Source organism: Rhizobium sp. K102 (assembly GCF_022385315.1).
Taxonomy (GTDB): Bacteria; Pseudomonadota; Alphaproteobacteria; order Rhizobiales; family Rhizobiaceae; genus Rhizobium; species Rhizobium croatiense.
In genome coordinates this window covers 1,494,943-1,549,611 of record NZ_CP092436.1, presented here as the reverse complement: position 1 = coordinate 1,549,611, position 54,669 = coordinate 1,494,943, and the positions used below count along the sequence as shown (strand labels likewise).

General features: G+C 61.4%; 58 protein-coding genes, 1 tRNA gene and 1 pseudogene (2 of these 60 cut by a window edge). 29 read left to right on the top strand and 31 right to left on the bottom strand.

Annotation, left to right across the window (positions count from 1 at the left end; genetic code table 11):
* The 3 genes in view from MHI61_RS13475 to MHI61_RS13465 are tightly spaced (at most 39 nt apart) and all read left to right on the top strand, a layout consistent with a single transcriptional unit that may run on beyond the window.
* On the top strand, positions 1–1,311 hold the 3' portion of the coding sequence (locus tag MHI61_RS13475) for a nitrite/sulfite reductase (protein WP_239792381.1). 360 nt of this gene lie to the left of the window's left edge; the window shows 1,311 of its 1,671 coding nt (coding positions 361–1,671); its start codon lies beyond the left edge, outside the window; it ends in the stop codon at positions 1,309–1,311.
* 10 nt (positions 1,312–1,321) lie between these two features.
* Complete coding sequence (locus MHI61_RS13470; RefSeq protein WP_239792380.1) at positions 1,322–1,834, top strand: DUF934 domain-containing protein; 513 nt, start codon at positions 1,322–1,324, stop codon at positions 1,832–1,834.
* A gap of 39 nt (positions 1,835–1,873) precedes the next feature.
* On the top strand, positions 1,874–3,085 hold the full coding sequence (locus tag MHI61_RS13465) for a UbiH/UbiF family hydroxylase (protein ID WP_239792379.1): 1,212 nt from the start codon (positions 1,874–1,876) through the stop codon (positions 3,083–3,085).
* On the opposite strand, the gene MHI61_RS13460 is transcribed toward MHI61_RS13465, so the two are convergent.
* Both MHI61_RS13460 and MHI61_RS13455 read right to left on the bottom strand, forming a co-directional pair.
* Positions 3,053–4,015, bottom strand: coding sequence for an AEC family transporter (locus MHI61_RS13460; protein WP_239792378.1), 963 nt, complete (start codon positions 4,013–4,015; stop codon positions 3,053–3,055). The two genes, MHI61_RS13465 and MHI61_RS13460, sit on opposite strands and share 33 nt — an antisense overlap.
* Before the next feature lie 47 nt (positions 4,016–4,062).
* Positions 4,063–4,812: a cytochrome c biogenesis CcdA family protein gene (locus tag MHI61_RS13455; protein ID WP_239792377.1), complete on the bottom strand. Its 750-nt coding sequence runs from the start codon at positions 4,810–4,812 to the stop codon at positions 4,063–4,065.
* A 211-nt stretch (positions 4,813–5,023) separates the two neighbouring features.
* Between MHI61_RS13455 and MHI61_RS13450 the strand changes: the two genes are divergently transcribed.
* The 3 genes and pseudogenes from MHI61_RS13450 (at position 5,024) to MHI61_RS13440 (ending at position 6,448) form a co-directional block, all read left to right on the top strand.
* A tRNA-Lys gene (locus MHI61_RS13450) sits at positions 5,024–5,099 on the top strand.
* Positions 5,100–5,226: 127 nt separating this feature from the next.
* Positions 5,227–5,756 (top strand): annotated as a pseudogene (locus tag MHI61_RS13445) (hypothetical protein).
* A 146-nt stretch (positions 5,757–5,902) separates the two neighbouring features.
* On the top strand, positions 5,903–6,448 hold the full coding sequence (locus MHI61_RS13440) for a hypothetical protein (protein WP_239792376.1): 546 nt from the start codon (positions 5,903–5,905) through the stop codon (positions 6,446–6,448).
* A gap of 12 nt (positions 6,449–6,460) precedes the next feature.
* Here the strand turns inward: MHI61_RS13440 and MHI61_RS13435 are convergent, their stop codons facing one another.
* The 13 genes from MHI61_RS13435 to MHI61_RS13375 all read right to left on the bottom strand — a co-directional run bounded on the left by MHI61_RS13435 (position 6,461) and on the right by MHI61_RS13375 (position 16,936).
* Entirely contained in the window at positions 6,461–6,772 is a 312-nt protein-coding gene (locus MHI61_RS13435) for an RNA polymerase subunit sigma-70 (RefSeq protein WP_239792375.1), read from the bottom strand.
* A gap of 374 nt (positions 6,773–7,146) precedes the next feature.
* Positions 7,147–7,344, bottom strand: coding sequence for a hypothetical protein (locus MHI61_RS13430; protein WP_239792374.1), 198 nt, complete (start codon positions 7,342–7,344; stop codon positions 7,147–7,149).
* A 16-nt stretch (positions 7,345–7,360) separates the two neighbouring features.
* Positions 7,361–8,386, bottom strand: a complete 1,026-nt coding sequence (locus MHI61_RS13425) for a phage major capsid protein (protein WP_239792373.1) — start codon at positions 8,384–8,386, stop codon at positions 7,361–7,363.
* A gap of 80 nt (positions 8,387–8,466) precedes the next feature.
* Positions 8,467–8,769 (bottom strand): hypothetical protein, encoded by a 303-nt coding sequence (locus MHI61_RS13420; RefSeq protein WP_239792372.1) that lies wholly within the window; start codon positions 8,767–8,769, stop codon positions 8,467–8,469.
* A 177-nt stretch (positions 8,770–8,946) separates the two neighbouring features.
* Positions 8,947–10,215, bottom strand: coding sequence for an AAA family ATPase (locus tag MHI61_RS13415; RefSeq protein WP_239792371.1), 1,269 nt, complete (start codon positions 10,213–10,215; stop codon positions 8,947–8,949).
* Positions 10,212–11,105, bottom strand: a complete 894-nt coding sequence (locus tag MHI61_RS13410) for a toprim domain-containing protein (protein ID WP_239792370.1) — start codon at positions 11,103–11,105, stop codon at positions 10,212–10,214. The genes MHI61_RS13415 and MHI61_RS13410 overlap by 4 nt, the downstream gene beginning before the upstream one ends.
* Positions 11,102–12,421, bottom strand: coding sequence for a hypothetical protein (locus tag MHI61_RS13405; protein ID WP_239792369.1), 1,320 nt, complete (start codon positions 12,419–12,421; stop codon positions 11,102–11,104). Before MHI61_RS13405 ends, MHI61_RS13410 begins: the two co-directional genes overlap by 4 nt.
* Positions 12,411–13,031 (bottom strand): ParB/RepB/Spo0J family partition protein, encoded by a 621-nt coding sequence (locus MHI61_RS13400; protein WP_239792368.1) that lies wholly within the window; start codon positions 13,029–13,031, stop codon positions 12,411–12,413. Before MHI61_RS13400 ends, MHI61_RS13405 begins: the two co-directional genes overlap by 11 nt.
* Complete coding sequence (locus MHI61_RS13395) at positions 13,028–13,288, bottom strand: hypothetical protein (protein WP_239792367.1); 261 nt, start codon at positions 13,286–13,288, stop codon at positions 13,028–13,030. The genes MHI61_RS13400 and MHI61_RS13395 overlap by 4 nt, the downstream gene beginning before the upstream one ends.
* A 131-nt stretch (positions 13,289–13,419) precedes the next feature.
* The gene (locus MHI61_RS13390; RefSeq protein ID WP_239792366.1) at positions 13,420–13,659 is read right to left on the bottom strand and encodes a helix-turn-helix domain-containing protein; all 240 of its coding nucleotides are present in this window, start codon (positions 13,657–13,659) and stop codon (positions 13,420–13,422) included.
* A gap of 253 nt (positions 13,660–13,912) precedes the next feature.
* Positions 13,913–15,202, bottom strand: a complete 1,290-nt coding sequence (locus tag MHI61_RS13385; protein ID WP_239792365.1) for a site-specific integrase — start codon at positions 15,200–15,202, stop codon at positions 13,913–13,915.
* A gap of 406 nt (positions 15,203–15,608) precedes the next feature.
* Positions 15,609–15,890, bottom strand: coding sequence for a hypothetical protein (locus MHI61_RS13380; protein WP_239792364.1), 282 nt, complete (start codon positions 15,888–15,890; stop codon positions 15,609–15,611).
* 422 nt (positions 15,891–16,312) lie between these two features.
* Positions 16,313–16,936 carry an outer membrane protein gene (locus MHI61_RS13375; protein ID WP_239792363.1) on the bottom strand — a complete coding sequence of 208 codons (624 nt, stop codon included), beginning with the start codon at positions 16,934–16,936 and terminating at the stop codon, positions 16,313–16,315.
* A 264-nt stretch (positions 16,937–17,200) separates the two neighbouring features.
* On the opposite strand from MHI61_RS13375, the gene MHI61_RS13370 reads away from it, so the two are divergent.
* Together MHI61_RS13370 and MHI61_RS13365 are read left to right on the top strand one after the other, a co-directional pair.
* On the top strand, positions 17,201–17,371 hold the full coding sequence (locus tag MHI61_RS13370) for a hypothetical protein (protein ID WP_239792362.1): 171 nt from the start codon (positions 17,201–17,203) through the stop codon (positions 17,369–17,371).
* 345 nt (positions 17,372–17,716) lie between these two features.
* Entirely contained in the window at positions 17,717–18,568 is an 852-nt protein-coding gene (locus MHI61_RS13365; protein ID WP_239792361.1) for an FAD-dependent monooxygenase, read from the top strand.
* Between the two features lie 15 nt (positions 18,569–18,583).
* Here MHI61_RS13365 and MHI61_RS13360 read toward each other — a convergent pair whose 3' ends face one another.
* Positions 18,584–19,321 (bottom strand): hypothetical protein, encoded by a 738-nt coding sequence (locus MHI61_RS13360; RefSeq protein WP_239792360.1) that lies wholly within the window; start codon positions 19,319–19,321, stop codon positions 18,584–18,586.
* A 261-nt stretch (positions 19,322–19,582) separates the two neighbouring features.
* Here MHI61_RS13360 and MHI61_RS13355 point away from each other — a divergent pair, with 261 nt between their 5' ends.
* Entirely contained in the window at positions 19,583–20,989 is a 1,407-nt protein-coding gene (locus tag MHI61_RS13355) for an adenylate/guanylate cyclase domain-containing protein (protein ID WP_239792359.1), read from the top strand.
* A 94-nt stretch (positions 20,990–21,083) separates the two neighbouring features.
* Here MHI61_RS13355 and MHI61_RS13350 read toward each other — a convergent pair whose 3' ends face one another.
* Both MHI61_RS13350 and MHI61_RS13345 read right to left on the bottom strand, forming a co-directional pair.
* On the bottom strand, positions 21,084–22,874 hold the full coding sequence (locus MHI61_RS13350) for an ABC transporter ATP-binding protein (protein WP_239792358.1): 1,791 nt from the start codon (positions 22,872–22,874) through the stop codon (positions 21,084–21,086).
* Positions 22,875–23,303: 429 nt separating this feature from the next.
* Positions 23,304–23,822: an AAA family ATPase gene (locus tag MHI61_RS13345; RefSeq protein ID WP_239792357.1), complete on the bottom strand. Its 519-nt coding sequence runs from the start codon at positions 23,820–23,822 to the stop codon at positions 23,304–23,306.
* Positions 23,823–23,991: 169 nt separating this feature from the next.
* Between MHI61_RS13345 and MHI61_RS13340 the strand changes: the two genes are divergently transcribed.
* From MHI61_RS13340 to MHI61_RS13310, 7 genes are all read left to right on the top strand, one after another.
* The gene (locus MHI61_RS13340) at positions 23,992–24,990 is read left to right on the top strand and encodes a sugar phosphate isomerase/epimerase family protein (RefSeq protein WP_239792356.1); all 999 of its coding nucleotides are present in this window, start codon (positions 23,992–23,994) and stop codon (positions 24,988–24,990) included.
* Between the two features lie 28 nt (positions 24,991–25,018).
* The gene (locus MHI61_RS13335) at positions 25,019–26,068 is read left to right on the top strand and encodes a substrate-binding domain-containing protein (RefSeq protein WP_239792355.1); all 1,050 of its coding nucleotides are present in this window, start codon (positions 25,019–25,021) and stop codon (positions 26,066–26,068) included.
* Positions 26,069–26,132: 64 nt separating this feature from the next.
* Positions 26,133–27,644 (top strand): sugar ABC transporter ATP-binding protein, encoded by a 1,512-nt coding sequence (locus tag MHI61_RS13330; protein WP_239792354.1) that lies wholly within the window; start codon positions 26,133–26,135, stop codon positions 27,642–27,644.
* Between the two features lie 17 nt (positions 27,645–27,661).
* The gene (locus MHI61_RS13325) at positions 27,662–28,636 is read left to right on the top strand and encodes an ABC transporter permease (RefSeq protein ID WP_239792353.1); all 975 of its coding nucleotides are present in this window, start codon (positions 27,662–27,664) and stop codon (positions 28,634–28,636) included.
* Positions 28,633–29,505 (top strand): MurR/RpiR family transcriptional regulator, encoded by an 873-nt coding sequence (locus MHI61_RS13320; protein WP_183915694.1) that lies wholly within the window; start codon positions 28,633–28,635, stop codon positions 29,503–29,505. The genes MHI61_RS13325 and MHI61_RS13320 overlap by 4 nt, the downstream gene beginning before the upstream one ends.
* The gene (locus MHI61_RS13315) at positions 29,502–30,386 is read left to right on the top strand and encodes a ribokinase (RefSeq protein WP_239792352.1); all 885 of its coding nucleotides are present in this window, start codon (positions 29,502–29,504) and stop codon (positions 30,384–30,386) included. The genes MHI61_RS13320 and MHI61_RS13315 overlap by 4 nt, the downstream gene beginning before the upstream one ends.
* Positions 30,387–30,890: 504 nt before the next feature.
* Positions 30,891–31,184: a DUF982 domain-containing protein gene (locus MHI61_RS13310; protein ID WP_239792351.1), complete on the top strand. Its 294-nt coding sequence runs from the start codon at positions 30,891–30,893 to the stop codon at positions 31,182–31,184.
* Positions 31,185–31,417: 233 nt separating this feature from the next.
* Here the strand turns inward: MHI61_RS13310 and MHI61_RS13305 are convergent, their stop codons facing one another.
* Entirely contained in the window at positions 31,418–32,248 is an 831-nt protein-coding gene (locus MHI61_RS13305) for a nickel-binding protein (RefSeq protein ID WP_239792350.1), read from the bottom strand.
* A gap of 416 nt (positions 32,249–32,664) precedes the next feature.
* Between MHI61_RS13305 and MHI61_RS13300 the strand changes: the two genes are divergently transcribed.
* The 3 genes from MHI61_RS13300 (at position 32,665) to MHI61_RS13290 (ending at position 33,445) form a co-directional block, all read left to right on the top strand.
* The gene (locus MHI61_RS13300) at positions 32,665–32,922 is read left to right on the top strand and encodes a DUF982 domain-containing protein (protein ID WP_239792349.1); all 258 of its coding nucleotides are present in this window, start codon (positions 32,665–32,667) and stop codon (positions 32,920–32,922) included.
* A 116-nt stretch (positions 32,923–33,038) separates the two neighbouring features.
* Entirely contained in the window at positions 33,039–33,209 is a 171-nt protein-coding gene (locus tag MHI61_RS13295) for a hypothetical protein (protein ID WP_164517744.1), read from the top strand.
* A complete protein-coding gene (locus tag MHI61_RS13290; RefSeq protein WP_239792348.1) occupies positions 33,209–33,445 on the top strand; it encodes a hypothetical protein in 237 nt (78 codons plus the stop codon). Before MHI61_RS13295 ends, MHI61_RS13290 begins: the two co-directional genes overlap by 1 nt.
* A gap of 165 nt (positions 33,446–33,610) precedes the next feature.
* Here the strand turns inward: MHI61_RS13290 and MHI61_RS13285 are convergent, their stop codons facing one another.
* The 4 genes from MHI61_RS13285 to MHI61_RS13270 all read right to left on the bottom strand — a co-directional run bounded on the left by MHI61_RS13285 (position 33,611) and on the right by MHI61_RS13270 (position 36,548).
* Positions 33,611–34,159 (bottom strand): nuclear transport factor 2 family protein, encoded by a 549-nt coding sequence (locus MHI61_RS13285; protein ID WP_239792347.1) that lies wholly within the window; start codon positions 34,157–34,159, stop codon positions 33,611–33,613.
* A 78-nt stretch (positions 34,160–34,237) separates the two neighbouring features.
* Positions 34,238–35,041, bottom strand: coding sequence for an SDR family oxidoreductase (locus MHI61_RS13280; RefSeq protein ID WP_239792346.1), 804 nt, complete (start codon positions 35,039–35,041; stop codon positions 34,238–34,240).
* A gap of 54 nt (positions 35,042–35,095) precedes the next feature.
* Positions 35,096–35,494 (bottom strand): heme-binding protein, encoded by a 399-nt coding sequence (locus MHI61_RS13275; RefSeq protein WP_239792345.1) that lies wholly within the window; start codon positions 35,492–35,494, stop codon positions 35,096–35,098.
* A gap of 166 nt (positions 35,495–35,660) precedes the next feature.
* The gene (locus tag MHI61_RS13270; protein WP_239792344.1) at positions 35,661–36,548 is read right to left on the bottom strand and encodes an AraC family transcriptional regulator; all 888 of its coding nucleotides are present in this window, start codon (positions 36,546–36,548) and stop codon (positions 35,661–35,663) included.
* 468 nt (positions 36,549–37,016) lie between these two features.
* On the opposite strand from MHI61_RS13270, the gene MHI61_RS13265 reads away from it, so the two are divergent.
* Positions 37,017–37,496: a DUF2938 domain-containing protein gene (locus MHI61_RS13265; RefSeq protein ID WP_239792343.1), complete on the top strand. Its 480-nt coding sequence runs from the start codon at positions 37,017–37,019 to the stop codon at positions 37,494–37,496.
* 211 nt (positions 37,497–37,707) lie between these two features.
* Here MHI61_RS13265 and MHI61_RS13260 read toward each other — a convergent pair whose 3' ends face one another.
* Genes MHI61_RS13260 through MHI61_RS13250 form a run of 3 tightly spaced genes read right to left on the bottom strand, consistent with a single transcriptional unit; the run spans position 37,708 to position 40,700 of the window.
* The gene (locus tag MHI61_RS13260) at positions 37,708–38,349 is read right to left on the bottom strand and encodes a ThuA domain-containing protein (protein WP_239792342.1); all 642 of its coding nucleotides are present in this window, start codon (positions 38,347–38,349) and stop codon (positions 37,708–37,710) included.
* 17 nt (positions 38,350–38,366) lie between these two features.
* Positions 38,367–39,467 (bottom strand): Gfo/Idh/MocA family oxidoreductase, encoded by a 1,101-nt coding sequence (locus MHI61_RS13255; protein WP_239792341.1) that lies wholly within the window; start codon positions 39,465–39,467, stop codon positions 38,367–38,369.
* Positions 39,468–39,500: 33 nt separating this feature from the next.
* Positions 39,501–40,700, bottom strand: coding sequence for an ROK family transcriptional regulator (locus MHI61_RS13250; protein WP_239792340.1), 1,200 nt, complete (start codon positions 40,698–40,700; stop codon positions 39,501–39,503).
* A gap of 199 nt (positions 40,701–40,899) precedes the next feature.
* Between MHI61_RS13250 and MHI61_RS13245 the strand changes: the two genes are divergently transcribed.
* The 4 genes from MHI61_RS13245 to ugpC all read left to right on the top strand — a co-directional run bounded on the left by MHI61_RS13245 (position 40,900) and on the right by ugpC (position 45,160).
* Positions 40,900–42,204, top strand: coding sequence for an extracellular solute-binding protein (locus MHI61_RS13245; protein WP_239792339.1), 1,305 nt, complete (start codon positions 40,900–40,902; stop codon positions 42,202–42,204).
* 79 nt (positions 42,205–42,283) lie between these two features.
* Positions 42,284–43,222: a sugar ABC transporter permease gene (locus MHI61_RS13240; RefSeq protein WP_009989437.1), complete on the top strand. Its 939-nt coding sequence runs from the start codon at positions 42,284–42,286 to the stop codon at positions 43,220–43,222.
* On the top strand, positions 43,215–44,063 hold the full coding sequence (locus MHI61_RS13235; RefSeq protein ID WP_239792338.1) for a carbohydrate ABC transporter permease: 849 nt from the start codon (positions 43,215–43,217) through the stop codon (positions 44,061–44,063). Before MHI61_RS13240 ends, MHI61_RS13235 begins: the two co-directional genes overlap by 8 nt.
* A 23-nt stretch (positions 44,064–44,086) precedes the next feature.
* Positions 44,087–45,160 (top strand): sn-glycerol-3-phosphate ABC transporter ATP-binding protein UgpC, encoded by a 1,074-nt coding sequence (gene ugpC, locus MHI61_RS13230; protein WP_239792337.1) that lies wholly within the window; start codon positions 44,087–44,089, stop codon positions 45,158–45,160.
* A 291-nt stretch (positions 45,161–45,451) separates the two neighbouring features.
* Here ugpC and kdgD read toward each other — a convergent pair whose 3' ends face one another.
* The 3 genes from kdgD to MHI61_RS13215 form a co-directional block, all read right to left on the bottom strand.
* Positions 45,452–46,378, bottom strand: a complete 927-nt coding sequence (gene kdgD / locus MHI61_RS13225) for a 5-dehydro-4-deoxyglucarate dehydratase (RefSeq protein WP_239792336.1) — start codon at positions 46,376–46,378, stop codon at positions 45,452–45,454.
* Between the two features lie 36 nt (positions 46,379–46,414).
* Positions 46,415–47,389, bottom strand: coding sequence for a mannonate dehydratase (locus MHI61_RS13220; protein ID WP_239792335.1), 975 nt, complete (start codon positions 47,387–47,389; stop codon positions 46,415–46,417).
* Positions 47,390–47,453: 64 nt separating this feature from the next.
* Positions 47,454–48,164 (bottom strand): FadR/GntR family transcriptional regulator, encoded by a 711-nt coding sequence (locus MHI61_RS13215; protein ID WP_239792334.1) that lies wholly within the window; start codon positions 48,162–48,164, stop codon positions 47,454–47,456.
* 131 nt (positions 48,165–48,295) lie between these two features.
* Between MHI61_RS13215 and MHI61_RS13210 the strand changes: the two genes are divergently transcribed.
* The 5 genes from MHI61_RS13210 to MHI61_RS13190 are packed head-to-tail and all read left to right on the top strand — an operon-like array spanning position 48,296 to position 53,426.
* A complete protein-coding gene (locus MHI61_RS13210) occupies positions 48,296–49,891 on the top strand; it encodes an ABC transporter substrate-binding protein (RefSeq protein ID WP_239792333.1) in 1,596 nt (531 codons plus the stop codon).
* A gap of 20 nt (positions 49,892–49,911) precedes the next feature.
* A complete protein-coding gene (locus tag MHI61_RS13205) occupies positions 49,912–50,940 on the top strand; it encodes an ABC transporter permease (protein WP_239792332.1) in 1,029 nt (342 codons plus the stop codon).
* Positions 50,937–51,839 (top strand): ABC transporter permease, encoded by a 903-nt coding sequence (locus MHI61_RS13200; RefSeq protein ID WP_239792331.1) that lies wholly within the window; start codon positions 50,937–50,939, stop codon positions 51,837–51,839. The genes MHI61_RS13205 and MHI61_RS13200 overlap by 4 nt, the downstream gene beginning before the upstream one ends.
* Before the next feature lies 1 nt (position 51,840).
* On the top strand, positions 51,841–52,686 hold the full coding sequence (locus tag MHI61_RS13195) for an ABC transporter ATP-binding protein (RefSeq protein ID WP_239792330.1): 846 nt from the start codon (positions 51,841–51,843) through the stop codon (positions 52,684–52,686).
* On the top strand, positions 52,683–53,426 hold the full coding sequence (locus tag MHI61_RS13190; RefSeq protein ID WP_239792329.1) for an ABC transporter ATP-binding protein: 744 nt from the start codon (positions 52,683–52,685) through the stop codon (positions 53,424–53,426). Before MHI61_RS13195 ends, MHI61_RS13190 begins: the two co-directional genes overlap by 4 nt.
* A 31-nt stretch (positions 53,427–53,457) precedes the next feature.
* On the opposite strand, the gene MHI61_RS13185 is transcribed toward MHI61_RS13190, so the two are convergent.
* Both MHI61_RS13185 and MHI61_RS13180 read right to left on the bottom strand, forming a co-directional pair.
* Entirely contained in the window at positions 53,458–53,985 is a 528-nt protein-coding gene (locus MHI61_RS13185) for an NADPH-dependent FMN reductase (protein ID WP_239792328.1), read from the bottom strand.
* Positions 53,982–54,669, bottom strand: partial view of a LacI family DNA-binding transcriptional regulator gene (locus MHI61_RS13180; protein WP_239792327.1) — the 3' portion only. Its footprint extends 368 nt past the window's final position; 688 of the gene's 1,056 nt are visible here — the last part of the coding sequence; its start codon lies off the right edge, out of view — the gene reads right to left on this strand; its stop codon occupies positions 53,982–53,984. The genes MHI61_RS13185 and MHI61_RS13180 overlap by 4 nt, the downstream gene beginning before the upstream one ends.

The following is a 54,669-nucleotide window of genomic DNA, read 5'->3' as shown; positions in this document are numbered from 1 at the left end:
AATTGCATCCGAAACGTGACCGCCGATCACTTCGCGGGTGCGGCCGCCGACGAGGTTGCCGATCCGCGTCCCTATGCCGAAATCCTGCGCCAGTGGTCGTCGGTCCATCCGGAATTCTCTTTCCTGCCGCGCAAGTTCAAGATCGCCGTCACCGGCGCAGAGCGCGACCGCGCCGCCATCCAGGTCCATGACATCGGTCTGCACCTGAAGAAGAACGACAAGGGCGAGATCGGTTTTGCCGTCTATGTCGGCGGCGGCCAGGGCCGTACGCCGATGATCGCCAAGCTCATCCGCGACTTCCTGCCCGAGGAGGATCTGCTCTCCTACACCACGGCGATCGTGCGCGTGTACAACTTGCACGGCCGCCGCGACAACAAATACAAGGCACGCATCAAGATCCTGGTGCACGAAACCGGCACCGAGGAGCTGACGCGCCAGGTGGAGGCCGAATTCGCGGCGCTCAAGAATAGCGAACTGAAGCTGCCGGAACAGGATGTCGAGGCGATCGCCGCCTATTTCGCGCTGCCTGATCTGCCGCAGCGCGCCGAGGGCTGGGAAAACCTCGCCCGCTGGAAGAAGGCCGATCCGGCTTTCGCCCGCTGGGTCCAGCAGAATGTGCAGCCGCACAAGAACCCCGATTACGGCATGGTGACGATTTCGCTGAAACCGATCGGCGGCATTCCGGGCGACGCCACCGACGCACAGATGGATGCGATCGCCGATCTCGCCGAGGAATATGCATTCGACGAAATCCGCGTCAGCCATGAGCAGAATCTGATCCTGCCGCATGTGGCGCTGGCCGATCTCGAAACTGTCTATCGCGGCCTCGTCGCCATCGATCTCGCTGAAGCCAATGCCGGCCTGATCACCGATATCATTGCCTGTCCGGGGTTGGACTACTGCGCGCTCGCCAATGCGCGCTCCATTCCGGTCGCGCAGGAAATCTCCCGCCGCTTCGGCAATCCCGAACGCCAGGCCGAGATCGGCGAACTGAAGATCAAGATCTCCGGCTGCATCAATGCCTGTGGCCATCACCATGTCGGCCATATCGGCCTGCTCGGGGTGGAGAAGAAGGGTGCCGAACTCTATCAGATCACGCTCGGCGGCTCCGGCGACGAACATACCTCGATCGGCGAAATTATCGGCCGCGGCTTCGAGCCGGATCGGGTGACCGACGCGATCGAGACGATCGTCGACACCTATCTCGGCCTGCGCCTCGATCCGACCGAAACCTTCCTAGCCGCCTACCGCCGTGTCGGGCCGCAGCCCTTCAAGACTGCGCTCTACGGCTCGGCCGCCGAAGCGGCATAAGGAGGGGATGATGACGAAGATCTGGAGAGAAACCGGTTTTGTCGAGAACGATCCCTGGGTGATCGAGACCGACGAGGTGAAGGCGAGTGGCGAGCAGAAGCCGGTGCTCGGCCTCGACGAGCTGATCGCCAAGGCCGACGAAAGCAATGAGGTCGGCCTCGGCGTGCTGATCAAGCCGGCTGACGACGTGCGCCGGCTGGAACCTTATCTCTCTCGCCTCGACATCATCGCCGTCGCCTTCCCGGCCTTCAACGACGGCCGTGCCTTCAGCCATGCCTCGCTGCTGCGCCAGCGCCTGGGCTACACCAACGAGCTGCGCGCCGTCGGCGACGTGCTGATCGATCAGGTCCCGCTGATGCTGCGCGTCGGCATCGACAGTTTCTCGGTCAGCAACGCCACGGCACTGAAGCGGCTTTCCGAAAACCGTCTTCCCGCCATTCCCCATCATTATCAGCCGGCGGTGCGTGACGCCGAAGCCGGCAAGGGCTATAGTTGGCGCCGTCAGGCGAAGCCGGCCGCATAAGCGACCGATCCGCCGTTTTATGATGAGCGGAACGGTAGCATGAAGACATTCGAAGTGGCGGTGATCGGTGGCGGGCTCGCCGGCATGATCGCCGCAATCGCGCTCGCGCGCGGCGGCCGCAGCGTGGCGCTGGTAGCACCCGTTGCTGCGAGGGAAGACAGGCGCACCACGGCGCTGATGGATCAATCCATCCGCTTCCTCGACCGTCTGACGCTCTGGGACAAGCTGCGTTCGGCGGCAGCACCGCTGACCAGCATGCGCATCATCGACGGCACCGACCGGCTGCTGCGTGCGCCGACCACGACCTTCCGCGCTGCCGAGGTCGGTCTCGATGCCTTCGGCTATAATTTCCCCAACAAGGCGCTGACCGACATCCTTGAAGCGGCCACGGCCGGCGAGGGCAATATCAGCCGCTTCACCGATATGGCCGAATCGATCGAGATCTCTGCCGAGAGAGTGTCGATCACGCTTGCCGGCGGCGAGACCTTCGCGGCCGATTTTGCCGTCGGCGCCGACGGCCGCGGCTCGAAGCTGCGCGAAACATCAGGGATCGGTGTGCGCAACTGGTCCTATCCGCAATCGGCCATGGTGCTGAATTTTGCCCATTCCCTGCCGCACCAGAACATCTCGAGCGAATTCCACACCAAACACGGCCCCTTCACCCAGGTGCCGCTGCCGGGAAGCCGCTCGAGCCTCGTCTGGGTGCAGGATCCCACGGAGGCGGCCGCCCGCATGGAATTGCCGCTGGCCGAACTCGGCCGCCTTGTCGAGGCGCAGATGCAGTCCATGCTCGGCAAGGTCGATGTGGAGGAGGGCGTCCAGCTCTGGCCGCTGTCCGGCATGATGGCCCATCGTTTCGGCAAGGGGCGCATCGCGCTGATCGGCGAGGCCGCCCACGTCTTCCCGCCGATCGGGGCGCAGGGGCTGAACCTCAGCCTGCGCGATATCATGGCGCTCGTCGACATCCTCTGCGACAGGGCCGAATTGCCGGTGCCGGCCGATGCCGGCGACAGCTTCGACCGCAAACGCCGCGCCGACATCATGACGCGCACCGCCAGTGTCGATCTTCTCAACCGCTCGCTGCTCTCCGATTTCCTGCCGGTGCAGATGCTGCGGGCCGCCGGCCTGCATATCCTCTCGGCCATTCCGCCGCTGCGCAACCTCGTCATGCGCGAGGGCATCGAGCCCGGCCGCGGCTTCCGCGACATTCCGGATTCCCTAAAGGAAAAGCTGAAGCGAAAGAAGGCCTGAGCGGATCGCGATCAGCCAGAGCGAAACGCTCGCCACCGAAAGCACGGTCGTGATCAGGATCGTCGCCGAGGCGCGCTCCTGCCACACCCCATATTGCTGGCCGATGACGAAGACGTTGGCCGCCGTCGGCAGCGAGGCGAGCAGCACGGCGGCCTGGATCCAGACCGGCTCGAAACCGCCGACAGCAGTCAGCGCGATGAAAACCGCGATGGGGTGCAGGATCAGCTTGGCCGGTACGATATAGGAGATCTCGGCCGGAATCCGCTTGAGCGGCCGCAGAGCCAAGGTCACGCCCATGGCAAAGAGGGCGCAGGGCGCGGCCGCCTGGGCGAGGTAATCGACCAGGCGCTGAAACCCCAGCGGCTGGTCGATGTGGAGGGCGGCCACGGCAAAGCCTGCCGCCGTCGACAGGATGAAGGGATGCAGCGCCACCTTCCGGGCGATATCGGCTGCAAGCCGGCCGGGCGAACGCTTGTCGTCGCCGGCCGCCGCCATCAGCGCCGGCGCGACGATGAAATGCAGCGCATTCTCGAAGCAGATGATCAGCGCCACCGGCACGGCCGCAGCTTCGCCGAGCGCCAGCAGCGCCAGGCCAGGCCCCATATAGCCGATATTGCCATAGGCGCCGGCAAAGGACTGGATGGTGCAGTCATCAAGCGCATTGCCGCGCACGAACCGGCCGATGGCAAAGAGCAGAATGAAAACCGCATAGGTCGCGGCAATATCGGTGACGATGAAATCGACCCGCGTCAGCTCTTCGATCGGCGTGCGCGAGACGAGCTTGAAGAACAAAGCGGGCAGGGCGGCATAGATGATGAAGGTGTTCAGCCAGCCGAGCGCTTCCGCCGGCTGCTTCGTCGCCTTGGCGGCGGCATAACCGATCAGGATCAGGCCGAAGAACGGCAGGAGCAGGCTGACGATATCGGCCAAGAGGGTTTCCAGTGCGCGGGAATGATCGGCGGGTAGGGAAGACCGGTTTAGCCGATTTGCATCAGGATCGGAAAGGTCTGCTGGAACCAGATCGCCACATCGCTGACCCACCCGAACAGGAAGGCGAGGCCGGTGAGGATGAGGAAGGCGCCCATCACCTTTTCCACCGTGCCGAGATGGCGGCGGAAGCGCGACAGGAAGCGCATGAAGGCGCCGGAAAAGCCGGCGGCGATCCAGAAGGGAATCGCAAGGCCCAGCGAATAGATGGCCAGCAGCCCGGCGCCGGAGCCGACCGTCTCGCGGGAGGCGGCGACGCCAAGAATCGCGCCGAGCACCGGACCGATGCAGGGCGTCCAGCCGAAGGCGAAGGCAAGGCCCATGACATAGGCGCCCGTCAAGGTCGCCGGCTTGCCGCCGCCTTGGAAGCGCGCCTCGCGGGCGAGCAGCCCGATTCGGAACAGGCCGAGGAAATTCAGCCCCATGACAATGATGATCAGCCCGCCGATCTTGGAGAGCAGGTCGAGATGCTGGCGCAGCGCCATGCCGATGCTGGACGCGCCGGCACCGAGCGCCACGAAGACGGTGGCAAAGCCGAGCGTGAAGAGCAGCGCCGAGAACAGCACACCACGCCTGGTATCGGGCGCCACCGCAACCGCCGAGCCGCCGCGGAACTGCTCGACTGATATGCCGGCCATATAGCAGAGATAGGGCGGAACGAGGGGAAGCACGCAGGGCGAAAGAAAGGAAAGCGCCCCGGCTATCAAAGCGCTCCACAGGGAAATATCGGCAATCGACACGCATTCTCTCCGGCTGCAATCTGCGTCCTGTTCCTAGCTTTGCGAGGCCGCGATTGCCAATCACCTTTTTGCGCTTGGCGCCGATGTGTCGTTACATGCGCAAGAAATGTGCCGATCACAGGAAAAAGCCGAATTTTTCGGTTGACCGCAATGGGTCGCCTGCCTATGTTCCGCCCACTTCCAGCCGGGGTGCTTCACACCTGTGGAAAGGGAGAGCGTAGCTCAGCCGGTAGAGCAACTGACTTTTAATCAGTAGGTCTCGGGTTCGAACCCCGACGCTCTCACCAAAAACATCCAATAAGAACAAATACATACTGTTTCGAACACAGAGCGGACGCTCCGGTGAATCGGCCTGGGGAAAATCTGGGGGAAAATTGGCTTTCGGCTTTCCCCGGAGTTTGTCATTCTTCCCCCATGCCTGCTCCGTCGAAAAGAACGCCGTCCTCCGATCCGCATCGCTCCTTGCGGGCGGTGACGATCGCGAATCCGTACTTCTCTCCGGCGCATGACGGTGAGGCGGGCAACCCTCGAACCATTCCGGCGATCGTCAACATCAAGGAAAGCGCCATCACCATGCTGGCCTCACGCGGCCGGATCGACGCCGCTCAGCTTGCCGCTGCAACGAGATTCCGCGCCTTGTGGGAAGCGATGTGCCGGAGCACGCGGGCGATCGATTACGGCCGGGAGCCGGTAGATGGCGGCGGTCATGCGGACCCGATCGGTCACCGCCAGATGCACGCGGCAGAGGAGCTTCGTCGGATTCGACCTCTGCTGGGCGAGAGGGGCTATTGGCTGGTCTCCCGGATTTGTGGTGAGGGCTATTCCCTCGGTGAAATCGTCGGCGCAGGTAGCAGCAAGAGAGCGAAGCTCAGAGCCGCCCGCGACCTCCGCGAATTCCTCGATCTGCTCTGTGAAAATTCTGGAACCTGTCCACCCGCCGTTGATGCACCGCTTTGCCGCCTGCGGAGCCCGACAGCGCTGTCGCGGCGTAGCCGGGGAAAGTATAGCGTTTCGTGTCCAGAGCCCCGAGAAGTGACGTTACATTTACGGTTCCCATGCGAAAGTTGAGCATGTTAATGGGGGAGCCGCGATGGCCACACAATTCCAGTCGGCTGCTCGGCGCAGCTATTGGTTCAGCATCCTTTTCAGCAGCCTTGTCGATTTCGTAGTCGCATTCATTATCGCGCTGTTCTTCGATAATACGGCCGGCCAAGCTTTCATCGTGGCGCTGATCGCAATCGCGGTGTTGTACATTTTCCAGCTGCTCTACGCGCTGCTCGGCGTAATCAAGGTTGCGATCTTGTTCTACTGGTTCGACAAGAAGAAGCGGGTCCAAGCGACGGTGGATGAGATGATCGCGCGGAGGATGCCGAAGCCGGTGCGCTTCTATGCCGATGCCAGCGAGTATCTGCTGAGTGTTGTTAAATCGGACACAGCTAACAATGACGCGAAACTATATGCCGGCGCAGCGCTTGGCAGCATCGACACCTTACGGGCCACCAACCATAGCTATCAGCTGATCAATCTGGGTTTGGTTTTGGAGGAGGCGATCAAGGAATATGGACGCCTTGTTGGTTTCGTCTGGGAGGATGGTTCGGATATCGCGCCTGAAGACTTGGCCGAAATCGAACGTTAAACGCAAGTTCTGTCAGCCGCATGGCGGCGGGGCATAACGGGACCACCCGAATCGGCATCGAAGCAAGTAGATGATCGCCCGCAACGCAATATCGTCATCGCCAGCGGCAAGGCGGAGGAGGTGGTCGATCAGGGCGGCTTCGAGCTTCGCGGCACCGACGTTGAGCTCCCGGCGATAGCGCTTCCGCAGCGTCTTCGGGGAGACCTCAAGGACGCGGCAGATTTGGCGTTGCGAGATGCCTTCAGAGGCGAGCATCTGGACGAGACGGCGGTCGGTGAGGCCGGGGTTGTGCGGGGGTCTGCCGGGGGTGCGCTGGAGTTTCATAAGTAGGGGGAAAAACCTTCTCGAAATTCTGCCGGCGAGAAAAAAATCTGCGGATGAGGGTGCACGCGGGTCTTCTGGCCGGCCGATTTTTTGGCTTTGGCCACCCCCCGGCGTCTTCGCTGAGGGCTCACAGATGACGCGCATGGGCGACATTTGCCTGCACCGCGATCAACCACTCTGCCGCCTGAGCATCCGCCACCCTAGTGTCCTCCAGGCTGGCAGCAGGTCTAGAAAGGTGGCCTCATTAATCTCCATCGGAAGCGAGACAGACCAGACAAGCGTCAGATCGTCGTCGGCCGACCAAGCGTAAAAGCAAACGCGTCTGCCGCCCTCGACAAGCTCAGGATCGATCTGCTCGATGTCATTGACCGCTATCATGTTGCCGCCCCCGATCGGGCCGCGATGCGAACAATCGGCTTGGCCTTTGTCGCGCCGGCCTGAGCCTCCAAAAGCAGGATGCGGCTCTCCAGCGCGTCGAGCCGGGCGATTACCGGAGACATGTTCCGTTCCATGTAATCTTTCACGATGCCGACGATTTCCGCGCCGAATGCCTTGCCGTCGAAAGTGCTCATCTGCATGATCCTCCAATCAACCCGACACTACCGGGGGCCATTCCACGCCGGTTAGGACGGCGATCGCGTCGGCGGTGCCGGCAGCGACGCCGAACAAGGCGGATAGTTTGATCCCGACGCTGTTCGTCTGCCAGAGCGAGACCACGGGCGTTGCCGTGGGAGTGGCGGCGTCCATGGTCGGTTCGTCGCTCATCTCAAGCGTCGCGAAGCGCGAGATATCTACCCCGAGGCTCTCGACATCGGCGAGGATGCGGTCACCGTCGAGCAGCGCGAGCGTGCCGGCGGCGAGGCCGGGCGAGACGGCCAGGGGCAAGCCCAAAAATTCGCTTACGCCTTCCGGGCTCGCCGTGCCGCGAGGGTCGTTGAGCAGTGCAATCGAATTTCCGACATTGGGCGCGGCGACCCAGCAGAGCCTGCCTTCGCCGGTGTTCACGCTGTCCATAATTTGCTTCAGGTCGCTCACATGATCGGCCGTGGCCGCAAAGGTCGGTGTGGCGGAGGTGATGAGCGTGCTGAAGAAGCCGACATCTAGCGCCTTGGCGACCGCGCGGCGGAGCTGCCTGCTCAAAAACGCCTGGGCGGCGGCCGAGGCGTTCTCAACGACCTCCCGGCTCACCACCACGACCGCGTCGGCCTGTTGCGGCCGCAGCGCATCGCCGTTTAGCGTCATCCGCGAGACCGGCCGGGCTTCACCTTTTCCGGTCACCGCGCCGACCGCGCCTTCCGCCACCGCGCCGACCCTGGAATGCAACGGCGCACGTGTCAAAATTCCTTGGTCCAGGAGTGCCCCGAACGCCGACCTGCCGCCGAGACTTTGAAGGAAGGCGCTTGATGCGGCGGCCATATCGGCGAGTTGCCCGGCCCAAGACGGATCGCCCAGGCTCCCGGCGGCGACCGCCGCTTTCAAAATCCTTTGGGCTGGTGCCGGCATTCGAAGGCGGTCTGCTATGTCGCCGGGCGGCTCGCCCGTCCGCTCGCAGACGGCCAAGGCTCTGACGAGGGCTAAGATTGTGCCGGCATGCTCAGCGTGCGGGTTCTGCATGATGATCGAACTCCTTGACGTTTGAGCCAAGGGTGCAGGAGCAAACGCTCATCGAAAAGAGCCTGAAACGCTCGAAACGCTCACAGGCTACTGTCCCCGGTGTGACGGTGGAGGCGCGGGACCGAGACCAGAAGGCGACCGCCGCGCTTAAAGCCGATGGAATGGTCCTTCACCCATCGCCGGATCGTCGGTTTGGAAACGCCGGCCCGTTGAGCGGCGGTCCCGGCATCAATCAGATTTTCGCTAGCGAAGTCGTCGTCGGAGGCGTCCCGCTCCTGCATCGGCTCGCCGGCCATATCAGCCCGCAGCGCAACCAGCCCGTCGAGGTGCCGCCGTGCGGCCTCGATCAGCTGATCGATCTGGCTGATCGCGTCATCAGTCATCTCGTCCGCTTCCTTGCGGGTCACCTTCTAGTTGCCGGTGACAAAAGTGACAAAACCCTATCTCTCCCGAAAATGTCACCGGCTCTTCTAGAAGCGGTGACAAAAGTGACAGAACCTTGGAATAGGAAAATGTCACCGCCCCCTTGTTGCCTGGATTTCCGGGGTTTTTCGAAAATGTCATTTGTCACCGCCTAACGGCCAATCGTCATCATCCGCCACAACCTTGAACTGCCGGCGCATGGCTTCCGTCTCGTCGTCACGACTGCCGAACCAGATCATGCCGACGCCGGCGTGATCCTCGTTTCGAACGACCTCGGCGCGTTCCAGCAACCAATCCAAGGTGCGATTGAAGGCAACATTTTTTGAATTGCGGTTGTCGCCGGCCTTTAATTCCATGAATGCATCGCGCAGCACGCTTTCGCGCACCGCCTTCACCTGCGGCCCGTCGCTTCCGTAAGGCCGATAGGGAACGCCCGAGGCGTGAACTTCCCTTTGCAGGATTTTTAAGATCAGTTTCTGGTTGCGACCCGGCTTCCGGTCTTTCTGATCGTCGCCGGCCTGCTCGTCGCAGATGATCTCATCGACAATGGCCGCTTCGACGCCGCCGACCTTAGCGGAGGTGAGGCGCAACCGGCCGATCTGCCGGTTTCCCGGGCCTGACCGGTTCTTGCCAACGTGAACAATCTGCCAATCACCTTCCCCCGGTAGCAACACCAGTTCGAGCGCGGCGACGGCCTCCAACGTCTCGCCTTTCGTTGCCTTCGGGTTTTCACGATTCGTGTGATTTGTGATCGCGATGACTATGTTCTCGGCCTCAGCAAGCTCGCGGAGCGCATTCAAGGCCGGCGAGGTCATCTTGTCTTCCAGGACCGATGTTCCGCCCAGCGCCGCCCTGAGCGTGTCGAGGATGACAAGAACCGGACGCCCAGGTTTGCGTTGCCGCACGAGTTTTACCACCTCGGCAACAATGGCTTTCGCATGGGCGGGCTTGCCAAGTGGGACACCGTCGTCGGACTGAACGAGAAGCACGCCGACGGCGTGCAGCGCCTCCAACCGATTTGCCACGTCGCCGAAATCCTCGATAGCAAGGTAAGCGACAGCGGCTTGTTTAACCTCGCGGTCGAGGAACGGCTCGCCCCGGTCCAACGATTGCGCGAGCGTAACCGCGAGCGCCGTCTTGCCGCTGCCGGGCCGGCCGCCGATAGCGACGATGGTGCCGAGCCGCATTAAGCCGCTCACGAGAAAATCGGCAGAGGAATGCCTCGCGCTGCTGCGGTATTCCTCAAAGGTCATCAGCCGCACGCCCGCTCTACTCTTAGGGCCGGCGACAGCGTCGCCGTGATCCTTCTGTGGGCCATACCGGCGGTTTGATTCGCCGTTCGGCTCTAATCCGAATTCCGGCTCGATCCGTTCTGCTTCTAGCTCGACGTCGTAGACAGTTTTCATGTCTCGCCATCTCCGACATACCAAGCGTCCCAGTCCTTGAAAGGCGCTGGCGGCGCGAGTACGCGCGCCTCGCGCCCGGCATCCCTCCAACGATTATGGGCAACCAGCGCCGCATCGCGACCGGCCTCGTCGCGGTCGCAAAAAACGGTCAGGCTTTCGATGCCCGGCAGCAGCGGGAAGGTGCGCATGGCCGCCGTACCGCAGCTCACCCAAATCGGACGCCAACCGCTTGCGATCAACGCCAGACCCTTTTCGACACCTTCGGTAAGGCCGAGGCCGCCGAGCGAAAAGTCGGCGGCACACAGTTTTATGACCTGTGCGCGCGCTGGCCCAAGCGCCAGCTTCCGGCGGTCGCCGTCGTAACGATCGAGGCGGATGCGAAAAATCGCGGTCGGCTCGTCCTCAAGGCTGGGATCATTTTCGATTGGCGAGAAACGGGCGATCAACGCCGGCACGCGCTCGCCGCTGAACGGGCAATGTCGATGATACCGAAAGAGCGGCAGCTGATCGTCGGACAGCGGCGGCAAGCCCCTGTGGCGGAGGTAGGCGGAGACCGGCGGCGCTCGCGGGTCCTCTGCCTCGCGCCAGAGGCGACGCACAAGCGCGATGCGGGATGCTTCGTCATGGCCATCGCATGGCCGCTTTGAGGTGTGAAAAGCGGGGGCCTCTTTCCGTCCTGGCTCCCATGAGGGCAGGCCGAGGCGTTCGCGCACATGGTCCTTACAGACTTGCCAATCATCGCCCGAAAAACTGTAGACCCGAAGGTCAGCGCCGTCGAACCAGACACTAAGAGATCGATCCTTCGCCCCGTGGCCCGGACCGGGACAGCTGACATGGCCGTTGCGGCCGAGTTCGCCGCCCAGCCGCTTCGCAAGATCGCGAAGGCTCATTTGGGGCCTCCCCGTCCTTGCCAACGGCGGTAGGCGTCGATCTGGTCTAGATAGGGCCGACTGCTATCGAACAGAGGCTCATCAGGAGGCGAAGCAGGGCGCGGCTCCGGCATGTCCTCTGGGTCGAAGGCTGGGATGCTAGCTTGCAGCTCTTCCGCTATCTGCGGCCAAAGTTCTCGCGTCTCCTCCTCCAGCGCCTCGGCTCCGGCGTTAAAGGATGCCTTCAACTCGTCATAGCGACGCTGAATTTCGGCGATGTCGTAATTCCTCAGGACCTCATCTTCGACCCGCTGTATCTCCCGCCGATGACGCCAGCTCACATCAAAAACGCGGGAGGAAAGGGTCGGGTCGATGTAGCGGCAGACCTCGTTTTCAACGATCCTTGCCAGTTCGCCGGGGTGCAGCGCCTCCAGCGCGTCCAGCTCGGTCGCGCCTTCACCGAACCGCTTCTCGAACTTCGCCGCCCGGCGTTCGGTCTTCTTCAGCGGTGTGCGGGGGAGCCGGTATTGTTCACATTGCTCGGGCGTCAAAACGATAGGGTCGAGCGTCACGTCCAGATCGAGATCCGCTTCGCGAATCCAGAACTCGATCTTCCGGGCAAGGGCGACCGGCATGGAGCGACCACCGGGGTCGAAGTCCGACACGTAGAGAATCCGCATCGGCCTGCCATCCGAGATAGCTCGCTCCACCGCTTGCCGCGCCAATATCTCCGATGTCTCGCCGGTGCCGGAAACGAGGTTGAATTCGAGTCGCCGTGCCAACGGGTCGAGGATATCGTTCTGCGTGGATTTCTCGACCCAAACCTCCACAAGGTAGGGCTGGGCGACAGTGAGATCGCCACCAAGGATACAGGGCGGCCAGACCTCATTGGTTGGGGTGTGATAGGACAAGTCGGCCTGGTATCCACCGGCTACACGCACCCAAGGCTGTTGAGTTCCCGAATTGGACGCATTGATAATCGGCGGATCATTCCGATGATCGGCGAGCGCACCATCCGGGATAAGCCGTAAGTATCGTGCGGAAAGTGAAGCCGAAAGAAGGGTCTTCCAATCGTTTTCGGTGTTGAGATACCGTTGACCATTCGCTTTCAGGATCGGCGGGTCCTGGGAGATGACGGCGTAATGCAACCGTCGTGGATGACTCCCGGTCCTGAAGCCGAGAGATTCCCACAGACCTGCGAACCACTGCGCCTCCGCCGCACGGCTCGGTCGCTGGACATAGAACGGATCATTGTCGGGACTGAGGGCAATCAGGTCGTCGCGCCGACAGCCGATTTCATCAGCCAGTGCACCGATGCTCTGATAGTCAATCCGCATGGCCGTTAACCTCCAGCCCGCGCCGGCGGCACTCGGCTATAAGCGCTTCGGTCGTGGCCGTCGAAAGCATTCGCTCGACCATGGAGCCGCCCGTTGGCGCAGGTTCGGCTTGCTGGACGGTCATCGTGGCAACGGTGCCGTGCCGGGTGGTGTATGTCCGCTCAGTGGGGAAATCCCCGGTTAGCTCAGATCGCACCTTGGCGACGGTCTTGTGATCGACCGCGCATCGCTTGCCGATCTCCCGGTCGGACCACTTCGACCACTCCGGGTCCCGCAGCATCGCGAGCACCGAGCGGCGCTTGTCCGCACCGGTGCGCCGGAGACCGTGGTTCGCGTTAGCGCCGACGGCCAGGAGCATTGCCTCGCGCTTGCCGCCGTCACGAACCTCGGCATTGATTGTTTCTCTGCCGAGGGTTCTGCTTGCCTCGATCCGATGGAAGCCGTCTCCGGGCCAGTATCCCTCGCCATCGAAGAACAGGATTACAGGCGGGAACTCCGCCCCGGCGTCCATTGCCTCGGCATATTCAGCGACGACGGCCGGATCGATCCCCGCCTCGCGCATCTGCAATTCGGGGTCGCGGCGTATCAAGGAAAGGGGGACCTTGGTCATCGCCGCCTCCCGTTGCTCAATAACGACCAGGAGATCGGCCGTCGCCGCATCCAGTGGGTTTTCCTATCATCCGAATAATCGGCAACGCGCCAGCCTTGGCCGGACGGTCGGGTGACCTTCGAACCCCAGCCGCCGTCTATATCTTCAAACGACTGATCGCGCGTCGTGATGGTTTCGATGATCTCTGCAAACAGCCGGGGCTGATCCGCAAGATGTTGCCGGCGGCGTTGCCGCTTCAACGATATGATGCATTTCATGCGCGGTCTCCAACGGGGAAACCGCCGCGATTGACGCTTAAGGAAGCTCGCTCTAAATTCCGTCCTGTCCCCGAGAGGCCCCCAGCCTCATCTTCAGTCGAGCCCTTGCTGCGTCCCTGTGCGGCGGGGGCTCATTTAGAATTGTTTTGGAGGTGCGGCGGCAGGTGCTTCGGCGGCTCTGCCCTTGCGCGCCGGTACTCGGCCTTCGCCCGGCGATCAGCCTCGTCAAGCTCGTCCTCGTCAAAATAATGTCGATGGGCGAACTGCGCGGGTTCTGGAAGGCGACCAGCCCTGATCCATCGCGAGATCGTCATGTCGCTGATGTTGTAGCGCGTCCTGACTTGCGGCCGGGTAATAAATTGCTTGGCCATAAGCGTGCCTCCTCGTCGTTAGGAACCTGTTCGGCTTGGCACCCCCCAAGGCGGCCTCCAGGGCCGCTACCGAACCAAAACAACTCCCATCAAAGAACGACAGCCGTGCTCAATGCAAACGAAATTTACACTTGTTGATTTTATTTACCTGCAAGTAAAACTTGCGGTTATACAGTCAGCGCTCCACTTTTTGACAAGAAAAGATTGCGCATGGGACTCACCGACATGCCTGATCACAAGGGAATCAAGCCCTTTATTCGCCGGTCTCCCGCAAGGTAAACTTGCCGAACGAAATGACGTTCGAACCCGGCTCGGCGGCAATGACCTTTTTGATGTGGCGTTCCCAACGGAGTAGCGCGCCCTTTTTCTCCTGGTCATAAGGGTAGCGATTGTAGACTGCGGCGACGCCTCTGATCATGCCACTCTTGTGATTCAGCACGGCCTCGATGACATGAGGTTGAATCCCTTGTGCAGCCATCCCGCTTGCCGCCGTTCGCCTAAAATCATGCAATACCCACGGTTCGATCTTGATTGTATCAGGATCGTCGCCCCGCTCCCTTGCCTCACTGCGAGCAATCTTCAGCATCGCTGCATCCAAGCGTTCCTTGGCTTTGGAAAAGCCGCCCACGGACGTTTCGCCGTTGGTCGTAAAGAGAAGATGTGAGCCGTTGATAACGGGCAGCGACTCGATAAGATTGATCGCCAGCGGCGTGACCGGCACAAGATGCTCCCGGCCGTTCTTCGCCCTCGATGGCGGGATGACCCACACGGGCTCTTTCGCTCTCAAGTCGAATTCGGCGCGGGATGCTCCTGCGACTTCCTCCTTGCGCTGGGCCGTTACTGCCAACATCTTGAACAGCGGCCCGAACGGCCATCCGATTTCGTCGGCCGCCAGCCATGCCCAGCGGAGTTCACTGTCGGAAAGTACACGGTCACGGGCTTCGACTGTCGCGGGAGGCTTCAGCCCGCCCATAGGTGAGACTTCGAGAATGCCGCGCTCGACACACCAGTTGAAAAATTTTTTAAGCAGCGCATAGGTCCTCACCGCCATAGTTGGCACACCGCGATCAACCATGTCGTCAAGCAGATTGACCACATCGCGACGCCGGATAGCCGTGATCATCTTCCCCTTCCATTTTGGCCTGATCTCCCGGTTGATCGTGTTCTCGACATCGTAGGCGGTGCGGCCCTTGTTCTTTGCCTTAACGTGCCGCTTCAGAAATTCACCAAGGACGTTCTCGACGAGGTTGTCGTCGCTCGACGCCTCTTTCTTTTCAGCACGCGGATCACGGCCCTCGTCATATGCCCGCATGATCCGGCCGGCTTCTTTCCTCGCGTCCGCGAGCTTCCAAGCGGCGACGCTCCCGATAGTATACTTCGCGTGGCCCTTATATCTGACGGCCCAGCTCTTCGCCCCGCCCGGAAGCGGTTGAATGATCAGGTAGAACCCCTTCAGGCTCGGATCGGCAACCTCCTGGCGCTTGTCGGTTGCTGCGACGGCCTCGACCCATTTTGCTGTAAATGCGCTCTTCGCCTTTGTCATTTTCCACCCCTCAATATTTTCCCCAGAACATCCGGGGGAAAACTGGGGAAAATTATAAGCGTGTTTGCAAGTGTTGGCGAGTGCCAATAAAAGTTACCATAAATAACTGTTTTTTATGGTGTTTACTCACGCTTTTGGAATATCCATGATGGTGACTGTTAGGGTTAGAATGGGGCCTGCAACTTACTTTTAATCAGTAGGTCTCGGGTTCGAACCCCGACGCTCTCACCATAAAATCAAAGACTTACAAGAAAATTTGTGACCTTTCGCGACCCTCGTAAAGTCACACGCGTCACACGGCTAATTCGTCGTACGCTTCGGCATCGTCGCCTTGATCCGCCGCGGAACCGCTTTCGTCGCGCGAGATGATTGATCCATCATTTGATGACGAGGGATGGCGGGAGCCTTATCTAGCCAGTATTGGACGCGTAAGCCTACGGAGAAAACGACTGACTGCACTCTTGGCCGAGATGTGAATTGGGGGCGTAACTACGCCTGTTCCAAGGTACTGTCGCCCTTTATTCGTCAGGGAGAGTGTTTCAGTGAAGCCAAAGCCGCCGCCATCAGTCTCTCTTTTGATCAAACCAAGCAACTCCGCCTCTGCATCCCAGGGGGAATAGTGATCTTCAAAGACCTCGACACTGCCACCTTTGTCGGCGATTTCGCCGAGCATAGTCTTGATATCCACGCGAAGCCCTTACCCAAATAGCCCGGCAGCCGAACGTGTGAGCATTATCCCATCGCGTCTAAGAGTGAATAGTACAATTTCTCGGCATGAAAATTTACACCTATATCAAGCTGCCCTCGCAACAAGATCAGGACCGATGACGCCCCCGCGATCTCAGGCGAGACGTGCGGCAAAGACCGCCCCACCGAGAATCGATGCGCGAGAAATCCGGCGAAATCGGATCTGCAAGTGGCGCCGAGCGGGATAGCCACCTCGGGGCAGCGGCAGGTGAGAGTAATGATTTCTTTTCGATTGGCGCGCGGCTCACCCCTAAACGGGCTGGTCCCATATGGCGCGGGTGAACCGCGACGTGACTCGGAGGAATAAAAAAGCCCCGCCGAAACACGGCGAGGCTCTGATGCTACCGATCCGAGGAATTCTTATTAGAACTTCACACCGATACCGAACTTCAGTTCGTGCTGATCGAGGTCGACGTCAACGCCCAGGATATCTTGTTCGCCATAGTCATTGTAACGGTATTCGCCGCGGGCGAAGATGTTGTTGGTGATGGCAAAGTCAACACCTGCTCCAACCGTGTAACCGTTGAACGTCTCGGTTTCCTTGTCCAAGCCGGGCGCATCGACGTAACCGCGCGTGGTGGCCCAGCCGGCTGCGCCGTAGATCAGAGCCTTATCAAAGGCGTAGCCAACACGACCGCGAACGGACCCAGCCCAATCCGTCCCGACTTCTGCGCCGAGCGCGTCCTCTTCATTCCAATTGTGTTCGAGGTTTCCTTCGATGCCCACGACAAAGTTATCGAACTGGAAATTGTAACCTGCGAACCCGCCGAAGACGCCGCCGTTAAAATCCTCAGAGGTAGAGGCACCGCCGGCGCTGAAATCACCGTTCAACCAAGCGGCGCCGCCATCGATACCGAAATACGGACCCGACCAGGTGAAAACAGGCGCTGCCGCAACCGGCGCGGTCGGGACCTCCTGAACGACATCGGCCGCGAACGCAGTGGTAGCGACGAGTGCGAGAAAGGTAGTGGCGATAGTTAACTTCATTTTCGTACCCCGTGGATTACATTAGAGCCAAAGGATATACAGCTGTTCAACAGAAGGCTGTAGCGATAAGGACACACTCGCGGAATTGTAAGCTGTCGTACAAGTTGTTATGTCGCCAGGAGAGAGGCGAGCGGAAGCCGGCGTCGTCAGAAACTGTCCTGATGCGGGCACATAGACCGACGATTTGCCTTTTCAAGATGTTCAACCCCGGAACCAAACGCGCTCGCATTCACTTTGACGGCTGAGCAATTTTGGAGATCCCATATGGAAGAGACACCCAAAACCGCAATCCGCGGAATGATGTTGTACGTGATCGCTCTCATCGTCCTGGGCGTTCTGGCGGGTGCTGTCTACACAATCTACGGCCATCCCGCCGATCCTTCGGAGCGGCCGGCGGCTGAAACGATTCCGCAAAAAGCCACGGCTCTGCAGTGAGCGGCAACCAATCCCAGTTATTCCTGGTCGCCCTTCGAGAACGAATGGTGAAATTGAAGGCGTTTTGCCAAATCCGGCGCTGACCCGGTTTGGTCGTGTTGAAGCGCCTGGGTCTAAGCCAAGAAGCCGTACAAGCGGCAACGAAAAGGGCTTTGGAAGGCAAGGCGGAAATCCTGTCGCAAGTCCTTCCCACCAGTAGAGAGCTTATATTTATAGGGGGAACAACCTGCGACAGGGGAATTCGGCACCTGAGAGAGCCGGTCAGCTGCAGGAGCACCACCCGGGCCGGTATCGGCGCGGAATGCTGAGACGTTATCCGGACAGTCGGAGCAGAGGAGTTTGCGGATGAGGGAACATGCGGTCGTGATGGCCGGAGGAGGGCCGACCGGGCTGATGCTGGCGGGCGAGCTTGCCTTGGCGGGCGTCGATGTCGCCATTGTCGAGCGTCGCGTGAACCAGGAGATCGTCGGTTCGCGGGCCGGCGGACTGGGTGCGCACGCTCGAGGTTTTCGATCAGCGGGGCATCGTCGAGCGGTTCCTGACGGAGGGCAGATCGCCCAGGTCACCGGATTTGCGGTCACGCGGTTGGATATCAGCGATTTTCCGACACGGCACAATTACGGGCTGGCGCTGCGGCAGAAGCATATCGAGCGCATCCTGGCCGGCTGGGTCGGCGAGCTGCCGGTCGTGATCTATCGCGGTTGCGAGCTGACCGGCTTCGTGCAGAACGCTTCCGGTGTGACCATCGAACTCTCCGACGCTTCGGAAATCCGGGCAGCTATCTCGTCGGCTGCGATGGCGGCCGCAGCCTCCCGCAAGACGATCGCCGGCGAAATGTCCGGGCTTGCCCTCCGCTACGATCTCGGCGAGGGACACCCGCTGCTCGGCCGCCGCATGCCCGACTTCGACCTCGCCACGTCTGATGGGACTATCCGTGTCTTTGCGCTGCTTAGAGACGCGCGGCCGGTGCTGTTGAATCTTGGCGTAGCCGGCAGCCTCGACATCGCTCCATGGTCAGGCCGCGTCCGGCTGGTTCAGGCGCGCTATGGCGGTCCATGGGAACTGCCGACGCTCGGGGCGGTTTCGGCGCCGAGCGCAGTGCTGATTCGGCCCGACGGATATGTGGCATGGGTCGGCGAGGGGACGCAGGATGGGCTTCACGATGCGATGATCACCTGGTTCGGACCACCCGGCTGAGAGCCGCAGCGCCGGTTAAGCGGCGAGCGGGATCGAGCCACCCTCCGGTATCGCCTCGAGTTCCGGCATCGGCCGGCCGCGGCGTTCCCACGTCCGGCGGCTGATGCCGAGGGCCTCCCAGGGGCGGGACTGGCTGAGGGAGTTGGCGAGATAGTCGGCCCTGGGAACGGCGCCAGCGGCGCGGCGTTGCTGCTCTTTGCGGCTCTGCTCGCGCTGGCGGCGCTTTGCCCTTTGCAGTTTTGCCCTTTTCGCCTTCGGCACGTCGAAGGCGCCGACGGTGCGGATATCGAGGGCGCAGCGTTCGGCGTAGCTCAGATGCAGGGCATGGCCGAGCGCGTCGGCGGAAAGCGGGGAAAAGCGCACCTTCGTCCGCTCATAGATGATTTCCTCGATCGCGGCCTTCCCAGCCCAGGGGACCCACCGCGCCGCCCAGCCGAGCACCACCTCGACAAACCCTTCCTTGAACTCGACGAAAGCAAGGCTGGCGATCACCTCGACATAGATCAGGGCGTCATCCGCCTCCGGCACGATCTCTCCATGGCGGTGCCGGATCAATTTCTCGATCTCGCGCATGCGGCCGCGGAAATGGTTCCAGCGACCGCCCCGCATCCGGCGCTGCACGGCCTTGTAGCCCAGCAGACAATCGCCGATCTTGATCGCCGTGATATCCCGCGCGAGCGCGTTCGCATGGCCGGGTTCCTCGGTCCGCTCCGCCGATCGAGCCCCTTCATGAGCGCCGACAAGACGACCCATCGTTTCTCCTTTGCGACCTGCCCAAAGGGGCCGAAACGACTGATTGTAGCGGAAGTCGAGGGGGTGATGTTCACCTTTTGTGCGCTACTCACATCAATTTTCGCAGCCGTGATGCAAGCGAGTAACGAATGTTCCGCGGCGACTCTAATCGGTCGGAAAACAAGCGGCATCCGGGGCTGTCGATTTCTATTGGCAAGGTCCCGTGTTATGATCCCGGAAGCGGCGTTGTTCGCCCGTGTTGTCTGCACAGAGACTTGTCCAATGAGTGAAATGGACGTGCTTTTTGCCACCCTGCGACAGGCGGCTGACCCGCAGGCGGTCGAGTGCATCGAAAACGTCGTCAGGCATGGAGCCGATCGCGATCTCAATCGCATCAATGCGCTCGCTTTCGCCGAAAAACATCATCTCGATGAAGAGAAAACCATCGCTGCCTTTCTGCATGCCGCCCGCATAGGCGCGTTCGAGATGACCTGGAATGTGCTTTGCCCGGGATGCGGCGGCGTCCTTGACAGCGGTGCAACGCTCAAAGGCGTCGTTCAGGACACCTATCATTGCGCGCTTTGCGCGGCCGGATACGAACCGACGCTCGACGAGATGGTCGAGGTCACCTTCACAGTCAGTCCGCGCGTGCGCAGGATTGCCGCCCACGAGCCCGACCGGCTGCCGCCGCTCGAATATTACCGCCAGATCTTCTTCAGCTCCGGCGTCGATCTGCCGGAGGATCTGGAGGCGAAGTTTCAACGTATTCTGCTGGAGATGATCGAGCTGGCGCCGGGCGAGAAGGCATTCGTCTCGCTGCAGCTGCCGGCGCAATTCGTCATCATCTTCGATGCGGTCACGCACTCCGCGCAGTTCATCGATGTGCAGGGCGAGCCCACCAATGAACGCCAGAACCTCTCCATGGTCATCAGCCGGGGGCATGCGCTGAACGAAACCGTGACGCTGCGTCCGGGTCTGCTGCGGCTCACCCTGGAGAACCATACTGATCGCCGGGTCGTGCCGAATGTCTGCATCGCCGGAGATGACCTGCATGACCTCTTGGGTCGCCGGCGGGCTTTTCTGACAGCCAAGCGCCTGCTGACGAACCAAAGCTTCCGCGACATCTACAGGACCGATACGATCGACGTCGACCAGCGCCTGAAGATCACCAGCCTGACGTTCCTGTTCACCGATCTGAGGGGCTCGACCGCGCTTTACGAGCGTGTCGGCGATCTTGCGGCTTTCGACCTGGTGCGGGCGCATTTCCGCGTGCTTCACGAGATCGTCGCCACCGAGGCGGGCGCCGTCGTCAAGACGATTGGCGATGCTGTGATGGCGACCTTCCCGAGCCCGGACCGAGCGGTGGCGGCAGCGCTCAGAATGCGCGAGGCGATGGGCCGGTTGAATGCCGAACACGGTAGCGAAGACCTGCTCCTGAAGATCGGCATTCACGAGGGACCGTGCCTCGCCGTCAACCTCAACGACCGGCAGGACTATTTCGGCCAGACCGTCAACATCGCCTCCCGCGTTCAGGGCCTTGCCGACCCCAACGTGATCATGACGACGGAAGCGATCGTCGAGGATGTGAATGTCTCAGAGATCCTGCGTGACAGCGGCGTCACCTCGGCGTCCCGGATGGCGGAACTCCAGGGCATCGGCAGGGAAGTCAGGATCTTCGCCCTGTCATGAGGACCTTTGCGCGAGTTTGGCAAACCTCGCCGTCATCCTCGGCCTTGTAATGTCAGCCGTCTGAATGCCAGGGCGTCTGCCCCGGCATTCCGGTTTACGCCACCAGACCCTTGGTCAGTTCCAGCGCTTGGCGTTCGAACAGCCGGCGGTAGATGCCGCCGTTGAGGCGGATCAGCGCCTGGTGGTCGCCCTCTTCGACGATCTTGCCCTTGTCGAAGACCAGCAGCCTGTCGAGGGCGCGGACCGTCGACAGGCGGTGGGCGATGACAAGCGTCGTGCGGCCGTCCATCAGCCGTTCCATGGCCTGCTGGATCTGTACCTCGCTCTCGCTGTCGAGGCTCGACGTCGCCTCGTCCAGGATCAGCACCGGCGCGTCCGCCAGGAAGGCGCGGGCGAGGGCGACGCGCTGCCGCTCGCCGCCCGATAGCTTGACGCCGCGTTCGCCGACCATCGTTTCATAGCCCTTGGGAAGGCTTATGATGAAGCCGTGCGCATTGGCCTGTTTCGCCGCCTGCTCGATCTCGCGCCGCGAGGCGTTCGGCCGGCCGTAGGCGATGTTTTCCGCCAGCGTGCGATGGAACAGGATCGGTTCCTGCTGCACGATGGCGATCTGGCTGCGCAGGTCCGATTGCCTGACCTGTGCGATATCCTGTCCGTCAATGCGGATGGCGCCCGAATTGACGTCATAGAGCCGCTGGATGAGCTTGACGAAGGTCGTCTTGCCCGAGCCCGAATGCCCCACCAGACCGACCCGCTCGCCCGCCTTGATGGTGACGGAAAAGTCCTTATAAAGCGGATCGGGATGGGCGCCATACTGGAAGGTGACGCGATCGAAGACGATCTCGCCCGTGTCGATCGCGATCGGCTTGGCGTCCGGCCTGTCTTCGACCCCAAGCGGTAGCTTGTCGAGCAGCACCAGCTCTTCCATATCGTTGACGGCGCGCTGCAGGTTGCGGATGTCCTGTCCGACATTGCGCAGATAGCCTTGCAGAACGAAGAACATGGCGAGCACGAAGGTGATGTCGCCGGCCGTCGCCAGACCCCGCTGCCACATGACCAGGCCCGTTCCCAGGATGCCGGCCTGCATGGAAACCATCATGAAGCCCTGGATCGTGCCGCTCAACGTGCCGCGCTTCCAAGTACGCCGGGTTCGCCTGTCCCATTTGGCAAGCACGTGGCGCAGGCGCGCCTCCTCACGGCTTTCAGCGCCAAAGGCCTTGACCACCGAGTTGCAGCTGATGGCATCGGCCAGCGCGCCGCCAAGCTTCGTATCCCAGGCATTGGCAAGCCTTGCCGCCGGCGACACGAAACCCATCGAAAGCGCCACTGTCGCGCCGATATAGATCAGCGACCCCAGAGCCACGAACAGGCCCATGACCGGCCAGTAGCTGCCGAGCACAAGACTGGCTCCAATGAGCATGACGATGGAGGGCAACAGCGCGACCAGCAACAGGTCGTTGAGGGAATCTAGCGCCCACATGCCGCGGGTGATCTTGCGCACCGTCGAACCGGCAAAGCTGTTGGCGTGCCAGTCGGTCGAGAACCGCTGCACCTTGTGGAAGCCGCTATTGACCACATCAGCCATGATGCGCAGCGTCAGTCGGATGATCCCGTTGAAGATGAACCAGCGCAATGCGACGCTGGTGAGGCCAAGAACCACCACGACGGCAAAGGCGCTGAGCGCGCCATTGGCCGCATTGCCGCCGGCAATGGCATCGACGATCCGGCCGGAAAACACCGGCACCATGACTTCGGCCAGCGTGCTTGATATGACCAGCACGACGATGGCGCCGACCAGAGCGCGCTGATGGCTCCAGTGACGAAAAACAAAGCCAAGCACCTGGCGATAGGCGTCGGCGCGGAAATCGAGCTTCTTGCGCGTCATTTTAACCTGCCCGGCCCGTATTCCGGTAACCGGCCTCAAATCGAGAGTTGAATGACACAGCCCGGGCGGGAGACGAAATGATCCCGTCAGATCAATCGGGCCATGAAGAATGAAAAACCGCATGCCGGGCGCGCTCGGGGCGGGCCGCGAATGGCAATGACCTACGGTCGTCGCATGCCATGCGGGAAGCTGTCGATGAATGCTGCTGTCATGCAACGCCTCCCTATGTTCGATCTGAAGCGGTAAGCGTTTTGTAGCGAAGCTCTTCGCCATTGCCAAGTGGGAAATTACAACCCTGCGGAAAGTGATGCGAAAACCACACAATCCAAAGACTGGGAAAGCTCGTGGCGCTGCTGAGGATAGCAAGTTCGGCCGCCTGCTCGCGGCCATTGAACACAGCAACGGCTGACTGACAGTCTCCGTTCTCGGTCAAACACTCTGCCTCCACAATTCGACAAGGACCCGGTCAACTGCCTCTTCCAGCGTCAGATTTGACGTATCGAGGATTTCGCATCCAAATGCGGCCGCTTCATCCCGCAGAAAGCCGGCCCAGTTCATCATATCCGGGTTTGCCAAATCCGGCTGACCTCGGTCGATCGAAAGTCGTCTGGTCCTGGTCTCGTCGTCGCAATCGACGAGGATGCAAGCGTGGGACTTGATTCCTGCCTGTCCCGCAGCTTCGGTTAGGAAGGAAAGGCGCGACTGACCCTCAAACAGGATACTTCGTCCTTCCGTCAGGAGTGGAGATAGTCGAGTCATCCATTCGAAGGTGGCTGCTTTCTGCCATCCTTCGACTGAGCCGAATTCATGGATCATATCTTGTATCGGCGGTACGCCGATACTGTCCTTGTGAAACACATCTATCTCTTGGCCGTGCTGGCGGCCGATCGCGGCGGCGATTGTTGTCTTCCCGGCGCCAGACGCGCCCGTGAGAATGACGAGTCGCATGACTTTCCCTTGATGACAACCGACAAGCCTGGCGCAGACCTATATCGCAGGCAGACTTCATTTCGCCAACTGCTTTTGTGGGACATTGCATTAATGCTGCGCTGCGGCATAGCTTTCGCTTTACAAAAACAATATAATCTGTGAAGTAATGTGCAACTTCACAGATGGGATGAATGCCTTGAGCCAGACTCGTTTTGCCACACGACTGAATTCCTTCGCCTCTGGCGCACACCTCGCTTGGCCGGGACAATCTGGCAAGCCGTCGGTCGTGCAGATGGCGGAGCGTGCGGCCCGCGTCCAAGGATTGACCGACCTCGATCTCAACTACCCCGATCACGTGAACGACAATCCGGCTGAACTGTCGCGAATGCTCGGCAATTTAGGCCTGCAGATCAATGGCTTCGCCATGCGGTACTACACAAATCCGGATTTCAAGCTCGGCGCGTTCACCCATCCCGAAGAAGCAGTTCGCCGCGAGGCGATCGATCTGACGAAGAAAGGCATCGATGCCGCGCGCGAGGCCGGCGCAAATCTGATGACCATCTGGCTCGGTCAGGATGGCTTTGACTACGCCTTCCAGGCCGATTATGCCAGGATGTGGCAACACGAAATCGACGGAATCCGTGAAGTTTGTCAACACGATCCGGATTGCCTGATCTCCATCGAATACAAGCCGAACGAGCCGCGCTCCTACAGCCTGCTGCCTGATGCAGCGACAACGCTGCTCGCCATCAAGGAGGTCGGCGCCGAGAATCTCGGGGTAACGCTTGATTTCGCCCATGTCCTCTATGCCGACGAACAGCCCGCCCTCGCGGCGTCCCTGATCGCACGTCACAGCCGGGTTCTCGGCGTCCATCTGAACGATGGCTACGCCAAGCGCGACGACGGGTTGATGGTCGGCGCCGTTCACACGCTGCAGACCGTCGAACTGCTCCGCCAGATTCGCCGGGACGGCTATGACGGCGCGATCTACTTCGACACGTTCCCCGATTTGACCGGTCTCGACCCGGTCCGCGAATGCGAGGTCAACATCAAGACCGTCCAACGGATGTTGAGGGTCGTCGACCGCCTCGAGCAGGACGATCGCCTTTCGAGCGCGATTGACCGACAGGACGCCGTTTCCACGCAGGCCATCGTACAGGAGTTGATGCTCGGCGCGGACCACTGAACCGACTTAACCCTCCGGGAGGAACCCCATGAACAGATTTTTTGCCGCGGCTCTTGCCGCCACCCTTTGTGCTGGCATCACGACAGCGCAGGACTTGAAGCCGCTCAACTCGGACTCCGAGCCGGACCGCATGGACTGGTCTGACCTCGATGCCAAGCTCGGCGCACTGGCGAAACCGCCGGAAGGTCTCAAGGTCGGCGGTGTCTCCAAGACGCTGACCAATGAATACTGGCGCTCCCTCGGCGAGGGCTATCAGAAGTTCGCAGACAAGCTCGGTGTAACCGTCGCCTATCAGGCAGCTCAGAGCGAAGGTGACCAGTTGGGTCAGCTGACGATCGCCGAAGGCATGGTCACGCAGGGCTACAATGTTCTGCTCGTCTCCCCGCAGACCGATGCCAATCTTCAGCCGGTCATGGAACAGGCCAAGGCGGCCAATGTGCCGGTCGTGAATGTCAACGACGCGGTGATCCCGCAGGCAGAGCATTATGTCGGCAATGTCCAGCGCGACAATGGCGTCCGCGTCGCCAAGTGGTTCGTCGAAAACCGCCCGAACGGCGGGAAGGTCGCGATCATCGAAGGCCAGGCGGGCGTCTACGCTGCCGTGCAGCGCACCAGCGGCTTCAAGAGCACGATCGAGGAAGGCGGCAAGTTCACCGTTGTCGCAAGCGTTCCCGGCAACTGGGATCGGCAGATGTCCTACGACGCGGCGACCACCATCCTGCAGCAGCATCCGGATCTCGTCGGCTTCTACTGCAACAATGACGGCATGGCTCTTGGCGTCGTCGAAGCCGTGAAGGCGGCGGGCCTGCAGGACAAGGTCGTGGTCTTCGGCACCGACGGTATCTCGGACGCCTACAAGTCGATCGAAGCCGGTGAGCTCACGGGCACCGTCGACAGCTTCCCCGTTCTGACGGGCGAGGTCGCGATCGAAGTCGCTCTTCGCCTCGTCGCGGGCCAGAAGCTGCCGCGCGTTGTGGCGACGCCACAGGCGCTGATTACCAAGGACAACGTCAAGGACTTCCAGGGCAAGGGTGTCGACATACGCACGGTGCTGCTGATGAAGGCCGCAGGCAAGTAAGCCTCCCAAGGCGGGACGGCCGGCGCTCGGCCGGTCGTCCTCACTCTCAAAAGGGTTCGGTTCCATGGCTCCTTCCAGACTGGCATTCAAAGACATTTCCAAGGTCTTTCCTGGCGTCAAGGCGCTCTCGGAAGTCTCCTTCGAGGTCGCGCCAGGTGAAATTCACGCGCTTCTCGGCGAGAACGGGGCGGGAAAATCGACGCTCCTGCGCATCCTCTCCGGCGTCTTCCGGCCGACTCAGGGCGAGGTGAAGGTCGATGGGACGGTCCATCATTTCCGCAAGCCGGAAAGTGCCCGCCAGGCAGGAATCGCCATGATCCATCAGGAACTCCAGCAGGTTCCCCATCTCACCGTCGCCCAGAACATGTTTCTCGGTCATTCCCTCACCAGGCTCGGCGGCATTATCGTCGACCGCCGCGAGCAGGAGCGCCGGGCGGCTGAAGCCCTGGCGATGATCGATCCGGCGATCGATCCGTCTGCGCCGATTTCCTCTTTGAAGGTGGCCCAGCGGCAGGTCGTCGAGATCGCCCGCGCGCTCCTCGACAAAGCCAGGATCGTTGCCATGGACGAGCCGACATCGAGCCTGACCCCCAGTGAGTTCGACCGGCTGGCCGAGATCATCGAACGGCTTGCCACCGGCGGCGTGTCGATCATCGATGTGTCCCACAAGATGGACGAGGTCTTCCGGGTTTGCCGCAGGGCGACGGTGATGCGTGACGGAAAGGTCGTCCGCACAGGCATCGATCTCAGGGCGAGCGCGCCGGACGAAGTCATCCGCATGATGGTCGGCCGCGAACTGCTGGCCGAAGCGCACCATTCGCACGCGACCCGCACCGTGAGTGTCGAAGCCCGCGATCTTTCAACGCACCGTATCCGCGACGTTTCGTTCGACCTCCACAAGGGCGAGGTTCTAGGCGTGGCCGGTCTGGTCGGCTCAGGCCGGACGGAGCTTCTGCGCGCAATATCCGGCGCCGATAGGTTGACTGCAGGCACGGTCAAAGTCGATGGGACGACCCTGGCGCTATCCAATCCTCGCGCGGCGATTGCCGCCGGCATCGGTCTGCTCCCTGAGGAGCGTAAGCGGGAAGGGATCATTCCGGGAAGGTCGGTCACCTCGAACATGGCGCTGCCTTCGATGGCGCGTTTCTCCAAGGCAGGCATCATCAATCACCGCAAGCTCAAGCGGACCGCCGAAGACCTTCTCAAGCGCGTAAATCTCCGGCCATTTCAGCTCGATCGCCAAATTAAGCTTTTCAGCGGCGGCAATCAGCAGAAGGCCATCATTGCGCGGTGGCTGGCGGCCGGCTCGCGCATCCTGCTTTTCGATGAGCCGACCCGAGGCATCGACGTCGGCGCCAAATCAGAAATCTACCGTCTGATCGAAGACCTCGCCGCCGAGGGGCACGGCGTGATCGTCGTGTCCTCCGAGCTCCCGGAGGTGCTGAGGGTGTCCGATCGTGTGCTCGTGATGCGCGACGGTGCTATCGCGGCTGAACTCGGCCGCGATCAGATGAGTGAAGAAACCATCGTCTCCCATGCCGTCGGCACGACCGCAAGCCGCATCGGCGCGGCGTGACCAACAGGGAAAAAGCCATGTCTGACACCATCGAGAATACCGCAGCGCCAGCAACCAGATTTGTCGGATCCTTATCGATCCGCGATGCCGGCACGTTGATCGGCCTCGTCGCCATCGTGATCATCTTCGGCCTTTTGGCTCCCGACTTTCTCTCGCAGAGAAATCTCTTGAACATTCTCCAACAGTCCAGCATCAACGCCTGCCTGGCGCTCGGCATGACCCTGGTGATCATCTCCGGCGGCATCGACCTCTCCGTCGGTCCGACGGCGGCGATTGCTGCCGTCATCTCGGCAACGCTGCTTGTGGCCGGTATTCCGGTTCCTCTCGCCATCCTTGCCGGGCTCGGCATCGGCGTCCTCTGTGGCCTCGTCAATGGCGTGCTTGTCGCCTATGCCGGGCTGCAGCCCTTCATTGTGACGCTCGGCACGCTCAGCACCTATCGAGCCATTGCGCTCATCTATACCGGCGGCAACCCCGTGCTCGGTGTCCCGCAAGGCTTCCGGACGCTGTTCAACGGCAGCATCGCCGGCATTCCGAATTCTGTCGTGATGGTTGCTGTCGTCGCCCTCTTGGCTTGGGTGCTTCTCAAGAAGACTCCCCTGGGTGAATACCTGCTTGCGGTCGGCGGCAATGAGGAAGCGGCTTATGTCGCCGGTGTCCCGATCGCCATGACCAAGATCACGGCCTATGTGATCTCCGGCGTCCTGGCGGCGCTCGCCTCGATGATCCTCATCGGCCGGCTTGGTGCCGCCGAGCCGATCCTCGGCAATCTGTGGGAGCTTGATGCGATCGCCGCAGCGGCAATCGGCGGGGCGTCGTTGATGGGCGGCAAGGGCAGCGTCATCGGCACGCTGCTCGGGGCGATCATTCTGGGCGCGATGCGCAACGGATTGACGTTGATGAACGTGCAGGCCTTCTACCAACTTCTTGCCACTGGCCTTATTATCCTTGTCGCGATGATGATCGATCGCGTCACAAGGGGACGGGGATGAATTCTGCAAATGATCTCAAGGCGGTGGGCCCGCGCATCCGGATGATGATGCCTCAGCTCACCCCCTTGGAGGCGCGTGTCGTCGAGACGGTTTTCGGACTGAGGGACTTTTCTGAAGACACCGCGCTCAAGGACTTGGCGGCCGAGGCCGGGGTTTCCGAGGCGATGGTCGTGAAGATCGCCAAGAAACTGGGATTCAGCGGCTTTCGTGACTTCCGCACCGCCGTCTCGAACTACAACAAGCTGCCGACAGCGGAGATGCATCAGGAACTTTCCGCGGAAGACAGTTCCGCCGAAATTATCCAGAAGGTCTTCCGTACATCGATCAACGCGCTGGAGGAAACCCTTGCGATCCTTGATGTCGATGCCTTCGATCGCGCTGCCGACTTGTTGGCGAAACCGGGACAGCGCGATTTCTATGGTGTTGGGGGCTCGGCGCAGATCGCCCGCGATGTCGCTCACAAATTCCTGAGGATCGGCGTGCGCTGCAGCGTTCAGGACGATTCGCACATGATGCTGATGTCGGCTTCCCTGCTTGGGGCAGACGACGTGGCTATAGGATTTTCCCATTCGGGCAACACCACGGCCGTGATCGAAGCGATACAGCTCGCGCGGAAGTCCGGCGCGCGGACGATCGCCATCACCAATTACGGCGGATCGGCTTTGGCTCAGATCGCCGACATCGTTTTATGTTCGACTGCGCAGGGATCACCTCTGATGGGCGAGAACGCGGCGGCGCGGATTGCGCAACTCAACATACTCGACGCGCTTTTCATGGCCGTTGCCAAGAGAAACTACCAGGCGGCGGAGAGAAATCTCGAAAGGACGATGTCCGCCGTTACGTCCAAACGCAAGGATAAGCTTCCATGACCACTGCTTCGCCCTCCGTCGTCGTCTTCGGCAGCCTGCACTATGATATCATGGTGTACGGCCCGGCGCGTCCGCGGAAGGGTGAAACGGTGACGGGAAGCAGCTGGCATCCCAAATGCGGCGGCAAGGGCGGCAACCAGGCGCTGTCGGCCGCCAAGACCGGCGTCTCGTCTTATATGATCGGCGCTGTCGCCGACGATGATTTCGGACGCGCTTTGACCGACAACCTCGCGCTTGGCAAGGTGGACCATCGCTTCGTGAAGACGGTGGCCGGGGTCGGCAGCGGCATGAGCGTCGCAATCTTCGATGGGCAGGGCGATTACGGCGCAGTGATCGTATCGGGCAGCAACCTTGCGCTCGGCCAGTCGGATGTCGATGCCGCCAGGGAGGTGTTTGCTGGCGGCGGCATTCTGGTGTTGCAGAACGAGGTTCCCGATCCTGCCAATGTCGCGGCGGCACGAGCGATGAAGGAGGCCGGCGGGCAGGTGGTGCTCAATGCGGCGCCGGCGCGGCCCTTGTCAGACGACCTCGCGGAGCTTGTCAATGTTGTCGTCGTGAATGCGATCGAGGCGGAGCAGTTGGCGCAGGTTCCGGTCGTCGACAGTTTGGCCGGAGCGCTGGAAGCGGCAAGGCAGTTGGCGGAACGTTTTCCCATTGTCGTGGTCACGGCAGGTGGGGAGGGGGTAGCCTGCGCGACGAGGAAAGGCGAATCCTTCTCGATTGCAGCGATCAAGGTCGAACTGGTAAGCACGCACGGCGCCGGTGACGAGTTCACGGGCGTGCTCGCTTCAGAGCTCGCCCGCGGGCGTAGAATCCGCGCGGCGCTGGAGGCGGCGAACCGCGCCGCTGCTGTTCTGGTCAGCACGCCGCGCGCCGACTGATGGCCGCGCGCTTCGAGCGTGCCCCTTGGAGGTTGGCGCTCAGGGAAATTCCGGGTGCATTTAATAGCTGCAGGAGCGAGCGTTGCCGGGTCTGAATCCACCCGCGCAAGCCGGGTTCCTGGATGTGTCTATCTGATATTGAAAATCCTCTCTGTCGTGCCGCGCAGGCGAGGTGCAGGAAGATGCGATAGCGGAGAGGCCGATCAGCGCTCCGACTGCGGCCAATCTCATAAATTGGTTCATCTGCGTCTCCTCCAGGATTGATCCGCGCGCGCAACCTATCATGGCGGCATTTGCAATTGCGAGGAGAGCCGGACGCAATGACGTGCATCTGATGACACGCGATTGCCCATTTTATGTCCGGCCGACCCGGCTGTGCTATTCTGTCGTTATGGAAGTAGTTGCACTGTGTTTGCTGGCGAACCAAACCTGATTTGTCTTGAATTACTCAAGCTTTTTCAGTAATATAATCCCATAAAAAAGTAATATAAATGGGAGGATACTATGCCAGAAGCTCGGTTCGAGCCGGTTTTTCTTCGTCGTCAGCATTTCGTCGCTGAGATCACAAGTCTCGACGAAATCTTCGATTTTCTGGAGGAGTGGCCGCAGGACAAACGAGGTTTGGCATATGACACGCTGCTGAAGGCGTGCAGGGATACGGCGAGCGGCCGCTTCCCGCTGAACGCGGCGCGGGAGAATTTCCGGCGGTTTCTGAAGATGTCGGGCGTGCTGGCGAAGACCGAGGGCGCGACGAAATTCGAGCCGCAGATGAGCGATCATCCGATCGGCAATGCCTGATCACAAGCGCACAGCCGCGGCCGAAACGAGGCGGGTTCGGCCGCCGCGAGATAATCGGCGGTGCGCTGATGCATGTCGCCCGGAAATGTGTAGCTGTTCCGGGCGACATGCATAAAAACAAAGGGCTAATGCATATCGCCCGGAAGTGTGCAGCGTTCCGGGACAACAACACGCATCAAAACAAAGAGCTGAAGCGCGTCGCATAAATCAAATTGGATGCGACGCTCTTTAGCTCAGGTGCGGGCGGCGTTGCTCCAGTCGCATCGGAAAACCAGCATCGGCTTGGAAAATCCCTTGAGCCGGCGGCGCGTCGCGTGGGCGAAGACATCGGTCGCGCCATATTCCCTGAAAATATTCTCCGACACCAGGATCTGGTCGCTGGCGGCTGCCGCGCAGAGGCGGGCCGCCAGTTGCACGGTCGAGCCGAAGAGGTCGTTGCTGTCCTCGACCGGCTCGCCGCAATCGAGCCCGATGCGGATATGGATCGGCTGGGCATTGTTGCCGCCGTTGTAATGTTGGAACTCCTGCTGGATCGCCATGGCGCATTCGACAGCTGCCGTTGTCGCCGCGAAAGCCGCCATGATGCCGTCGCCGGTGTGCTTGACTTCGCGGCCTGATTTTTTGCCGAGGCATCGGCGCACGATTGCGTCATGGGCCCGGACCAACTCTGTCCCCATGCGGTCGCCGAGGCGCGCCGTCATCTCGGTCGAGCCGACGATATCGGTAAAGAGGATCGCCCGGTGGCCGGGATCCATTTGCGGCGACGACTGGCCGGGCGCCGGATCAGGGTCGTTGATGCGGCCGAGAAAGGCCTCGACCGCCGACAGAGCCACCTCGACGATCTCATTGGCGACAAAGCCGTGCGCCTCGCGATGCACGCATTGGACGGTTTCCATATCGGGCGCATCCACCAGGCAGAAGGCCGTCCCGCGCCGCTCGTCGAACCAGTAGGTGAGGAACTTGACGCCGTATCGATCCTGAATGTCGATATCCATGCGATGCGCCTGGGCTACCTCGGCGGGCGAGGTACCTTCGAGATAGTGCCGGTCCATGAAGATGGGCATCGCGCGTCCTCCGAGATCCGCCGCGTGCAAGAAACGGCATTGTACGATCTGGATGCCTCCCCGTTCACCTTCGGGACAATCAACGATGCATCGTGGCGCTGCGTTGCTTCCGGAAAAGGAGTGCGTTGCTGCATCTTCGGTAGGATATGCAAGAAAATAGCCAGTTTTAACGAGTAGGCCCGGTGCGATAAGTCTGATATTTACCATAATCTGTCATTTAATGACTGATTGCAGGGTTTCCGGACCCCCTCGAGAGGCTTCAGGCGTTTCCCGTTCTCAGGCCTCGCCCGCCGGATCCTGGTTGGAGAGACATGTCTGTCGCGGCTATGATGGCCAAGATCGAAAAGCCGCCGCCAACGGCACGCAAATTGCATATTATCGATTAGCTCGCCGAAATCAGGAAAAGCTGTAGCAAAGTGAGACAGAGGGCACATTTTCGACCGGTCGGCCTGGCCTCGATGGGGCTCGGGCACTATGCCGTCATTAACTCTGTGTGGGATGCGGCGCGCACGCTCCTCCATGACTGGCCGGTGGACGACGGCGAGGAATATTTCGAAGCCGTCAAAGCCTGCCTGGATGCGATCATCGGCGATCTGCCGCCGGATCATGTCCGGGCCGCCTTCGTCAGGGCTGCGCAGGAGGCGGGCATCACCGTCATAGAAGCCGCCGACTGAACAGCGGCCGCATCTCGATCTCCGTTTTCTCCCGTTTCCAGGTGAAGGTCCCACGGTGCTTGACTTCTGCGGGCAAGGGTCTAAATTAGAACAAAACAGGAACACAGGAGATGGTCATGACACATACGGAACAGGTGATCGCCAACGCCCTGGCCCTCGTCGAAGCCTCCCGCGCGGCCCGCGAACGGGATCAGCAGCGTCGCGCCGCCTGGCAGAAAAAGGTCGAACTCAGCCGGCCGCTGCCGCCCTTGCCGCGGCCGGTCCAATTGCCGCTGGCGTTGAACTGATGCAGCCGGCAAAGACGTTCAGACCCGATCCGGTTTGCTCCACCCCGGCTTGGCCTGATCGCGCATGGGAGGTGGAGGCCGTGCTTGCCTGGCATGACGACGATGCCAAGGCGGCGATCCGCACGCTGCTCGACGACTGCAGGCATCTGCGCCGGCAACTGGCGCTGGCGGAAAGCGTGATGAGCCGCGGAATGGCCCGCGGCTGGACACCGCGATACGAACGCGACGCACTCTGAAACGTGCCTGCCCGTGATATCAGTGACGATATCGGTAATGGCGCCGAGGAAGCGCAGGAAGAGGGCGGCTGATCGAACCCGCAGAGAAGGCGGCGGGCATCCGAGGGTGTAGAATGTCCGCCGCGCCACCTTGGAACTGCAAGTTTGGTTCTGAGCTGGAAGACTCTAGTCGACCGGCGTCACACGCGTCCAAAAGGCATTGAACACCACCGAATCGAAGAAGGCCGAGGCACGGACGATACGGCCGTCGCGCATGTCGAGAAACCAGGCATAGGTGTTTGCGTAGGGCTCTCCGTCGCGGGCAATGCCGCGGGCATCGAAAAAGACGATCACAGTGTCGCCATCGACATATATGTTGCGGATCGCCGGCTTCAGCGGCGCCTTCATTCGGGCGTTGAACGGGCGGATCACCTCACGCAGGAATGCCTCGCGGCTGGGATAGGTCTTCGATGCCAGCGAATAGCCCTCGATTGTCCAGCGGGCGTCGTCGGCGAGGAGATCATAAGGACTGCCTGTACCGGCCGCCCAGGCTTCGAATCCAGCCTCGACGGCTGCCTTGTTGCGGCGTTCGGATTCAGTCAGAGACTGCGCTGCGGCGCGAGCTTCGAGCCCTCCCAGAGCAAGGATGGCGGCAGCGATGCCGAGGGTTGCGTTGAAGATGCGCCTGGCCCGGGATTGCGGGCGGCAAACTTTTGCCGTTGCAGTGTAGGACATGGTTTTCTCCAAAGGTAGATTAGTGGAGCGACACCCGCTAGCCGGGTGCCGCTTGGGCGCTCGCCGCCAGCAAACTGCTTAGATCTGGTTTTCCCAGGCTCTCAGCTGATGCTCCTTCAGCATGTCCTCGATGACCTTCGGAACGACGTTACGGAACCTGCCAGTGTCGGCCGGAACGACTTCGATCATCCGGTCGATCATCTCCTTCGGGTCCATCTTGCCTTCGGGCGTCGCGAAGAAATCGTCGAAACCCTTTCGCAGATCTGCGCGCTTGGTGAAGTTCTTGCTGTCATCCAGCCAGCGGAACGGATTGTCCGCCATCGTCTCGTTGTAGCCGGTGTAGTAGGCGCCCGGGTTGATCGTCTGGATCTTGATGCCATGAGGGGCGAGTTCCTGCTGCAGCGCTTCGGCGATCGATTCCAACGCGTGCTTGGTGGAGACATAGGTGCCCCAATTGGCCGGAGTGAAGAGGCCGCCCATCGATGACGTGAAGACCACCTTGCCCTTCCTGCCTTCGCGCACCCATCTCTGGACGACGCCCTGAGTCAGCACCAGCGGCAGGAAGACATTGACTTCGTAGTTCTTGCGCACAAGCTCGATCGGGATTTCCCAAACCGGGCCGGCTTCGCCCATGCCGGCATTGTTCCAAAGAACGTCAAAGTCCCAGCCCTGCGCCTGCTTGATGTCGTAGGGATCGGTGAGGTCGAGACGCTCGACACGAACGTTCTTGAGGCCAAGGGCGGCGACCTCCTCACGCAGTGGCGTAACCTGCGAGGAAACCTGCGTGGTCGCGATGATGCTGTGGCCGTTCCTGGCCATGCCGATGGCGGCACCCTTGCCGAAGCCGGAGCCTGCGCCAGTGATCAAAATGGTCTTGGTCATGAGACATTCCTTTCGATGGTTTCGGGTTGGTCGAAATCAAGTCTTGGCACAGCATCACGCGACGGCCGCAGCCGCTGCCTGCGCGATTTCGAGATCCTGTGGAACCGCTCCGCCGGAAACGCCAACGGCGCCGATCACCGTGCCGTCGCTGGCAAAGAGCGAGATGCCGCCGGCAAAGGGAGTTAGGCCGCCATTGGAGAGTTCGAGAGCATGGGCGGGAGCGCCGGGCTTGCAATATTCCCAAACGGCCTCGCTTGTCGTTTGAAACAATACGGCCGTTCGCGCTTTGCCTATGGCCAGGTCGATCGAGCCGAGCACTGCGCCGTCCATTCGGCTGAACGCCTTGAGATGCGCTCCGGCGTCCAAGACCGTGATATTGACCGGCACACCGATCTCATTAGCCCGCGCCTCACCTGCGGCGATGATCCTGCGAGCCTCGTCAATGGTAATCATCTCCTGTCTCCTCTTTTCGTTCGGGGGCTAGCGCTCCCCGCGCGATGAGACAGCTGTATAGGCGGAACCGGTCTGCAGTATTTTCAGCTCTTGCTGCGCTATGCGCAAATCTTGCGCTCCGGCTTGCCGGCGCGAACCGAGAACTATCTCCGATAGGCCGAACCCGCTAACCGGTGATGAGCGCGCGGTATTGACCGGGCGTCAAGCCGGTGATCTTGCGGAAGACCCGGGTGAAATTCGCCTGCGAGCCGAAGCCGGTATCGAGCGCGATCTCCACGAGCGAGGACCGTGCGAGCCGCAGCTTTTCCTTGGCCGCTTCGATCCGTCGCTCGGTGACGTAGCGATGCGGCGTCAGGCCGGTAGCCTTGCGGAACATGCGGGCAAAATGAAAAGGACTGAGGCAAGCCTCCGCGGCAAGGTCATCCAGCGAAATTTCCGCTGCGATGCGGGCTTCAATGAAATCGAAGACGCGTTGCAGCCTTTTTGGGTCGACATTCGGCGCCCGTGCGGCGGGTTGCCAATGAACGGATGAATAGGTGCCGAGCAGGTGCGCCGCCAGCGCTATCTGAAGGCCGTCGAGGAAGAGTCGGTCAGTAGGCTCGAGGCGTCTGTTCAACAAACCCCGAGAGAGCTGACCGATCTGCAGCACCGTAGGGTCGGGGACGCCTCCGGCATAGGCAAGCTGCACCTTGGCCGGGTCGATGTCGAAGTTTGAAAGCGCGCTCTCACCGACGAGTGACGCTGGTAAGAAGATGTGCAGGGACTCGGGCATGGTACCCAAGATTTCGACCCCGCTCTCATGGACACCCGCCGGACATATCCAAGCGACACCGGGGCGAGCGATCGCCTCCCGCCTGTGTCCATCACCAGTCCACCTGATCTTCGACTGACCCGAGAGCAGGACGGCTATTTCCGTGCATTCGAGTGTCAGGTCGACCTGCCAGCCCGGATCGAAATGCCTGAGTTCGACCTGCAGCGATGAGCAATCAACAAGCCCGCCCACTTGCTCGCTGGTCCGATACTTTCTGTCCCCTTGCGATTCTACGAAAGACATGTGGCATCCACGCCTTGAAGATAGATGTAAATTGGAATTGTTTAGTCCCGGCAAGCCGATTTCGCTGCCGACACGCTGTCATCGATCTGCAGTCATCTTTGATATATTGATGAATAACTTCCAGGGGCGCCGCGGTGCTGTCGGGCGCCTGAGTATTTCGATCAGTATTTTTGGCTAAATTTCAGGGGCGCGCAAGCCCCTTGGCATCAGGCGATACCGTACCCTTTATTGCGGCTCCGCCGCCGGCATGTCAGGCGTATCCGGCCCATGGATATGTTCGTTCGCCTTGCCGATCGCCTGCGCCAGCAAGACCACCAGATCGATCTCGTCGGCCTTGGATTCCATCCCGATCGGCAGGGCGGGCCGTTCCGTCGATGCAATCGAGGGGATTGGGATGCAGCCTTGCGCCGGCGTGTCCTCAATGGTTTGGTAGAGTCCTGCATTCGCAACACTTTCCGGTGATTCTCGATGTTCGATATTCTATTGCGCGGCCTGGCGATCGGCGCCGGCGCAACCATCCTCATGGACCTCTGGGCGATCGTGCTTACCAAGTTCTTCGGCCAGACGCCGCCCAACTGGGCGCCGGTCGGCCGCTGGTTCTGGCATCTTCGCCGCGGCAAGGTCTTTCATGACAACATCGCCGATGCCGCACCTTATGCCGGGGAATTGGCGCTCGGCTGGATCAGCCACTACGCCGTCGGCATTCTCTATGGCGTGATCTTCGCGATCATCATGGGGCAGGGTTGGTTGGCCGCACCGACATTTCTCCCCGCCTGGATCTTCGGCATCATCACCGTCGGAGCAGGGTGGTTCCTGCTGCAGCCCGGCCTCGGCCTCGGCTGGGCTGCTGCCAAACATCCGAAGCCGATGAAAGTCCGTTGCTTCAACCTGCTTGCGCATACGGTGTTTGCGCTGGGGCTATTTGGGACGGCGTTGATCATTCGCTGAGATTGGCAAAAACCCCTCCCCAACCCCTCCCCACAAGGGGGAGGGACTATACCGTGGCGTCCGGCGGCGACCGAAAGCAGAGGTCTTGCTGGCTGTTACCGTTCGAGGGATTGATACGATAGAGTTTATGTGAAGCGGTGCGGCATCTTAGCCCCTCCCTTGTGGGGAGGGGTTGGGGAGGGGTCTTTGGTTCGCCGGGAAAGGCACTATCTTACCGCGCCGCCCAGTTTGCACCGCGGCGGAAGATCGTCTTCATCTCGGGAACGTGGAATTCCTTGGCCTGGTGGCCGAGCGAGGAATAGAAGACGCGGCCCTTGCCGTATTTGCGCTTCCAGACGACGGGCATGACGACGCCGTCGATCCAGTAGGCGTGCTCGCCGGTGAACTTGGTCGTCGCCAGAACCTCGTTCGAGGGGTCGACATGCATGTAATATTGCTCCGACGTATAAGGAAAATCCGAAATCCCCTCCATTAGCGGATCGTCCGGCCGGGTGATGTTGACGGTATAGTCGATGATATTGCCGGGGTGCGCCACCCACTGGCCGCCGATGATGAACTGATAGTCGACGGAATCGCGGAAGGCGTCGCCCGCGCCGCCGTGATAGCCGGCGATGCCGACGCCGCTCTCGATCGCCGCGGCGAGATTCTTGACCTCCTCCTTCTCGATCTTCGACATCGTCATGATCGGCACGACGAGGCTGAGATCATGGACAGAAGGGTCGGCAAGCGCCTCGGTGCCATGTTCGAGATAGACCTTGAAGCCGTCCTCCTCGAGCATGGTCTTGATGATTTCGGCGCATTCCTGCGGCTCGTGGCCGCTCCAGCCGCCCCAGACGATCAGTGCTTCACGCATAGTCATTCCTCCTGAAATTATTTCGCCAGCCGTCCGTCGACGATGGAATCCGACAAGGGGGCAGGGCGCTCCGTCGCCGTGGTGATGGTGACCGTCCTGCCGGTTTCGGACGCGGTGTGGAAAGCTTCCATGACTTCGAGCACATGCAGCGCCAGATCGCCATTGGCGCGATGCGGCCGGTTGGAGCGGATCGCATGCGCCATGTCGGCGACGCCGAGCGAGCGGTAGTTGCCGTTGGCATAGAGTGCGGTGACCGGCTGGTCCTCGAAGGCGCCGCCCTTCTTCAGATATTCCACCGGGCCTTCGAATTTGTTCGGATCGGGAACGATCAACGTGCCCTCGGTGCCGTAGACCTCAAGCGGCACATGTTTGTGGCCGGCGACATCGAAGCTCATGGCGATCTGGACGACGGCACCGCCCGCAAAAGCCATCATGCCGGCGACATGGGTCGGCACATGCACGGGAATACGCTCGCCGTTGCGCGGTTCGCTGGTGATCAGACGTTCGGCGCGCGGCGTCGTCGCAAAGCCGGCCACTTGGGCGACCGGCCCGAGAAGATTGACGAGATCGGTGATGTAATAGGGCCCCATGTCGAGCATCGGCCCGCCGCCGACTTCGTAATAGAAGGCCGGATTCGGATGCCAGCGCTCATGGCCCGGGCACATGAAGATCGCCGAGCCGCCGACCGGCTGGCCGATGACGCCCTGGTCGATCAGCGACCGCGCCGTCTGATGGCCGCCGCCGAGGAAAGTGTCGGGCGCCGCACCGATGCGCAGATTGCGGGCTCGGGCGGCCTCGGCCAATTTTTTCCCTTCCGCGAAATTAATCCCAAGCGGCTTTTCCGAATAGGTATGTTTGCCGGCCTCGAGCGCCTGCAGCGCGACAGCGACATGGGCTTTCGGGATCGTCAGATTGACGATGATCTCGACCTCCGGATCGGCGAAAAGCTCTTCGACCGTCTTGGCGGGAACGTTGAATTCGGCGGCCCTTGCTTCCGCCAGTTCCCGGTTGAGATCGGCGACGCCGCGGATGTCGAGAATAGGAAAGGAGGCCATCGCTTTGAGATAGGCGCCCGAAATATTGCCGCATCCGATGATGCCGATACCGACTCTTTCCATGAATTCCTCCATCTATATTGATTGTGACGCCCGTCAGAGCGCCGGCCCGGTGGTGCTCCAGGGCGATTCGTAGAGTTCGTAGAGCGCCACCGCGGCGGCACCCTGCGCCCAGAAATCATCGCTCGAATCGTCGAAGACGAGTTCGCTCACCCCCTTCAGCGAGGGCGGAATGGCGAGCGCATAGGCATCGCGAAGGCTGTTCAGGAATGGCTCGCCGAGCGCCAGGCTCGAGCCGACAAGGATGACGCGGGGCGGCGCAAACAGCGTGACGATATTGGCGATGGTCAGTCCCACCGCTTCGCCGGCGCGGATGGCGGCGCCGATCAGCCGGTCGTCATCGGCCTTGATCAACGCCTGGGCATGGGTCATGCCGCGCCCGAGCCGGATCGCTTCGGCAAAACGCCCGTCGGCCTGCTGTTCGCCGAGGATGGCGGTTTCGCCGGCCTGGCTGAAGAGCCGCACCACGCCATTCGGCCCCATGCCGAGCACGAGGTCGCCGAGATTGTGGCTGAGACCGCCGGCGCCGCGAAACAGGCTGTTGCCGTGCAGCACGCCGAGACCCAGCGTCTGCTCCAATGAAATCAACACCATATCCTCGAGATCGCGCGCTTTGCCGAACCAGTGATGACCAAGGGTGATGGCATGCGCGTCGCTTTCGACAATGGTCGGCGTTGCGAGCCGCGTCGACATCTCGGCGGCGAAATCGACATTGGTGTCGCGGAAGATCGGGCTGCTTCTGATGTAACCGGTGCGGTGCTCGATGACGCCAGGAAAGCCGAGGCAGATGCTGTCGACATCTTCGAGCGACAGTCCGGCATCGACGACGCAGCGCCGCACGCCGTCCTCGACGAGATCGGCAATGACGCCGATCGGCTGCCGGTCGAGGCGGATCGGCAGAGCGAGCTTCGACAGCACGTCGCCGCGGAAATTGGTGACGACGAAGACCATCCGGTTGGCGGCGATCTTGCCGCCGACGACGCGGGCGGCATCGGGATTGAGCTCCAGCGCCACGCGCGGCCTGCCGCGCACCGCCTCGTTGCGGATATCGCCTTCGTGACGCGGCAGGATCAGCCCGTCGTCGAGCAGGGAGGCTGTGATGGCCGATACGGTTGTCGTTGAGAGTTCGGTCCTCTCGCTGATCTCGATGCGCGAGATCGGACCATGGCGCCGGATGGTATCGAGCACGTTCAAGCGGTTGATCGCGCGCATCAATTCTGGATCTGCGGTCTTCATGAAAAACTAGCCGGCATCGTTCGTTGGGCGGAAGCCAATATTTTTAACGGGTTACGAAATAAATAGCAGCCAATCCCGCAGGCCTGTCAAGCGCATTTGGTAAAAATAGCGGCAATTGGGTTGACATCCGGCAAAAGCTCCGGTGAATTAATCCGCATAGGGGAAAAATTGTGAGGATAGGTCCCCTGGGAGGAAAATCATGAATTTTATGCTGAAGAACGCCGCTTTCGGCGGCAGGCGCATCGTATCCATGGCGGCGGCGGCCGGCCTGTTGCTGGCGGGGGCGGGTGCCGCCTCGGCGACGACGGTGGTCAAGTGGCTGCATCTCGAGCTCGACCCGAAAAACGTCGCGGCTTGGGAGGACATCGCCAAGAAATACGAAGCCCAGCATCCCGACGTCGACATTCAGATGCAGTTTCTCGAAAACGAAGCCTTCAAGGCCAAGCTTCCGACATTGCTGCAATCCGACGACGTGCCGGATTTCTTTTTCAGCTGGGGCGGCGGCGTGTTGAAGCAGCAGTCCGAAACCGGCGCGTTGCAGGATGTGACGGCAGCCCTCGATGCCGACGGCGGCAAGCTGCGCAACGCCTATACGCCGGCGTCGGTCGACGGGCTTACCTTCGACGGCAAGACCTGGGCCATTCCCTACAAGGTCGGTCTCGTCAGCTTTTTCTATAACAAGGCGCTGTTTGCCAAGGCCGGCGTCAAGGCCGAGGACATCAAGACTTGGACGGATTTCCTCGCTGCAGTGAAGAAGATCAAGGCGGCCGGCATCGTGCCGATTGCCGGCGGCGGCGGTGAAAAATGGCCGATCCATTTCTACTGGAGCTATCTCGTCATGCGCGAGGGCGGCCAGAAGGTCTTCGAAGCCGCCAAGAACGGCGAGAGCGAAGGTTTTCTCGATCCCGCGATCATCAAGGCCGGTGACGATCTCGCCGAACTCGGCAAGCTCGAGCCTTTCCAGCCCGGTTATCTCGGCGCCACCTGGCCGCAGACGCTCGGCGTTTTCGGTGACGGCAAGGCGGCGATGATCCTCGGTTTTGAAGCGACCGAGGCCAATCAGCGCAAGAATGCCGGTGACGGCAAGGGCCTCGCACCCGACAATATCGGCCGTTTCGTCTTCCCGACGGTCGATGGCGGCGCCGGCAAGCCGACCGATACGCTCGGCGGCCTGAACGGCTGGGCCGTCACCAAGAAGGCCTCCAAGGAAGCGATCGATTTCCTCGCTTTCCTGACGAATGCGGAGAATGAGCGGGCGATGGCCAAGGCCGGCATGCTGCTTCCCGTTGCCGTCGGCGCCGATGACGGCGTCGTCAATCCGCTGCTTGCTGAATCCGCCAAACAGCTGGCCGGTTCGACCTGGCACCAGAACTTCTTCGACCAGGATCTCGGCGCTGCCGTCGGCCGTGTCGTCAACGACGTGTCGGTGGAAATCGTCTCCGGCCAGATGAATTCCAAGGACGGCGCCCAGATGATCCAGGACGCTTTCGAGCTGGAACAATAACCAGCGCCCGCAGAGCCTTCCCGGCGCTCCTGCCAAAACGGAGCGCCGGCATTGCTGCCGACGAACGAAAGCAGGATCCATGGCCAATATTTCAGTCCCCTCGATGACATCGGCTGCAAGGCCGGCCCGACGAGCCGCAAACCGGAAAAGCTCGGTCGCTCACGACCGGCTGGCCGTGCTGTTGCTCTTCCTGCCGCCGGCACTGCTGCTGTTCACGCTCTTCGTCATCATGCCGATGGGCGAGGCGGCCTGGTACAGCCTCTATAAATGGAACGGCTACGGCACGCCGACCGAGTTCATCGCCCTACGCAATTTCCAGGTCTTGTTCCGCAACGCGGCGTTTACCCAGGCGTTGGTCAATAACGGCCTGATCATCGTCATCTCGATCTGCATCCAGGTGCCGCTCGCCATCTGGCTTGCCACGATGCTCGCCCACCGCATTCCCGGCGTCGTCGGCTATCGCCTGATCTTCTTCCTGCCCTATGTGCTGGCAGATGTCGCCGCAGGCCTCATCTGGCGCTTCGTCTATGACGGCGATTACGGCCTGTTTGCCGCCATTTCCAACTTCTTCGGCTTCGCCAATCCTTATGTGCTCGCCGACAAGGACGTGGCGATCTACGCCGTGCTCGGCGTCGTCGTCTGGAAATATTTCGGCTTTCACATGATGCTGTTCATCGCCGGCCTGCAATCGGTCGACAAGAGCGTGCTGGAAGCGGCCGAAATCGACGGCGCCACCGGCTGGCAGAAATTCCGTTACGTCACCCTGCCGCTGCTCGGCTCGACCTTGCGCCTGTCGATCTTCTTTGCCGTCGTCGGCTCGCTGCAGCTCTTCGACATGATCATGCCGCTGACCGGCGGCGGACCGTCCAACTCCACCCAGACGATGGTCACCTTTCTCTACACCTATGGCGTCATGCGCATGCAGGTCGGCTTGGGTAGCGCCGTCGGCGTCGTGCTCTTCATCATCTGCGTGACGCTCGCCTTCGGTTACAAAAGGATCTTCATGCGCCATGACTGATATGAGCTCTTCCATCCGCATGCGCACGTCGACCCGCATCTATCTCTATGTGTCGCTGACCCTGATTGCCGCCATCGTACTGATCCCGCTGCTGACGACGGCGCTCGGCGGCTTCAAGACGCTGGGCGATTTGCGCACCAACCCCTTCGGCCTGCCGACGGAATGGCAGTGGACGAATTACACCGATATCCTCTTCGGCGAGCGTTACTGGCTGCAGATCGGCAATTCGCTTGTCATCGCAGCACTCACCGTGCTGCTGACGCTGATCGTCTCGTCGATGGCGGCCTTCGCCTTTGCCCATGTCCGTTTCTTCGGCTCGTCCTTCCTGCTCAATTATTTTCTGCTCGGCCTGATGTTTCCGGCGGCAACCGCGATCCTGCCGCTCTTCATCCGCATTCGCGATCTCGGCTTGCTGAACACCTATTGGGGCGTGGTGCTGCCGCAGGTGGCCTTCGGCCTCGGCATGAGCATCCTCTTGTTCCGGAATTATTTCCGCAATCTGCCGGAGGAGTTGTTTCAGGCGGCCTTCGTCGATGGTTGCGGTTATCTCAGGTTCTTCTGGCATATCTCGCTGCCGCTTTCCCGGCCGATCGTCGCCACCGTCAGCATCATCTCCTTCGTCGGCAGCTGGAACAGCTACATCCTGCCGCTGATCATGCTGAACTCGGAATCGAAATATCCCTGGCCGCTCGGCATCATGGTCTATCGCGGCGAATACGGCACGGAGTGGCAGCTGGTGCTGGCCTTCATCACCCTCACCATCCTGCCGACAATCATCGTCTTTTTCGTCGCCCAGCGGCACATCATCGCCGGCCTGACCGCCGGCGCCGTCAAGTCCTGAGCCGAACCATTGGAGTTGCAATCATGGCATCCGTTTCACTGCACGATGTAAGCAAGGCCTATGGCGCCGTCGACGTCATCCACGGCATTTCGCTCCATATCGAGGATGGCGAATTCGTCGCCCTCGTTGGCCCGTCCGGCTGCGGAAAATCGACGCTGCTGCGGATGATCGCCGGCCTGGAGGAGATCACCGACGGTGAGATCGCCATCGGTGGCAATATCGTCAACGCCATGACGCCGCGCGAGCGCAACATCGCCATGGTTTTCCAGTCCTACGCGCTCTATCCGCATATGACGGTCGCCGAAAACATGGGCTTCAACTTGAAGCTCGCCGGCGTTGTGAAACCCCAGATCGAGGCCCGCGTTGCCGAGGCCGCCCGTATGCTCGATCTTGCCGAGCTGCTCGACCGCAAGCCGGCCCAGCTTTCCGGCGGCCAGCGCCAGCGTGTCGCCATGGGCCGCGCCGTCGTCCGCAACCCGGCCGTTTTCCTGTTCGACGAGCCGCTCTCCAACCTCGATGCGAAGCTGCGGGTGCAGATGCGCTCGGAGATCAAGACGCTGCACCAGAAGGTGAAGACGACGTCGATCTATGTCACCCACGACCAGATCGAGGCGATGACGCTCGCCGACCGCATCGTCGTGCTCAATCAGGGCAGGGTGGAGCAGTCGGGCACGCCGCTCGAACTTTACAAGAAGCCGGCCAACCTCTTCGTCGCCGCCTTCATCGGCTCGCCGGCGATGAACATGCTCGACGGCACCGTGGAGGGTCAAAACGGCGCGCCCGCCGCCCGCCTCGAAGACGGCACGACAATCCGCATTGCCCCCGACCGCCGGGTCAGACCCGGCCAGGCCATCACCATCGGCCTGCGCCCCGAACATCTCGTTCCCGGCATATCGGCCGGCACACCGCTCGCCGGCCGAACCATGCTGGTGGAACCCACAGGCGCCCAGACCCATGTGGTCTTCGATCTCGCCGGCCAGCAGGTCACGGCAATCGTCGACGGCGAATATCCCGCCCGCTACGGCGCCGTCTTCGAGGCAAGCATCGCCAGCGACCAGGTGCATGTCTTCGACCGCGGCAGCGGGGTGGCGCTGTAGGCGCGGATTAGTCTGCGGGGATCGGAGAGGGTGCGGCAATTCCTCTTCTCCTCTCGGGGAGAAGGTACCGGCAGGCGGATGAGGGGGCGGAACGGCACCCCCTCACGCAAATTCGATTCCGGCACGCCGACGGAAATGTTGGGCCCAGCACCCCGCGCATGGTCGAGATGAGCCGGAGGAGAGACCGGCATCGCCGGCCCCCTCATCCGCCCTACGGGCACCTTCTCCCCGAGGGAAGAAGAGGGAATCGAGAGGGCGCGGCAGATACTCCTGCCGTCCCTCCGTCGGCGATTACTCCGCCGCAATCCGCGAGACGCCGTTGGCCTGCACGATCTTCTCCAGCAGCGCCAGTTCCTCCTGGGTCAGATCCGTCAAGGGCGGGCGAACCGGGCCGGGATTCTGGCCGAGGACGCGAAGCCCCGCCTTGATGATTGAGACGGCATAGCCCTTCTTGCGGTTGCGCAGGGCGACGAAGGGGAAGAAGAAGCTCTTGAGGATCTCGTCGACCGTCGCCTGGTCGCCGGTGCGCAAGGCGCCGTAAAAGCGCTGGGCGAGGGCGGGGACGAAGTTGAAGACGGCGGAGGAATAGGTGGTCACGCCGGCGGCGAAATAGGCTTGCGCATAAACCTCATGGGTCGGCATGCCGCCGACATAGACCAGGCGGTCGCCAAGCAGGGTGGTGATCTCGATGACCTTGTCGACATCGCCGACGCCGTCCTTGAAGCCGATCAGGTTCGGGCATTCCTCGGCAAGCCGGGCGATGCTGTCGGCTGTCAGGATGGCGTTGTCGCGGTTATAGACGATGACGCCGATGCCGACCGATTGGCAGACCGCCTTGACATGGGCGATCAGGCCGGCCTGTTCGGCAAACATCAGATAGGGCGGCAGCAGCAGCAGCCCGTCGGCCCCGGCCTTCTCGGCCGCCTGCGCAATCTCGATGGCAAGCGACGTGCCGTAGCCGGTTCCCGAGATGATCGGCGTATTGCCGGCCGATGCCTTGGCGGCTCGGACGACCTGCGGAATCTCGCTCGGATTGAGCGAGAAGAACTCGCCAGTGCCGCCGGCCGCAAACAAAGCGGCGGCGTCATAACCGGCAAGCCACTCGACATGGCGGCGGTACTTCGCCTCGTCGAATTTCAGCTGGTCGTCGAAATGGGTGACGGGAAACGAGAGCAGACCACTGCCGACGGCCTTCTTCAATTCAGTCGGGTTCATCATCAAGTCCTATTCCTTACGTGTTGAAAATTGGCCGCCTCAGGCGCTCTCGAGCACTTGCAGAAGTGCAGCGATATAGCCGTAGCAAAAGGCGAATGCGGTGGCGGAAGGATCCTTGCCACTGACGGTCGGCACATGGTCGGGCATCAGCATGTATTTGAAGCCGACTTCCTTGTAGATCCTTGCCGAGCGAACCATGTCCATGTCGCCTTCGTCGGGGAAAGTCTCCATGAAGGAAAGCTTGCCGCCGCGAATATTGCGGAAGTGGACGTTGAAGATCTTGTTGCGCTGACCAAACCAGCGAATGACGTCGTCGATCTCCTCGCCAGGATTTTCGAGCATCTCGCCGATCGATCCCTGGCAGAAATTCAGGCCGTGATAGGGATTTTCGCGCATCAGCACGAACTTCTTCAGACCTTCCACCGTGCCGAGCACGCGGGTGACGCCGCGATAGCCGGGCGGCGTATAGGGATCGTGCGGGTGGCAGGCGAGCCGGACGCGATTGCTTTCGGCGACCGGCACGACCCGTTCGAGGAAATAATCGATCCGTTCCCAGTTGTCGTCCTCGGAGAGTACGCCGGCAAGACCGGGTGCGGCCTGCTGGTCGGTCTTTTCCCAGCGGAAGCTGGCATTCATCGAGCCGCCGCGTCCCGGTTCATCCGGCGTGCGGGGAATGCCGATCAGGTTGAGATTATATTTCACCGCCGGAATGCCGGCCTTTTCGACATTCTCGATCATCGTGCAGACGGCGTCGATCTGCCGGTCGCGCTCTGGGCCGGCGAGCAGAATATCGGGATAAGACGCCTTCTCGATTGGCTGCGAGGGCAGGGGCAGCTGGATCATGTCGAGGATCAGGCCGAAGCTTTCGACCTTGTCGCGGTGACGCTCGATGTCGGCAAGCGTCCAGCTGCTCGGCTTGCCCGGCGGATCGGCGCTGATATGCTTCACGCCCAATTGCGCGAAGATCCGATAGTCGTCATCGTCGCGCGCCGCCACCTGTGTTCCCAGATACATCAGAGACCTCTCAAAATTCAACAATGTCATATGACATAATATGAATTTCGGAGGGTGTCGAGCCCTATTGCTGCTCCGCGAGCATCCGATAGCGCCTTTGGCTCGCCATCAGATGGGCGCGCATCGCCTGGCGGGCACGGTCCGGATCCTGATCGGCGATCGCCGAGAGGATCTCGACATGTTCGGCATAGACCTTTTGCAGATAATCGCGGTCGTTGGCTTCGGGAAGCGTCGGGAATTGGCCGCGGGGGATGGCGCGGGGGCCGAAATGGCGCAGCACGTCGACATAAAATCGGTTGTTGGTGGCCGCGGCGATCGCCATGTGGAAAGCATAATCTGCCTCGACGGTATGCTGCCCGCTCTCGATCAGCTGCGCCATTTTGCGGTTGGCCTCGCGGATCGCGGCCTCCTGCTCGGCGGTGCGGCGATAGGCGGCAATTGCCGCCGCTTCGCCCTCTGTCGCCATGCGAAACTCCAGCAATTCAAGGGTTTCCGGAATGCTTTTGATTTCCACCGGCGTCAACGACATCGCCGAATGAACCTTCGGATCCGCGACGAAAACACCTTTGCCTTGGATCGGCCTGACGAAACCCGCAGCCCTCAGATCGGCGATCGCCTCGCGCACCACGGTGCGGCTGACGCCGAAGGTCGATTCGAGCTGCGGCTCGGTCGGCAGCTGGTCGCCGACGCGCAATTTCCCTGTCTCGATTTGTGCCCGCAGCTGATCGATGACCTGCTGCGCCAGTCTTTGCCGCCCGCGGCCGAGTGTCGTCATTGCTTATTCCCCAGTTCCTTCGCCTCAAGTCTTCCGCACGGCTCTTGCAAATCATTTTGGACTTCGCTAATCATAATACGACATACGGACGACATAATATGTCTCTTATAGTAATCCAGGGAGGAGTGACAATGAAACATTTTTCTAAAAGCCTGTTCGTCGGCGCCGTCATCGGCTCGCTGACGATCGCTGCGCCGCTCTCGCACGCCGCCACGCCGAGGGATCAGCTGGTGATCGGCACATCGCTGGCCCAGGTCCTGTCGCTCGATCCGCATCAGGCGACCGAGGGCAAGGCGGTTGAGATCATGTCCAATCTCTACGACCGGCTGGTCAACAGCACGCCGGATGGCAAGATCGCGCCGCAGCTGGCCGAAAGCTGGAAGGTCGATGACAAGGGCATCACCTTCACCCTGCGTCAGGCCAATTTCGCCTCCGGCAATCCGGTGACCTCGAAGGATGTCGTCTATTCGCTGGGACGGCTTTTGAAGCTCGACCAGGCGGCCGCCGCCAACCTCAAGCGCATCGGCTACGACAAGACCAATGTCGACAAGCTCGTAACGGCCGTCGACGACAAGACCGTGCGCATCGATTTTTCCGGCCAAGTGACGGCCGAAATGCTGCTCTATCGCTTGACGACCTCGACCACCAGCGTTGTCGACAGCGTCGAGGTTGAGAAGCACGTCACCGACAATGATTACGGCAATGCCTGGATGCGCACGCATTCGGCCGGCTCAGGTCCGTTCACCCTCAATCGCTGGTCGCCGAACGAACTCGTCATCCTCGATGCCAACAAGGATTACGTCACCGGCGCACCGAAGATGAAGCGCGTTATCGTCCGGCATGTTCCCGAAAGCCAGGTCGAGCGGCTGATGCTCGAGCGCGGCGACATCGATATCGCCAGCGCGCTGACCGCAGCCGATCTCGCGACCTTCAAGGACAAAAAGGGCTTTACCATCCAGCGCATCCCAACAGGCGGCTTCTACGTGCTGTCGATGAATGCCGGCAACCAGTACCTCTCCAACCCGAAGGTCCGCGAGGCGATCGCCTACGGCATCGATTACAAGGGCATCGAGAAGACGATCATGGGTCCTTATGGGCGCGCGAGAACCGTTCCCGTGCCGGAAAATTTCGAATATGCGATCCCGAGCCCCGATTGGCATCTCGACGTCGAGAAGTCCAAGCAGCTGCTGACTGAGGCAGGCTACAAGGACGGCTTCTCGCTGACGCTGAAGACCATCGCGCAGACGCCGCGCATCGATCTGGCGACCGCCATCCAGGCATCGCTCGCCCAGGTCGGCATCAAGGTCGACATCCAGCAGGGCAACGGCTCGGAAATCATCGCTGCCCACCGCGCCCGGGATTTCGATCTGCTGATCCCGCAGACCAGCGCCTATATGCCGAATGTGCTCGGCTCGATGGAGCAGTTCTCGTCCAATCCCGACAATTCGAAGGAAGCCAACAATGCCGGCAACTTCGTCTGGCGTTCGGCCTGGGACATTCCCGAACTCACGGCTTTGACGGCCAAGGCTTCGATGGAGCCGGATCCGAAGAAGCGCGGCGAGCTTTATGGTCAGATGCAGAAGATGTTCGTCGAACAGAAGCCGGCGGTTCTGCCGATGTTCGAGCGCTTCGAGCCGATCGTCCTGTCGAGCAAGGTTGAGGGTTATATCGGTCATCCGACGCAGCTGACGCGCCTCGAGAACGTCACGAAGTCTGAAACCCAGTAATACTCCCGAGGCAGCCGATCATGAAGGAACTCTCTGTAGCCGAATTTGGCCGACGCCTGGCGCATCTGCTGGTCAGCCTGTTCATCCTCTTGTGTGTGACCTTCGTGATCGGCCGCGTCCTGCCCACGGATCCCGTCGGCGCCATCGTCGGCGAACTCGCCGATCCCGCCGCCTATGCGGCGATGCGGACGCGCCTGGGGCTGGATCTGCCAATCTATCAGCAGTTCTTCCTCTATCTGAACGGGCTCGCCCATGGTGATTTCGGCACGGCTGTGCTCACCGGCAATCCCGTTTCTTCGGACCTCGCACAGGCCTTTCCCGCGACATTCGAACTGGCGACGCTCGCGGTGATCATTTCGACCTTCGTCGGCGTGCCGCTCGGCCTGGTCGCGGCGCTGTTTCGCGACAGCCCGATCGACAAGATCGCCCGGGTTGTCGCCCTCGTCGGCCATTCGATCCCGGTGTTCTGGTTCGGCATCGTCGGACTCGTCATCTTCTATGCCGGCCTGAACTGGGTCGGCGGGCCGGGCAGGGTCGATGTCTTCTACGAAGGGCTTGTCACGCCGCAGACCGGCCTGCTGCTGGTCGACAGCCTGCTGCAGGGCGAGACGGAAATCTTCTGGAACGCGCTCGGTCACATCATCCTGCCGGCCTTCATCCTGGCTTATGCCGCCATGGCCTACATCACCCGCATGACCCGCAGCTTCACGCTGGAGCAGCTGAGCCAGGATTATGTCATCGCCGCCCGCGCCAAGGGTGTGAGCCCGACCGGCACGGTGCTGCGCCATGTCCTGCCGAATATCGCGGTGCAGCTGATCACCATCCTCGCCATTTCCTATGGCGGGCTGCTCGAAGGTGCCGTCGTCACCGAGATCGTCTTCTCCTGGCCGGGCATCGGCCAATATATGACGAACGCGCTGATGATCGGCGATATGAACGCCATCGTCGCAGCCACCATCATCGTGGGATTCATCTTCATGTTTTTGAACTTCCTGGCCGACGTCGCCTACGCCGTGCTCGATCCGCGCATGCGGGAGGCAACCCGATGAGCGACGCCGTCCACAGCGAGATCCAGATCCGTCCGCCGAGCATGCCGAGCCGCGTTGCCGCCTCGTTCGGCCGCGCCGGCCGCAAATTGGCCGATGAGCCGCTCGGTCTTGCCGGCTTCGTCATTCTCGGCCTGCTCTGCATCGTCGCGATTTTCGCGCCGCTTCTGGCGCCCTACGATCCCGCCATCCAGTCGCTCGGCGATGCCTTGCAGCCCCCCAGCCTCGCGCATCTGGCCGGCACCGACGAATTCGGCCGCGATATTCTGAGCCGGCTGATCTTCGGCACGCGCATCACGATCCAGACGGTGCTGTCGGTGTCCTTGATCGTCGGCCCGATCGGCCTGCTGATCGGCATCGTCGCCGGTTTCTTCGGCGGCAACACCGATGCCTTTCTGATGCGCGCCACCGATATCGTGCTCTCCTTTCCGTCGCTGATCCTGGCGCTCGCCTTTGCCGCCGCCCTCGGCGCCGGCCTCGGCACGGCGATCATCGCCATCTCGCTCACCGCCTGGCCGCCGATCGCCCGGCTTGCCCGCGCCGAGGCCCTTGTCGTCAGAAACGCTGATTATGTGGTCGCCGCCCGCCTGTATGGCGCCTCGGCGATGCGCATCCTGCTTCTCTATATCGCGCCGATGTGCATTCCATCGGTCGTCGTTCGCCTGACCCTCAATATGGCGGGCATCATCCTGACAGCGGCCTCGCTCGGCTTTCTCGGCCTCGGTGCCCAGCCGCCGGCGCCCGAATGGGGCGCGATGATCTCCAACGGCCGCAAGTTCATGCTCGATTACTGGTGGGTCGCGGTCATGCCGGGCATCGCCATCCTGCTGACCAGCCTTGCCTTCAACATCGCCGGAGATGCTCTGCGCGACATTCTGGATCCCCGCCATGCAAGGTCGTGAAATGAATGATCGTGATCTTCACCCCGTTCTATCGGTCAAGGACCTGAGCGTCCGCTTCGGACGGGGCGCCGTGCCCGCCGTCTCCAATGTCAGTTTCGACGTCGGACGCGAACGCGTCGGCATCGTCGGCGAATCCGGTTCCGGCAAGTCAACGACGGGGCGCGCCGTCATGCGCCTGCTGCCGCCGGCCGCGGTGGTCGCCGCTGAGCGCCTCGATCTTGCCGGCAGTTCGCTGCTTGCCAAGACCGAACGTCAGATGGGTGCGCTCCGCGGCAAGGACATCGCGCTGATCATGCAGGATCCGCGTTATTCCCTGAACCCGGTCTTGTCGATCGGCAAGCAGATTGCCGAAGCCGCCCGTCTTCATCTCGGCCTTCGCGGCAACCGGGCGCAGGATGCCGTCCGCGCCATGCTCGAGCGCGTGCGCATCACCGATCCCGACCGGGTCATGGCGCTTTACCCCCATCAGATCTCCGGCGGCATGGGCCAGCGCGTGATGATCGCCATGATGCTGCTGGCGCGGCCGAAGCTTGTCATCGCCGACGAGCCGACCTCGGCGCTCGATGTCAGCGTGCGAAAGGATGTGCTGCTGCTGCTCGATGAGCTGGTGCGCGAGAACAATTCCGGCCTGCTTTTGATTAGCCACGATATCCGCATGGTCGCGGCCTTCTGCGAGCGCATCATCGTCATGTATGCCGGACGCATCGTCGAGACGCTGACCAGTCTCGAAGAGGCACGCCATCCCTATACACGCGGGCTGATATCGGCGCTGCCCGACCCGAAGAACCCCGTCCGCCGACTCGCTGTTCTCGACCGGGCGAAACTCGATCTGGAGGCGGCGCAATGATCAATGTGCGTGATCTCGATGTCGTTTTCTCCTCCGGCAAGAACAGCAACCATGTCGTCAGGGGCATCAGCTTTCAGGTCAGCCCGGGCGAGACGCTCGGCATCGTCGGCGAATCCGGCTGCGGCAAATCGACGGTGCTGCGCTGCCTCGCGGGCATGGAGGCCGGTTGGACCGGTCAGATCGAGCTTGGCGGCAAACCGATCGGCAAGAAGCGCTCCCGCGAGGAACTGACGTCGGCCCAGATGGTGTTTCAGGATCCTTACGGCTCGCTGCATCCCCGTCATCGCATCGGCACCGCGCTTGCCGAGCCGCTGCGCGCCATGCGCCATTCCGATATCTGGTCGAAGGTCGAAAGGGCCCTGATCCAGGTGGGACTGCCGGCAAGCTTCGCAAACCGGTTTCCACATGAGCTTTCCGGCGGCCAGCGGCAGCGCGTGGCGATCGCCCGGGCGCTGATCCTGTCACCGCCCATCCTGCTGCTGGACGAGCCGACATCGGCGCTCGACGTCTCCGTTCAGGCCGAAATCCTCAACCTGCTTGCCGATCAGCGCGAGGAAAAGGGACTGACCTATTTGCTCGTCAGCCACGATCTCGCGGTCATCGCCCATATGTGCGACCGGGTGCTGATCATGAAGAACGGCGGCTTCGTCGATGAACTCACCAAGGCGGATCTGCAGGCCGGCACCACCCATGATGCCTATGCGCGCGAGCTGTTCGAGGCGAGCTTCATCGAAGCCTGACGGGATCCGAACCGCTGCGTAAGGCAAAACGTCAGGCCGGTTTGCAATAATTTGCGAAAGCGTCGAGGAACCGGCGCATCTCCTCCTGAGGCCGAGGCGCGGAAAGCTGCGCTGCAACCTCATCAGGTAATAGTTTCATCAGAGGAAGCCGGAGGAAGAGCTCCTCGTTGAATCGCTCACTGAGCGTGGCGAGAATGACGCGAAGCTGGGCCAGCATGTCATCGCCTCTGTGCGACGCATGCACGAGCACGATCGGCTTGCCGATCACCTCGTTGCGGGAGACGAGCCAGTCGATGGCATTCTTCAGGCCGCCCGGGATTGATCGGATATATTCGGGGCTCGCCAGGATCAGGCCATCCGCATCCGCGATCGCCTGAGCAAGAGCCGACACGGCAGGCGGCGGTTCCAGCTCCAGGTCGGGCGAAAATACCGGTAGTTCACCCACACGGTCATAGACCGAAAGCCCATGCGTCCGGCCGGCAGCTGCTTGCAGAGCATGGAGGAGGGCGGTGTTTGTCGAGGCTCGACGGGCGCTTCCGGATATTGCCAGGAATTTCATGACGGCAGCCCAGCCTCCTGGGAGCGGCTGACGGCTGCGACACTGCTCCTTTCGACGAGATGGCAGGCGAGCTCGACGCGCCGGCGCGGTGCGGCAAGGCCGAGCATCATGTCGCGCAACAGATCGAGCGCGGTGGCGCCGAGTTCGCGCATCGGGATATGCACGCTCGACAGCGGCGGATTGAGAAAGGCCGATTGCGGCAGGTCGTCGATGCCCATGACGGAAATGTCCTGTGGTACCGCATATCCCATCGCCTGCAATCCACGCATGGCGCCGTTGGCAAGGCTGTCGCCCGCCGTCAGGATGGCGGTGAAGGTGAGACCTTGGTCGCGAACGAGGCGGGTGATGGCTTCGGCGCCCAGTTCCGGCAGCCAGTCGTCGACCTCGAGCACCAGCTCGGCACCGGCCTTCAGCCCGTGATGCAGCAGGGCATCGCGCCAGCCCTCCAGACGCCGCTCGATCGTCCGCCGGCCCGGCCGCAGCATGAAAAGGATCTGCCGATGCCCGGCCTTGATCAGCCGCTCGGCAGCGATGAAGGCGGCCGAGCGGTTGCAGGGCGTCACACTTGAAAGCCGCATATAGGGATCGTCGGTATTCACCAGCACGACCGGTTTCCCCAAGCCCGCGGCCGCCGCCAGCATATCCTCCTCGTCGACGGTCAGGATCAGCATGCCGCCAAAGCTC

Coding starts and splice junctions, on each gene's coding strand:
- MHI61_RS13470 (WP_239792380.1), top strand. CDS start 1,322: ATGACGAAGATCTGGAGAGAAACCGGTTTTGTCGAGAACGATCCCTGG.
- MHI61_RS13465 (WP_239792379.1), top strand. CDS start 1,874: ATGAAGACATTCGAAGTGGCGGTGATCGGTGGCGGGCTCGCCGGCATG.
- MHI61_RS13440 (WP_239792376.1), top strand. CDS start 5,903: ATGGCCACACAATTCCAGTCGGCTGCTCGGCGCAGCTATTGGTTCAGC.
- MHI61_RS13435 (WP_239792375.1), bottom strand. CDS start 6,772: ATGAAACTCCAGCGCACCCCCGGCAGACCCCCGCACAACCCCGGCCTC.
- MHI61_RS13430 (WP_239792374.1), bottom strand. CDS start 7,344: ATGAGCACTTTCGACGGCAAGGCATTCGGCGCGGAAATCGTCGGCATC.
- MHI61_RS13425 (WP_239792373.1), bottom strand. CDS start 8,386: ATGCAGAACCCGCACGCTGAGCATGCCGGCACAATCTTAGCCCTCGTC.
- MHI61_RS13420 (WP_239792372.1), bottom strand. CDS start 8,769: ATGACTGATGACGCGATCAGCCAGATCGATCAGCTGATCGAGGCCGCA.
- MHI61_RS13415 (WP_239792371.1), bottom strand. CDS start 10,215: ATGAAAACTGTCTACGACGTCGAGCTAGAAGCAGAACGGATCGAGCCG.
- MHI61_RS13410 (WP_239792370.1), bottom strand. CDS start 11,105: ATGAGCCTTCGCGATCTTGCGAAGCGGCTGGGCGGCGAACTCGGCCGC.
- MHI61_RS13405 (WP_239792369.1), bottom strand. CDS start 12,421: ATGCGGATTGACTATCAGAGCATCGGTGCACTGGCTGATGAAATCGGC.
- MHI61_RS13400 (WP_239792368.1), bottom strand. CDS start 13,031: ATGACCAAGGTCCCCCTTTCCTTGATACGCCGCGACCCCGAATTGCAG.
- MHI61_RS13395 (WP_239792367.1), bottom strand. CDS start 13,288: ATGAAATGCATCATATCGTTGAAGCGGCAACGCCGCCGGCAACATCTT.
- MHI61_RS13390 (WP_239792366.1), bottom strand. CDS start 13,659: ATGGCCAAGCAATTTATTACCCGGCCGCAAGTCAGGACGCGCTACAAC.
- MHI61_RS13385 (WP_239792365.1), bottom strand. CDS start 15,202: ATGACAAAGGCGAAGAGCGCATTTACAGCAAAATGGGTCGAGGCCGTC.
- MHI61_RS13375 (WP_239792363.1), bottom strand. CDS start 16,936: ATGAAGTTAACTATCGCCACTACCTTTCTCGCACTCGTCGCTACCACT.
- MHI61_RS13370 (WP_239792362.1), top strand. CDS start 17,201: ATGGAAGAGACACCCAAAACCGCAATCCGCGGAATGATGTTGTACGTG.
- MHI61_RS13365 (WP_239792361.1), top strand. CDS start 17,717: ATGAGGGAACATGCGGTCGTGATGGCCGGAGGAGGGCCGACCGGGCTG.
- MHI61_RS13360 (WP_239792360.1), bottom strand. CDS start 19,321: ATGGGTCGTCTTGTCGGCGCTCATGAAGGGGCTCGATCGGCGGAGCGG.
- MHI61_RS13355 (WP_239792359.1), top strand. CDS start 19,583: ATGAGTGAAATGGACGTGCTTTTTGCCACCCTGCGACAGGCGGCTGAC.
- MHI61_RS13350 (WP_239792358.1), bottom strand. CDS start 22,874: ATGACGCGCAAGAAGCTCGATTTCCGCGCCGACGCCTATCGCCAGGTG.
- MHI61_RS13345 (WP_239792357.1), bottom strand. CDS start 23,822: ATGCGACTCGTCATTCTCACGGGCGCGTCTGGCGCCGGGAAGACAACA.
- MHI61_RS13340 (WP_239792356.1), top strand. CDS start 23,992: ATGAATGCCTTGAGCCAGACTCGTTTTGCCACACGACTGAATTCCTTC.
- MHI61_RS13335 (WP_239792355.1), top strand. CDS start 25,019: ATGAACAGATTTTTTGCCGCGGCTCTTGCCGCCACCCTTTGTGCTGGC.
- MHI61_RS13330 (WP_239792354.1), top strand. CDS start 26,133: ATGGCTCCTTCCAGACTGGCATTCAAAGACATTTCCAAGGTCTTTCCT.
- MHI61_RS13325 (WP_239792353.1), top strand. CDS start 27,662: ATGTCTGACACCATCGAGAATACCGCAGCGCCAGCAACCAGATTTGTC.
- MHI61_RS13320 (WP_183915694.1), top strand. CDS start 28,633: ATGAATTCTGCAAATGATCTCAAGGCGGTGGGCCCGCGCATCCGGATG.
- MHI61_RS13315 (WP_239792352.1), top strand. CDS start 29,502: ATGACCACTGCTTCGCCCTCCGTCGTCGTCTTCGGCAGCCTGCACTAT.
- MHI61_RS13310 (WP_239792351.1), top strand. CDS start 30,891: ATGCCAGAAGCTCGGTTCGAGCCGGTTTTTCTTCGTCGTCAGCATTTC.
- MHI61_RS13305 (WP_239792350.1), bottom strand. CDS start 32,248: ATGCCCATCTTCATGGACCGGCACTATCTCGAAGGTACCTCGCCCGCC.
- MHI61_RS13295 (WP_164517744.1), top strand. CDS start 33,039: ATGACACATACGGAACAGGTGATCGCCAACGCCCTGGCCCTCGTCGAA.
- MHI61_RS13290 (WP_239792348.1), top strand. CDS start 33,209: ATGCAGCCGGCAAAGACGTTCAGACCCGATCCGGTTTGCTCCACCCCG.
- MHI61_RS13285 (WP_239792347.1), bottom strand. CDS start 34,159: ATGTCCTACACTGCAACGGCAAAAGTTTGCCGCCCGCAATCCCGGGCC.
- MHI61_RS13280 (WP_239792346.1), bottom strand. CDS start 35,041: ATGACCAAGACCATTTTGATCACTGGCGCAGGCTCCGGCTTCGGCAAG.
- MHI61_RS13275 (WP_239792345.1), bottom strand. CDS start 35,494: ATGATTACCATTGACGAGGCTCGCAGGATCATCGCCGCAGGTGAGGCG.
- MHI61_RS13270 (WP_239792344.1), bottom strand. CDS start 36,548: ATGTCTTTCGTAGAATCGCAAGGGGACAGAAAGTATCGGACCAGCGAG.
- MHI61_RS13265 (WP_239792343.1), top strand. CDS start 37,017: ATGTTCGATATTCTATTGCGCGGCCTGGCGATCGGCGCCGGCGCAACC.
- MHI61_RS13260 (WP_239792342.1), bottom strand. CDS start 38,349: ATGCGTGAAGCACTGATCGTCTGGGGCGGCTGGAGCGGCCACGAGCCG.
- MHI61_RS13255 (WP_239792341.1), bottom strand. CDS start 39,467: ATGGAAAGAGTCGGTATCGGCATCATCGGATGCGGCAATATTTCGGGC.
- MHI61_RS13250 (WP_239792340.1), bottom strand. CDS start 40,700: ATGAAGACCGCAGATCCAGAATTGATGCGCGCGATCAACCGCTTGAAC.
- MHI61_RS13245 (WP_239792339.1), top strand. CDS start 40,900: ATGAATTTTATGCTGAAGAACGCCGCTTTCGGCGGCAGGCGCATCGTA.
- MHI61_RS13240 (WP_009989437.1), top strand. CDS start 42,284: ATGGCCAATATTTCAGTCCCCTCGATGACATCGGCTGCAAGGCCGGCC.
- MHI61_RS13235 (WP_239792338.1), top strand. CDS start 43,215: ATGACTGATATGAGCTCTTCCATCCGCATGCGCACGTCGACCCGCATC.
- ugpC (WP_239792337.1), top strand. CDS start 44,087: ATGGCATCCGTTTCACTGCACGATGTAAGCAAGGCCTATGGCGCCGTC.
- kdgD (WP_239792336.1), bottom strand. CDS start 46,378: ATGATGAACCCGACTGAATTGAAGAAGGCCGTCGGCAGTGGTCTGCTC.
- MHI61_RS13220 (WP_239792335.1), bottom strand. CDS start 47,389: ATGTATCTGGGAACACAGGTGGCGGCGCGCGACGATGACGACTATCGG.
- MHI61_RS13215 (WP_239792334.1), bottom strand. CDS start 48,164: ATGACGACACTCGGCCGCGGGCGGCAAAGACTGGCGCAGCAGGTCATC.
- MHI61_RS13210 (WP_239792333.1), top strand. CDS start 48,296: ATGAAACATTTTTCTAAAAGCCTGTTCGTCGGCGCCGTCATCGGCTCG.
- MHI61_RS13205 (WP_239792332.1), top strand. CDS start 49,912: ATGAAGGAACTCTCTGTAGCCGAATTTGGCCGACGCCTGGCGCATCTG.
- MHI61_RS13200 (WP_239792331.1), top strand. CDS start 50,937: ATGAGCGACGCCGTCCACAGCGAGATCCAGATCCGTCCGCCGAGCATG.
- MHI61_RS13195 (WP_239792330.1), top strand. CDS start 51,841: ATGAATGATCGTGATCTTCACCCCGTTCTATCGGTCAAGGACCTGAGC.
- MHI61_RS13190 (WP_239792329.1), top strand. CDS start 52,683: ATGATCAATGTGCGTGATCTCGATGTCGTTTTCTCCTCCGGCAAGAAC.
- MHI61_RS13185 (WP_239792328.1), bottom strand. CDS start 53,985: ATGAAATTCCTGGCAATATCCGGAAGCGCCCGTCGAGCCTCGACAAAC.